The sequence below is a fragment of the Amycolatopsis sp. NBC_00438 genome (assembly GCF_036026695.1).
Lineage (GTDB): Bacteria > Actinomycetota > Actinomycetes > Mycobacteriales > Pseudonocardiaceae > Amycolatopsis.
In genome coordinates, this window is record NZ_CP107923.1 from 8,768,827 (window position 1) to 8,824,414 (window position 55,588).

The 55,588-nt window shown below is 70.5% G+C and carries 56 protein-coding genes (2 of these 56 running past the window's edge); 25 read left to right on the forward strand and 31 right to left on the reverse strand.

The window, feature by feature from the left end; all coding sequences use genetic code 11:
• Positions 1-453: the 3' portion of a 2-amino-4-hydroxy-6-hydroxymethyldihydropteridine diphosphokinase gene (gene folK / locus OG494_RS40275; RefSeq protein WP_328447799.1), read on the forward strand. The gene continues 42 nt to the left of window position 1, outside the view; 453 of the gene's 495 nt are visible here — the last part of the coding sequence; its start codon lies beyond the left edge, outside the window; it ends in the stop codon at positions 451-453.
• A gap of 70 nt (positions 454-523) precedes the next feature.
• Here the strand turns inward: folK and OG494_RS40280 are convergent, their stop codons facing one another.
• The gene (locus OG494_RS40280; RefSeq protein WP_328459173.1) at positions 524-1,459 is read right to left on the reverse strand and encodes a helix-turn-helix domain-containing protein; all 936 of its coding nucleotides are present in this window, start codon (positions 1,457-1,459) and stop codon (positions 524-526) included.
• An 89-nt stretch (positions 1,460-1,548) separates the two neighbouring features.
• Here OG494_RS40280 and OG494_RS40285 point away from each other — a divergent pair, with 89 nt between their 5' ends.
• From OG494_RS40285 to OG494_RS40315, 7 genes are all read left to right on the forward strand, one after another.
• Positions 1,549-2,010: a DUF3180 domain-containing protein gene (locus OG494_RS40285; RefSeq protein ID WP_328447800.1), complete on the forward strand. Its 462-nt coding sequence runs from the start codon at positions 1,549-1,551 to the stop codon at positions 2,008-2,010.
• Between the two features lie 69 nt (positions 2,011-2,079).
• Complete coding sequence (locus tag OG494_RS40290) at positions 2,080-4,494, forward strand: DUF6779 domain-containing protein (protein ID WP_442874342.1); 2,415 nt, start codon at positions 2,080-2,082, stop codon at positions 4,492-4,494.
• A 169-nt stretch (positions 4,495-4,663) separates the two neighbouring features.
• Positions 4,664-5,767: a PrsW family intramembrane metalloprotease gene (locus tag OG494_RS40295; protein ID WP_328459174.1), complete on the forward strand. Its 1,104-nt coding sequence runs from the start codon at positions 4,664-4,666 to the stop codon at positions 5,765-5,767.
• A gap of 89 nt (positions 5,768-5,856) precedes the next feature.
• Positions 5,857-6,816: a Rossmann-like and DUF2520 domain-containing protein gene (locus tag OG494_RS40300; RefSeq protein ID WP_442874525.1), complete on the forward strand. Its 960-nt coding sequence runs from the start codon at positions 5,857-5,859 to the stop codon at positions 6,814-6,816.
• Positions 6,813-7,727 carry a pantoate--beta-alanine ligase gene (gene panC, locus OG494_RS40305; protein WP_328447806.1) on the forward strand — a complete coding sequence of 305 codons (915 nt, stop codon included), beginning with the start codon at positions 6,813-6,815 and terminating at the stop codon, positions 7,725-7,727. The genes OG494_RS40300 and panC overlap by 4 nt, the downstream gene beginning before the upstream one ends.
• 9 nt (positions 7,728-7,736) lie before the next feature.
• On the forward strand, positions 7,737-8,231 hold the full coding sequence (gene panD / locus OG494_RS40310; RefSeq protein WP_328447808.1) for an aspartate 1-decarboxylase: 495 nt from the start codon (positions 7,737-7,739) through the stop codon (positions 8,229-8,231).
• Between the two features lie 5 nt (positions 8,232-8,236).
• Positions 8,237-9,013 (forward strand): type III pantothenate kinase, encoded by a 777-nt coding sequence (locus OG494_RS40315; protein ID WP_328447809.1) that lies wholly within the window; start codon positions 8,237-8,239, stop codon positions 9,011-9,013.
• On the opposite strand, the gene OG494_RS40320 is transcribed toward OG494_RS40315, so the two are convergent.
• Positions 9,010-9,414 carry a DUF6640 family protein gene (locus OG494_RS40320; RefSeq protein WP_328447810.1) on the reverse strand — a complete coding sequence of 135 codons (405 nt, stop codon included), beginning with the start codon at positions 9,412-9,414 and terminating at the stop codon, positions 9,010-9,012. The two genes, OG494_RS40315 and OG494_RS40320, sit on opposite strands and share 4 nt — an antisense overlap.
• 48 nt (positions 9,415-9,462) lie before the next feature.
• Positions 9,463-10,224, reverse strand: a complete 762-nt coding sequence (locus OG494_RS40325) for a class I SAM-dependent methyltransferase (protein WP_328447812.1) — start codon at positions 10,222-10,224, stop codon at positions 9,463-9,465.
• A gap of 76 nt (positions 10,225-10,300) precedes the next feature.
• On the opposite strand from OG494_RS40325, the gene lysS reads away from it, so the two are divergent.
• Both lysS and OG494_RS40335 read left to right on the forward strand, forming a co-directional pair.
• A complete protein-coding gene (gene lysS / locus OG494_RS40330) occupies positions 10,301-11,812 on the forward strand; it encodes a lysine--tRNA ligase (RefSeq protein WP_328447814.1) in 1,512 nt (503 codons plus the stop codon).
• Between the two features lie 143 nt (positions 11,813-11,955).
• Complete coding sequence (locus tag OG494_RS40335; RefSeq protein ID WP_247058791.1) at positions 11,956-12,309, forward strand: histone-like nucleoid-structuring protein Lsr2; 354 nt, start codon at positions 11,956-11,958, stop codon at positions 12,307-12,309.
• Between the two features lie 52 nt (positions 12,310-12,361).
• Here the strand turns inward: OG494_RS40335 and OG494_RS40340 are convergent, their stop codons facing one another.
• A complete protein-coding gene (locus OG494_RS40340) occupies positions 12,362-13,195 on the reverse strand; it encodes an AraC family transcriptional regulator (RefSeq protein ID WP_328459175.1) in 834 nt (277 codons plus the stop codon).
• Between the two features lie 64 nt (positions 13,196-13,259).
• Between OG494_RS40340 and OG494_RS40345 the strand changes: the two genes are divergently transcribed.
• Positions 13,260-13,829, forward strand: a complete 570-nt coding sequence (locus OG494_RS40345) for a TIGR03086 family metal-binding protein (protein ID WP_328447816.1) — start codon at positions 13,260-13,262, stop codon at positions 13,827-13,829.
• A gap of 70 nt (positions 13,830-13,899) precedes the next feature.
• Here the strand turns inward: OG494_RS40345 and OG494_RS40350 are convergent, their stop codons facing one another.
• Entirely contained in the window at positions 13,900-14,724 is an 825-nt protein-coding gene (locus OG494_RS40350; protein ID WP_328447817.1) for a (2Fe-2S)-binding protein, read from the reverse strand.
• A 373-nt stretch (positions 14,725-15,097) separates the two neighbouring features.
• On the opposite strand from OG494_RS40350, the gene OG494_RS40355 reads away from it, so the two are divergent.
• The 4 genes from OG494_RS40355 (at position 15,098) to OG494_RS40370 (ending at position 20,320) form a co-directional block, all read left to right on the forward strand.
• On the forward strand, positions 15,098-17,656 hold the full coding sequence (locus tag OG494_RS40355; RefSeq protein ID WP_247058787.1) for an ATP-dependent Clp protease ATP-binding subunit: 2,559 nt from the start codon (positions 15,098-15,100) through the stop codon (positions 17,654-17,656).
• A 130-nt stretch (positions 17,657-17,786) separates the two neighbouring features.
• A complete protein-coding gene (locus OG494_RS40360) occupies positions 17,787-18,152 on the forward strand; it encodes a type II toxin-antitoxin system RelE/ParE family toxin (RefSeq protein WP_328447818.1) in 366 nt (121 codons plus the stop codon).
• 3 nt (positions 18,153-18,155) lie between these two features.
• Positions 18,156-18,527, forward strand: coding sequence for a helix-turn-helix domain-containing protein (locus tag OG494_RS40365; RefSeq protein WP_328447820.1), 372 nt, complete (start codon positions 18,156-18,158; stop codon positions 18,525-18,527).
• A gap of 56 nt (positions 18,528-18,583) precedes the next feature.
• The gene (locus OG494_RS40370) at positions 18,584-20,320 is read left to right on the forward strand and encodes an Hsp70 family protein (protein ID WP_328447822.1); all 1,737 of its coding nucleotides are present in this window, start codon (positions 18,584-18,586) and stop codon (positions 20,318-20,320) included.
• Between the two features lies 1 nt (position 20,321).
• Here OG494_RS40370 and OG494_RS40375 read toward each other — a convergent pair whose 3' ends face one another.
• From OG494_RS40375 to OG494_RS40385, 3 genes are all read right to left on the reverse strand, one after another.
• The gene (locus OG494_RS40375; RefSeq protein ID WP_328447824.1) at positions 20,322-20,768 is read right to left on the reverse strand and encodes a hypothetical protein; all 447 of its coding nucleotides are present in this window, start codon (positions 20,766-20,768) and stop codon (positions 20,322-20,324) included.
• Complete coding sequence (gene pcp, locus OG494_RS40380; protein ID WP_328447826.1) at positions 20,765-21,403, reverse strand: pyroglutamyl-peptidase I; 639 nt, start codon at positions 21,401-21,403, stop codon at positions 20,765-20,767. Before pcp ends, OG494_RS40375 begins: the two co-directional genes overlap by 4 nt.
• A 77-nt stretch (positions 21,404-21,480) precedes the next feature.
• Positions 21,481-22,911, reverse strand: a complete 1,431-nt coding sequence (locus OG494_RS40385; protein ID WP_328447828.1) for a M1 family metallopeptidase — start codon at positions 22,909-22,911, stop codon at positions 21,481-21,483.
• A 165-nt stretch (positions 22,912-23,076) separates the two neighbouring features.
• On the opposite strand from OG494_RS40385, the gene OG494_RS40390 reads away from it, so the two are divergent.
• Positions 23,077-26,253, forward strand: coding sequence for a BTAD domain-containing putative transcriptional regulator (locus OG494_RS40390; protein WP_328447830.1), 3,177 nt, complete (start codon positions 23,077-23,079; stop codon positions 26,251-26,253).
• A gap of 69 nt (positions 26,254-26,322) precedes the next feature.
• Here the strand turns inward: OG494_RS40390 and OG494_RS40395 are convergent, their stop codons facing one another.
• Entirely contained in the window at positions 26,323-27,129 is an 807-nt protein-coding gene (locus tag OG494_RS40395) for an ABC transporter permease (protein WP_328447832.1), read from the reverse strand.
• The gene (locus tag OG494_RS40400) at positions 27,126-28,106 is read right to left on the reverse strand and encodes an ATP-binding cassette domain-containing protein (RefSeq protein ID WP_328447834.1); all 981 of its coding nucleotides are present in this window, start codon (positions 28,104-28,106) and stop codon (positions 27,126-27,128) included. The genes OG494_RS40395 and OG494_RS40400 overlap by 4 nt, the downstream gene beginning before the upstream one ends.
• Before the next feature lie 171 nt (positions 28,107-28,277).
• Between OG494_RS40400 and OG494_RS40405 the strand changes: the two genes are divergently transcribed.
• A complete protein-coding gene (locus OG494_RS40405) occupies positions 28,278-29,237 on the forward strand; it encodes an endonuclease/exonuclease/phosphatase family protein (RefSeq protein ID WP_328447836.1) in 960 nt (319 codons plus the stop codon).
• Positions 29,238-29,462: 225 nt separating this feature from the next.
• Positions 29,463-29,597, forward strand: coding sequence for a hypothetical protein (locus tag OG494_RS40410; protein ID WP_328447838.1), 135 nt, complete (start codon positions 29,463-29,465; stop codon positions 29,595-29,597).
• A 30-nt stretch (positions 29,598-29,627) separates the two neighbouring features.
• Here OG494_RS40410 and OG494_RS40415 read toward each other — a convergent pair whose 3' ends face one another.
• From OG494_RS40415 to OG494_RS40425, 3 genes are all read right to left on the reverse strand, one after another.
• Positions 29,628-30,425, reverse strand: coding sequence for an SIR2 family NAD-dependent protein deacylase (locus OG494_RS40415; RefSeq protein ID WP_328447840.1), 798 nt, complete (start codon positions 30,423-30,425; stop codon positions 29,628-29,630).
• Positions 30,418-30,729 carry an antibiotic biosynthesis monooxygenase family protein gene (locus OG494_RS40420; protein ID WP_328447842.1) on the reverse strand — a complete coding sequence of 104 codons (312 nt, stop codon included), beginning with the start codon at positions 30,727-30,729 and terminating at the stop codon, positions 30,418-30,420. The genes OG494_RS40415 and OG494_RS40420 overlap by 8 nt, the downstream gene beginning before the upstream one ends.
• Before the next feature lie 204 nt (positions 30,730-30,933).
• A complete protein-coding gene (locus tag OG494_RS40425) occupies positions 30,934-32,364 on the reverse strand; it encodes a M1 family metallopeptidase (protein ID WP_328447844.1) in 1,431 nt (476 codons plus the stop codon).
• 75 nt (positions 32,365-32,439) lie between these two features.
• Here OG494_RS40425 and OG494_RS40430 point away from each other — a divergent pair, with 75 nt between their 5' ends.
• A complete protein-coding gene (locus tag OG494_RS40430) occupies positions 32,440-33,186 on the forward strand; it encodes an alpha/beta fold hydrolase (protein WP_328447846.1) in 747 nt (248 codons plus the stop codon).
• Between the two features lie 61 nt (positions 33,187-33,247).
• On the opposite strand, the gene OG494_RS40435 is transcribed toward OG494_RS40430, so the two are convergent.
• The 5 genes from OG494_RS40435 to OG494_RS40455 form a co-directional block, all read right to left on the reverse strand.
• Positions 33,248-34,210, reverse strand: a complete 963-nt coding sequence (locus tag OG494_RS40435) for a peptidoglycan recognition protein family protein (RefSeq protein WP_328447848.1) — start codon at positions 34,208-34,210, stop codon at positions 33,248-33,250.
• Positions 34,211-34,301: 91 nt separating this feature from the next.
• Positions 34,302-35,177: an A/G-specific adenine glycosylase gene (locus OG494_RS40440; protein ID WP_328447850.1), complete on the reverse strand. Its 876-nt coding sequence runs from the start codon at positions 35,175-35,177 to the stop codon at positions 34,302-34,304.
• A 9-nt stretch (positions 35,178-35,186) separates the two neighbouring features.
• Positions 35,187-36,146 (reverse strand): glycosyltransferase, encoded by a 960-nt coding sequence (locus OG494_RS40445; protein ID WP_328447852.1) that lies wholly within the window; start codon positions 36,144-36,146, stop codon positions 35,187-35,189.
• 42 nt (positions 36,147-36,188) lie between these two features.
• Complete coding sequence (locus OG494_RS40450; protein WP_328447854.1) at positions 36,189-36,680, reverse strand: beta-class carbonic anhydrase; 492 nt, start codon at positions 36,678-36,680, stop codon at positions 36,189-36,191.
• A 111-nt stretch (positions 36,681-36,791) separates the two neighbouring features.
• Complete coding sequence (locus tag OG494_RS40455) at positions 36,792-37,892, reverse strand: LacI family DNA-binding transcriptional regulator (protein WP_328447855.1); 1,101 nt, start codon at positions 37,890-37,892, stop codon at positions 36,792-36,794.
• A 186-nt stretch (positions 37,893-38,078) separates the two neighbouring features.
• Between OG494_RS40455 and OG494_RS40460 the strand changes: the two genes are divergently transcribed.
• The 4 genes from OG494_RS40460 (at position 38,079) to OG494_RS40475 (ending at position 41,288) form a co-directional block, all read left to right on the forward strand.
• A complete protein-coding gene (locus OG494_RS40460) occupies positions 38,079-38,993 on the forward strand; it encodes a metal ABC transporter solute-binding protein, Zn/Mn family (protein ID WP_328447856.1) in 915 nt (304 codons plus the stop codon).
• Positions 38,994-38,995: 2 nt separating this feature from the next.
• The gene (locus OG494_RS40465; RefSeq protein WP_328447858.1) at positions 38,996-39,841 is read left to right on the forward strand and encodes a metal ABC transporter ATP-binding protein; all 846 of its coding nucleotides are present in this window, start codon (positions 38,996-38,998) and stop codon (positions 39,839-39,841) included.
• Between the two features lie 3 nt (positions 39,842-39,844).
• The gene (locus OG494_RS40470; protein WP_328447860.1) at positions 39,845-40,726 is read left to right on the forward strand and encodes a metal ABC transporter permease; all 882 of its coding nucleotides are present in this window, start codon (positions 39,845-39,847) and stop codon (positions 40,724-40,726) included.
• Between the two features lie 124 nt (positions 40,727-40,850).
• Positions 40,851-41,288, forward strand: coding sequence for a hypothetical protein (locus tag OG494_RS40475; protein WP_328447862.1), 438 nt, complete (start codon positions 40,851-40,853; stop codon positions 41,286-41,288).
• A 47-nt stretch (positions 41,289-41,335) separates the two neighbouring features.
• Here OG494_RS40475 and OG494_RS40480 read toward each other — a convergent pair whose 3' ends face one another.
• The 3 genes from OG494_RS40480 to OG494_RS40490 are packed head-to-tail and all read right to left on the reverse strand — an operon-like array spanning position 41,336 to position 45,057.
• Entirely contained in the window at positions 41,336-42,553 is a 1,218-nt protein-coding gene (locus OG494_RS40480; protein ID WP_328447864.1) for a DUF445 domain-containing protein, read from the reverse strand.
• A 39-nt stretch (positions 42,554-42,592) separates the two neighbouring features.
• Positions 42,593-43,768: a DUF445 domain-containing protein gene (locus tag OG494_RS40485; protein ID WP_328459176.1), complete on the reverse strand. Its 1,176-nt coding sequence runs from the start codon at positions 43,766-43,768 to the stop codon at positions 42,593-42,595.
• A 59-nt stretch (positions 43,769-43,827) separates the two neighbouring features.
• Positions 43,828-45,057 (reverse strand): DUF445 family protein, encoded by a 1,230-nt coding sequence (locus tag OG494_RS40490; RefSeq protein WP_328447866.1) that lies wholly within the window; start codon positions 45,055-45,057, stop codon positions 43,828-43,830.
• A gap of 130 nt (positions 45,058-45,187) precedes the next feature.
• Between OG494_RS40490 and OG494_RS40495 the strand changes: the two genes are divergently transcribed.
• Together OG494_RS40495 and OG494_RS40500 are read left to right on the forward strand one after the other, a co-directional pair.
• Entirely contained in the window at positions 45,188-46,237 is a 1,050-nt protein-coding gene (locus OG494_RS40495; protein WP_328447868.1) for a hypothetical protein, read from the forward strand.
• Positions 46,238-46,646: 409 nt separating this feature from the next.
• Positions 46,647-47,297, forward strand: coding sequence for a class II aldolase/adducin family protein (locus tag OG494_RS40500; RefSeq protein WP_328447870.1), 651 nt, complete (start codon positions 46,647-46,649; stop codon positions 47,295-47,297).
• On the opposite strand, the gene OG494_RS40505 is transcribed toward OG494_RS40500, so the two are convergent.
• The 10 genes from OG494_RS40505 to OG494_RS40550 form a co-directional block, all read right to left on the reverse strand.
• On the reverse strand, positions 47,294-47,965 hold the full coding sequence (locus tag OG494_RS40505) for an HD family phosphohydrolase (protein WP_328447872.1): 672 nt from the start codon (positions 47,963-47,965) through the stop codon (positions 47,294-47,296). The two genes, OG494_RS40500 and OG494_RS40505, sit on opposite strands and share 4 nt — an antisense overlap.
• Before the next feature lie 72 nt (positions 47,966-48,037).
• The gene (locus OG494_RS40510) at positions 48,038-48,676 is read right to left on the reverse strand and encodes a hypothetical protein (protein WP_328447874.1); all 639 of its coding nucleotides are present in this window, start codon (positions 48,674-48,676) and stop codon (positions 48,038-48,040) included.
• A 2-nt stretch (positions 48,677-48,678) separates the two neighbouring features.
• Positions 48,679-49,692: a hypothetical protein gene (locus OG494_RS40515; RefSeq protein WP_328447876.1), complete on the reverse strand. Its 1,014-nt coding sequence runs from the start codon at positions 49,690-49,692 to the stop codon at positions 48,679-48,681.
• Between the two features lie 183 nt (positions 49,693-49,875).
• A complete protein-coding gene (locus tag OG494_RS40520; protein WP_328447877.1) occupies positions 49,876-50,448 on the reverse strand; it encodes a transglutaminase-like domain-containing protein in 573 nt (190 codons plus the stop codon).
• A 73-nt stretch (positions 50,449-50,521) separates the two neighbouring features.
• Positions 50,522-51,130, reverse strand: a complete 609-nt coding sequence (locus OG494_RS40525; RefSeq protein ID WP_328447879.1) for a histidine phosphatase family protein — start codon at positions 51,128-51,130, stop codon at positions 50,522-50,524.
• Between the two features lie 3 nt (positions 51,131-51,133).
• Positions 51,134-51,496, reverse strand: a complete 363-nt coding sequence (locus OG494_RS40530) for a hypothetical protein (protein ID WP_328447881.1) — start codon at positions 51,494-51,496, stop codon at positions 51,134-51,136.
• A gap of 141 nt (positions 51,497-51,637) precedes the next feature.
• A complete protein-coding gene (locus tag OG494_RS40535) occupies positions 51,638-53,071 on the reverse strand; it encodes an MBOAT family O-acyltransferase (RefSeq protein ID WP_328447883.1) in 1,434 nt (477 codons plus the stop codon).
• Between the two features lie 76 nt (positions 53,072-53,147).
• On the reverse strand, positions 53,148-54,104 hold the full coding sequence (gene rlmB / locus OG494_RS40540; RefSeq protein ID WP_247058755.1) for a 23S rRNA (guanosine(2251)-2'-O)-methyltransferase RlmB: 957 nt from the start codon (positions 54,102-54,104) through the stop codon (positions 53,148-53,150).
• Between the two features lie 32 nt (positions 54,105-54,136).
• Positions 54,137-55,525: a cysteine--tRNA ligase gene (cysS, locus tag OG494_RS40545; RefSeq protein WP_328447885.1), complete on the reverse strand. Its 1,389-nt coding sequence runs from the start codon at positions 55,523-55,525 to the stop codon at positions 54,137-54,139.
• Between the two features lie 42 nt (positions 55,526-55,567).
• Positions 55,568-55,588 carry the 3' portion of an HAD family hydrolase gene (locus tag OG494_RS40550; RefSeq protein WP_328447887.1) on the reverse strand. It continues 678 nt past the right edge of the window, so 21 of the gene's 699 nt are visible here — the last part of the coding sequence; the start codon falls outside the window, past its right edge; it ends in the stop codon at positions 55,568-55,570.

A 55,588-nucleotide genomic window follows, 5' to 3' on the forward strand; every position in this document is an offset into this window, starting at 1 on the left:
CGGCTCGGCTTCCTGCGGCTCGCGCTGGACGCCGTCCGGCCCGCGCTGGTCGCGGTGTCGAGTGTGTACGAGACCAAGGCCTGGGGCGTCGAGGACCAGCCGGACTTCCTCAACGCCGTCTGCGTCGTCGACGACCCGGGCCGTGACCACTGGGCGTGGCTGCGCACCGGCCAAGCCGCCGAGCAGGCGGCCGGGCGGGTGCGCGAGCTGCGGTGGGGGCCGCGGACGCTGGACGTCGACGTCGTCACGGTGGACGGCGTCACCTCCGCGGACCCGGAGCTGCTGCTGCCGCACCCGGGTACGCCGGAGCGGGCGAGCGTGCTGGTCCCGTGGCTGGAGATCGAGCCGGACGCGGTCCTGCCCGGCCACGGCCCGCTGGCCACGCTGCTGGCCGCGCGCCCGGCGTCGGACGTCGAGTCGGTCCGCCGGACCGATCTCGACCTGAAGGCATAAAGATCGGTGAGCCGGGGGCGTCCGTTACCCGACGCCCCCGGTTCGTCGCCGAACTGCCGTTCCGGTGCGGTCAGCCGCGCAGAGCGGCGATCATGAACCGCACCGCGGGCTGGGCCGTCGGGACCGGCGGCCAGCCGTTGATGGTCGCCAGCAGCTGCCAGTAGCGCTCGGCCCGCGGGTCGCCGCTCGCGGCGAAGCGGTCCGCCATCTCGGCGCGGAACCCCGGGGACGCCGGGTCCTGGCCGGCGCGGGCGGTGGCCGTCGCGATGTCGGCCGCAAGCGTTTGCCCCGTCTCCGACGTCGGTGCTTCCCCGGCCGCCAGCGCCGTTTCGGCGCGCGAGACCCAGCTCGGCCAGTGCTGCTGCCAGGCGTCGGCGGGCGGGTGGAACTCGCCGTCCGCGATCTGCCGGGCCTGCGTTTCGCTCATCGCGCGGATCAAGGTCCGGAACGCCGGGTCCTGGACGAGCTCGGCGAACTCGATCCAGGCCTCCAGCTGCTCGGGCGACGGGTCGTCCGGCAGGTCGGGCTTCCCGGCGCGCATCCGCTCGTAGAACTGCGGATCGATCTCCAGCCCCGAGACCATCTCGTCCCAGAACTCGTCGACCAGCCGCTTGCGCTCCTCGTCGGACATCGACGCGAGACGGTTCATCAGGTTCACTTCCTCCAGCTCGGAATCACGCTTGGCCACCGCGCGCAGCACCGCCCGGCGCAGCCGCAGCCGCCGGATCTGCTCGTCGAGCGCCTCGACGTGCCGGTTCGCCAGCTCGCCGACCGTCGTGGAACGCGACAGGGCGGCTTCGACGTCGGCGAGCCCGAGGCCGAGCTCGCGCAGGGTGCGGACCAGCTCCAGCCGGGCCATGGCCGTGGCGTCGTAGAGCCGGTAGCCGGCGTCCGTCCGGTCGGTCGGGGGCAGCAGGCCCTCGTCCGAGTAGAACCGGATGGTCTTGACCGGCAGGCCCGTGCGCCTGGCCAGCTCGCCGATGGTGAAGATCGCGGTGGTACCCACAAGACGCATGGTGATGTCTCCAGTCGGTGGAGAGTCAAGGCTATGCGCGGGTCCGGGTGCGCGGAGGCGAGCCCCGGTACGGTTGGGACATGCACTTCACCCGGCCCCGGGACCTGGTGGTGGCCGGGGTACTCGGCCTGGTCCTCGGCTATCTGCTCTTCCAGGCGGCCTACGGCTCGCTGCCCCAGCTGCCGACGCTCGCCGGCGTCACGTTCGCGGTGCTCGCCGTGATCGAGGCCGTGCTCGCGTTCGTCGTTCGGTCCCGGATCAAGGGCGGCCGGGTCGTTGCCGCGATCGGGATCGCCCGATCGGTGGCCTTGGCGAAGGCTTCGTCACTCGCCGGCGCGTTCATGACGGGCGCTTGGCTGGCGGCGTTCGCCTACCTTTTTCCCCGACGTGACGAACTCGTCGCCGCGGTTCTCGACACCCGGGCCGCGGTGGTCGGTGTGGTTTCCGCGGCACTGCTGGTAGCAGCGGGTTTGTGGCTCGAACACTGCTGCCGGACCCCCCGCGACCAAGAGCGGGAGCGGACCCGCGGGACGACCGGTTAGCGCGCGAATCCCACCGCTCGCTGGACCGAGTAGGTCTCGTTCGGATTACGAGCAGGTACGGTGTCAGTCATGACCGGCGTGGGTGACGACTCGCGCGGCCGCCTTCTGGGTAGGCCGTGGCTTGTTGTCGGATTCGTCCTCGCCATCGGAGCCACCCTCGCACTGGTGCTCAGCAACGATCTCAAGTACCTCAGACTCGGGATCGTCGCCGCCCTCTGGGCTGCCCTGATCGGCGCGTTCCTCGCCGTGAAGTACCGCAAGCACGCGGCACAGAGCGAGGACGCGGTCTCCGAGGCGCAGGCTGTGTACGAGTTGGAGCTGGAACGCGAGATCGCGGCCCGGCGGGAGTACGAACTGGAGGTGGAGGCGGAGAACCGCACGGCGTCCGACTCCCGCGGCCGCGAGGAGCTGGAGGCGCTGCGCGTCGAAGTCTCCGCGCTGCGCGACAGCCTCCAGTCGCTGTTCGGCGGTGAGGTGCTGCTCGAACGCGTCGCGCTGACCGCGCAGGCGACTCGCATGCGCAAGCTGTCCGACGACAACCGGATGATCCCCGACGGCGCGCCGAAGAAGCGGCCGGCCCAGCTGATGGCCGCGAAGAAGCCGATGCCCGAAGGCGGCGAACGGCCGACCGAGCTGATCGACCGCGTGCTCGACGAGCGCCGCCGCAAGGCGTCGAACGGCAAGCCCGCGAACGGCAAGGGCCCCGGCGGCAAGGGCAAGGGTTTCGGCGGCGGCAAGCCCGCCAACGTCAACGCGCAGAGCACCCAGCAGATCGCCCGGCCGAAGCCGCTGAGCGAACGCCGTCCGCCCGTGCCCGAGGTCGACCCGGCCCTGAACGCCGCGCAGCGCGAGCTGAAGGCCGCCGAGCTGCGTGCCGAAGCGGCCCGCCGCCAGGCCGAATCGCAGCCGATGCGCCTCCCGGACCCGGCCGAGGTCGCGAAGCAGCCCGAGCGCCGTCCCGAAGCCCCCGCCGAGCCGACGCGCCGCGATGTGGCGCGGCCCGCCGACCCCAAGACCGAGATCCGCCGCCCGGATCCGAAGACGGAGATCCGCCGTCCCGAGCCGCCGCCCGCGCGCCGCGCGGAGATCTCGCGCTCGGAGATGCGTCCCGTCGAGATGTCGCGCCCCGACATCCCCCGGGTGGAGATGTCGCGTCCGGACATCCCGCGTGTCGAGATGTCGCGCCCCGACATCCCCCGGGTGGAGATGTCGCGTCCGGACATCCCGCGTGTCGAGATGTCGCGTCCCGACCTGCCCCGCGTCGAGCGCCAACGGCCCGTCGAGCGGCCCGCTGAGCGGTCGCGCCAGGAGATGCGGCCCGCCGAGATGTCGCGCCCCGACATCCCGCGTGTCGAGATGTCCCGCTCGGACCTGCCCCGCGTCCCCCCGCCGAACGGTGCCCGCCCCGACCCGAGGAAGGCTCCCGAGCCGCCCGCGCGCCCGCCGCAGGGCCGTCCGGCGGCCAGCGTGCCGCCGCCGAAGCCGTCCGAGATGTCGCGGTCGGACATCCGGCCGGTCGAGCGCCCGGTGGCCGACCTGAGCGCGGCGTTCCAGAACCGCGACGACTTCGCCGAGCGGCAGCGGCCCAACCGGCCGAAGCCGCCGGAGCCGAAGCCCGCCGACCGCAAGCCGCCGATGCCGCGGGACGCCGCGGGATCGCGGACCGACCTGCCGCCCGTGTCGCGGCGGGATCCGTCCGGCTCGCGGACCGACCTGCCGGCCGTGCCGCGCCGCGACCCCGCCGGGTCGCGGACCGACCTGCCGGCCGTGTCCCGGCGCGACCCCGCCGGGTCGCGGACCGATCTCCCGGTCGTCCCGATGACGATGCCGGTGCCGAGCGCCGGCCCGCCGTCGCGGACCAACCTGCCGCCGGTCGTGCCGCCGACCACGCCGGTGCCGGCCGCCGACGGCCGCCGTCCGTCGCGCCTCGAGCAGTTCTCGCGGGCCGACATGTCGCCGATCCTCGACGAGCCGCCGTCCCGGCACGGTTCGCACCGCGCCCCCGCGGACGCCGCGCAGGCCGACGCGCCGGTGAACCCGACGCTGCCGGAGTCGGTGCGCAACTTCCAGGGCCGCCCCGCCGGCGGCCGGCGCCGGAAGCCGGACGACTCGCAGGAGATGCCCGCCGTGGCCCCGCCACCGCCCGAGCCCTCGGGTGGCCGTCGCCGTCGTCCGGACGGCGAACCGCCGGCCTGGGAAGGCATGGTCGCCGAGCGGGCGTCCATGTCGCGCCGCAACATGACGCCGGTCGACCCGGCCGAACTCGAGCGCAACGGCAACGGGCACCACGGCAACGGCCAGAACGGGCACAGCAACGGCAACGGCCAGGCCAACGGCAACGGTCAGGCCAACGGCAACGGCCGTCGCTCCGGTGAGACGCCGGGCAGCGGGTCCCACAACACCGGCCGGTCGGTCAGCGAGCTGCTGGCGGCGAACGGCGGCACCGGCTCGACGCCGCGCCGCAGGCGGCGCGCCGAGGACTGAGGTCTTGCCCGGAGCGCGCGGCCGGGCGAGGGCCGACCTGGCCGCGCCCGGCGTCACCCGGGGTTCGCATTCCGGTCCGTGTCCGGTCTGCGTAGGGTGACCGGCTGTGAGCGGAACCCTCTCGCCCGCGACGGGACTCGATCGCGGACGGCGGCCTCGACGGATCACCGTGCTGCTGCCGGTGCTCGGGCTGATCGTCGTCGCCCTGTGCGGCCTGTTCCTGTTCGGCCTGGCGACGGCCCGGGTCGGCCCGCTGGCCGTCACCATCGGTGTCCTGGCCGCCCTGGTGCCGGTCGCCGGGGTGGTGGCGGGCTTCCTGTGGGTCGACCGCTGGGAGCCCGAGCCGGCGAAGTTCCTGCTGCTCGCGTTCGCCTGGGGCGCCTGCATCGCGACGATCACCGCGCTGCTCATCAACACCACCGCGGAAGCGGTCGGTGACGAGCTGCTCGGCAAGGGCAGCGGCAACACCGTCGCCGCGCTGGTGTCCGCGCCCGTGGTCGAGGAAGCCGCGAAGGCGCTCTTCGTGGTCCTCATCCTGTGGCGCCGCCGCAGCGAGTTCGACGGCGTCGTGGACGGCGTCGTCTACGCCGGGTTCAGCGCGGCCGGGTTCGCGTTCACCGAGAACATCTACTACTTCGGTCGTGCCTTTTACGACTACGGCTTCGGCGACGGGCACAGCCAGGGCGTCATCACGGCGTTCTTCCTGCGCGGTGTCCTCGCGCCGTTCACGCACCCGCTGTTCGCGGTGCTCACCGGCATCGGGATCGGCATCGCCGCCCGGACGACGACCAAGGCGCTGCGGATCATCGCGCCGGTCGCCGGTTACCTGGCCGCGGTCTGCCTGCACGCGCTGTGGAACAGCGCCGCGCTGCTCGGCGGGTCGAAGTTCCTGACCGTGTACTTCCTGATCATGCTGCCGTTGTTCCTGGGCGTGGTCTACCTGGTCGTCCTGCAGCGACGCCGGGAGCAGCGGATCATCGAAGCCGCTCTGCCGCACATGGCCGCGGCGCGGTGGATCGCGCCGTCGGAGGTCGAGCTGCTGGCCAGCCTGCCCGGCCGCCGCGCCTGGCGCCGCCAGGCGAAACGCCAGTCGGGCAAGCAGGCCGCCAAAGCCGTCGCCGTGTACCAGGCGAGTGTCACCGAGCTCGCGTTCCTGGACCGGCAGGAGATCCACACCGGCACCGACCGGCAGCGTCAGCAGGAGCTGCTGCGCACGCTGAAGGCGGCCCGGGCGGAAGCCACCCGGCTCGCCCGGGAAGCGCCGCACGGGTGAACCGGTCCGGGTGAAGCTTGTCACCCGGGCTCAACGGTCCGCGCTCAGCCGAGTTAGTCTCGCGCCGTCGTCCGGTACCCGGAGCGGGACTGGAACGAGAGCAGAGGGAGTCTGCGAACCATGAGCGTCCACAGGCGCACGCCATGATGCGACCCGCTCGCCTCGCGGTCGGGGTCGTTTCCGCCGGCCGGGTGGGCAGTGTGCTCGGTGCCGCCCTGGCCCGGGCGGGACACACGGTGGTCGCCGCGTCCGGTCTGTCCGCCGCGTCGCTGGCCCGCGCCGAACGCCTCCTCCCCGACGTGCCCCTCCTGCCGCCCGACGAAACCGTCCGCCGGGCGGACCTGGTGCTGCTCGCCCTCCCCGACGACGCTCTGGCCGGCATGGTCCGCGGCCTGGTCGCCACGGAGTCGCTGCGGCCGGGTCAGATCGTCGTGCACACGTCCGGCGCGCAGGGCATCGACGTCCTGGCGCCCGCGGCCGAGGCCGGGGCGCTCCCGCTGGCCCTGCACCCGGTGATGACGTTCACCGGCCGCGAGGAGGACCTCGAACGGCTGGCGGCGTGCAGCATCGGCGTCACAGCGGCGGCCGACGACGAAGCGGCGTGGAACGTCGGCGAGGCGCTGGCCGTCGAGATGGGCGCCGAGCCGGTGCGCATCCCCGACTCCGCGCGAGCGCTCTACCACGCTGCGTTGACCCACGGCGCGAACCACCTGATGACGCTGGTCGCGGACTGCGCGGAAGTCTTGCGCGAAGCGGGAATCGGGCATTCCGAGCGCCTGGTCGCACCACTGCTTTCGGCCGCGTTGGATAATGTTCTCCGACACGGCGACCGCGCGCTCACCGGCCCGGTCGCCCGTGGCGACATCGGCACCGTCCGCAAGCACCTCGAGGTGCTGGGGGACCGGGCGCCGGACGTCGCACCGGCCTACCGCGCGCTGGCCAAGCGCACGGCGGAGCGTTCCGTGGCCGCCGGGCTGCTCGACACCGCGGCCGCCAAGGAACTCACCGACCTCCTCGACGATCCCGCCGAAGGGCATCCAGACCAGTGACCACACCGAAATTCAGTCGCGGCACCCTGAACACCTTCGCCTCGCCCGAGCAGATGAGCCAGGTCAGCCGGGCCCTGCACGGCGTCGGGCGCAAGCTGGCGCTCGTGCCGACCATGGGCGCGCTGCACGCCGGGCACCGCGAGCTGATCCGCCGCGCGAAGCGGCTGCCGAACAACGTCGTGGCCACCTCGATCTTCGTGAACCCGCTGCAGTTCGGCGAGGGCGAGGACTTCGAGGCCTACCCGCGTCCGCTGGAGGCCGACCTGGCCGTGCTGGGCGAGGACGGCGTCGAAATCGCCTTCACCCCGGCCGCCGACGCGCTGTACGCCGAGGGCGCCGCGGTCACCGTGCACCCCGGTCCGCTCGGCGACGAGCTCGAAGGCCTCGTCCGGCCCGGCCACTTCGCCGGCGTGCTGACCGTCGTGGCGAAGCTGTTCAACCTGCTCCGTCCGGACTACGCGCTCTTCGGCGAAAAGGACTACCAGCAACTGGTCCTGATCAAGCGGATGGTGCGCGACCTGAACATCGGCACGCACGTGATCGGCGTGCCGACCGTGCGCGAACGCGACGGTCTCGCCCTGTCGTCGCGCAACGTCTACCTCACGCCTGAGCAGCGTGAAGACGCCATCGTCCTGTCGGCCGCCCTCACCGCGGGGGCGTTCGTCGGCCGGGACGGGGCGGACGCGGTCCTCGAGACCGCGTGGAAGACCCTCGCCGCGCGGCCCGCGGTCGAGGTGGATTACCTGGAGTTGAGGGGAACCGACCTCGGGCCCGCGCCCGTCGATGGTGAAGCACGACTGTTGATCGCGGCCCGGGTGGGGAGTACCCGGCTGATCGACAACGTCCCGGTGTTGCTCGGCGCTGCGGTGGAACACCCGGCGCACCCGGAGCGGCTGGACGCAGGGGAATAGGAGTCCACGATGTACCGCACCATGCTCAAGTCGAAGATCCACCGGGTCACCGTCACCCAGGCCGACCTGCACTACGTCGGCTCGGTCACCGTCGACGAGGACCTGATGGAGGCCGCGGACCTGCTGCCGGGGGAACAGGTGTCCATTGTGGACGTCACCAACGGGGCGCGGCTGGAGACCTACGTCATCAAGGGGGAACGCGGCAGCGGGGTGCTCGGCATCAACGGCGCCGCGGCCCACCTGGTGCACCCGGGTGACCTGGTCATCCTGATCTCGTACGGCCAGATGGAAGACGCCGAGGCCGCGAGGTACGAACCGCGCGTGGTGTTCGTCGACGCGGACAACCGGATCGTCCACCGGCACGCCGATCCCGGCCACGCGCCGGAGGGCTCCGGGCTGCTCAGCGGCACGGTGACCCTGCCGGAGGAGGAGACGGCGATCTTCCCGGTGGCCGAGACGGCGGACGCCCGCCGGCTCGACGCGTTGCTGCACGCGGAAAGCTGACCCGCTTGCTGCTCACCGTGGACGTCGGCAACACGAACATCGTGCTGGGGCTGTATTCCGGCACCGAGCTCGTGGGCGACTGGCGCATGCGCACCGACGCGCGGATGACCGCCGACGAGCTCGCGCTGACCGTGCGCGGGCTCCTCGGCCCGCACGCCGGCGACGTCACGGGGATCAGCGCGTTGTCGACGGTGCCGGCGGTGCTGCGGGAACTGCGGGTGATGCTTTCCCGCTACTACGCGAAAGTGCCGAAGATCGTCGTCGAGCCGGGGGTGCGCACGGGCGTCGCCCTGCTGGTCGACAACCCGAAGGAGGTGGGCGCGGACCGGCTGGTGAACACGCTGGCCGCGCACCACCTCCACGACACGGCGTGCGTCGTGGTCGACTTCGGCACGTCGACCAACGTGGACGCGATCTCGGCGCGCGGCGAGTTCCTGGGCGGCGCGTTCGCCCCCGGCATCGAGATCTCGGTCGACGCGCTGGCCGCGCGGGCGGCGGCCCTGCGGAAGGTCGAGCTGGTGCCGCCGCGGTCGGTGATCGGCAAGAACACGGTGGAGTGCCTGCAGTCGGGCATCCTCTACGGCTTCGCCGGCCAGGTGGACGGCCTGGTCCGCCGGATCGTCCGCGAGCTGTCCCCGGGCGGCCGGGAACCGGTGGCGGTGCTCGCCACCGGTGGCCTGGCGCCCTTGGTGATCAGCGAGTCGGAGACGATCACCGACCACGTCCCGGACCTGACCCTGCTCGGCCTGCGGCTGGTCTACGAGCGCAACATCCGCCCTTAGCCGCGCGCCAGGCGGCGGCGTTCCAGGACGTAACCCAGCGCCGTCACGGCCAGCGCCGGCAACGCCACCACCGCCTGCGGGAACTTCGCCGTCCCCGGCGGGTCGACGGCCTTCGAGCCCGGGTAGGCGAGCGCGGAGATCTGCGTCAGCCAGTACAGCGACGCCAGGGTCGCGCCGGCGTCGAGCCCCTCCCGGGACGAAGGCGCCCGCCAGAGCTGCCACAGGCTCGTGGCGCCGAGCGCGAGCCCGAGGCTCATCGTCTGGCCGTTGTGGAACTTCGCGTGCGGCGGCCAGGCGGGGTTCTTCACGTGGGTCTCGTTCCAGTCGGCCCGGTAGGGACCGACCGCGGTCACGAGCGACGTCAGGGAAATCAGTGCCCGGCCCCAGGATGTGGTGCGCATGTGTCCAGTCTGGAACCTCCAGTTTGGTGGAGGTCAAGGCATCGTGTCTCAGCGGCGCCGGCTGCGGAACGTCCAGGTGATCAGCGGCAGGTCGAACTCGCCGGATGCCGTCGCCGGGTTCGTCTCCAGGAAGCCGCGGACGCGGGCGACCAGCGGCGCGGACTCCGCCGGGTCCGAGATGATCACGCGTGAATAGGTCTGCAGCGTTTCGAGCAGGCTCTCCGCCGTCCGCCGGTGGGCGTGCCGGAAGCGGCCGCTTTCGAACGGGGTGAACGCCGGGTGCGTGGCCGGCTGCCGGTCGCCGTCGGTGGCCGGGCGGCGCCACCCCATGCTCGCGGTGCCGGTGAACTCCGCCACCCACGGCACCGATTCGTCTTCGTAGTTCCACATCGGCACGAACACCCCGCCCGGGCGCAGCACGCGCGCCATTTCGGTCATCGCGGGCCCGACGTCGAACCAGTGGAACGCCTGGCCGACGAAAATCGCGTCGACGGCGGAGTCGGGCAACGGGATCCGTTCCGCGCGGCCCTCCAGTGCCGTCACCGAGGGCAGCAGGCGGGAGAGTTCGGCCAGCATTTCCGGGTCGGGTTCGACCGCGGTGACGTCGAGGCCGAGTCCGGCCAGGGTCTCGGTGACCTTGCCGGTGCCCGCGGCGAGATCGAGCACGCGCCGGGGTGTGCCGTCCGCGCCGGCGAGCCCCCATTCGATCGCTTCCCGCGAGTAGTCGGGCCGGTGCTCGGCGTACGCCCCGGCACGTGAACCGAAGGAAGCGGCTTGCCGGGCGCGGATGCCGGGTGTGGGATCACTCACCGGCCCAGGCTAATGGAGGGAAAAGAAAGGTAATCCGGTTGGCGTAGCGTCGCGCGAGGTTCGTACCCTATGGGCCATGACCGAAAACCCCGCTTCCACCAGCGACCCCGCCGAAGACGAACTGCCCGAGCAGATGCGGGTGCGCCGGGAGAAGCGCGACCGGATCATCGCCGGGGGGATCGATCCTTACCCGGTGGAGGTGCCCCGCACGCACTCGCTCGCCGAGGTGCGCGAGTCGCATTCCGGGCTGCCCGCCGACACCGCGACCGGTGATCTGGTCGGTGTCACCGGCCGGGTGATGTTCCTGCGCAATACGGGCAAATTGTGCTTCGCCAGCCTTCGTGAGGGTGACGGCACCGAACTGCAGGCCATGATCAGCCTGGCCAAGGTCGGCGAAGACGCGCTGGCGGCGTGGAAGTCCGACGTCGATCTGGGCGACCACGTCTTCGTGCACGGTGAGGTCATCACCTCCAAGCGCGGCGAGCTTTCGGTGATGGCCGACAGCTGGCGGATCACGTCGAAGTCGCTGCGCCCGCTCCCGGTGGCCCACAAGGAGCTCGCCGAGGAGACCCGGATCCGGCAGCGCTACGTCGACCTCATCCTGCGCCCGCGCGCGCGCGACGTCGTGCGCACGCGCGCCGGCGTCGTCCGGTCGCTGCGGGAGTCGTTCCACCGGCGCGGGTTCACCGAGGTCGAGACGCCGATGCTGCAGACGCTGCACGGCGGCGCCGCGGCTCGCCCGTTCGTGACGCACTCGAACGCCTTCGACCTGGAGCTCTTCCTGCGGATCGCGCCGGAGCTCTACCTCAAGCGCTGTGTCGTCGGCGGCATCGAGAAGGTGTTCGAGATCAATCGCAACTTCCGGAACGAGGGCAGCGACTCGTCGCACTCGCCGGAGTTCGCGATGCTCGAGTACTACGAGGCGTACGCGACGTACGACACCAATGCCGTGATGACCCGGGAGCTGATCCAGTCGGCCGCGCGGGACGTCTTGGACACCGAAGTCGTCACGCTGCCCGACGGTTCGGAGTACGACCTCTCCGGCGAATGGACCACACTCGGAATGTACGAGTCGTTGTCCGATTCCCTCGGCGAAGAGGTGACGCCGGAGACCCCGGCCGCCAAACTGCACGGATTCGCGCAGGCCAGGGGCCTGGAAGTGGACCCGAAGCTCACGCACGGCAAGCTGGTCGAAGAACTGTGGGAACACCTCGTCGGAGATCACCTGCACGCCCCGACGTTTGTGCGTGATTTTCCGCTGGAGACGTCGCCATTGACCAGGCAGCACCGCTCCCGGGCCGGCGTGGCCGAGAAGTGGGACCTCTACGTGCGCGGATTCGAACTCGCCACCGGATACTCCGAGCTGGTCGATCCGGTCGTCGAACGGGAACGGCTCACCGAACAGTCCAGGCTGGCGGCGCAGGGCGATAGCGAAGCCATGCGGCTGGATGAAGATTTCCTCCGGGCACTTGAGTACGGAATGCCACCGAGCGGCGGGGTCGGAATGGGTATCGACCGGCTGCTGATGGCGCTGACCGGTCTCGGTATCCGGGAGACGATCCTCTTCCCGCTCACCAGGCCCGAATAACCCGGCCGTGTGAGTCGGCACTGGTTATCTCAATGAGATTTGCGCTGTCACCCGGAAGCGGGTACTAATGTACAGACAAAGTCTTCTGTGCGGGGCTCGCCCCGTAACCAGATCATTGAGTAAGCCCCCGCAGGAGGAAACAGATGGCACAGAAGGTGCTCGTCTCGCTGGTCGATGACCTCGACGGCAGTGAGGCGGAAGAGACCGTCGAGTTCGGTTTGGACGGCATCAGCTACCAGATCGACCTCTCCTCGGAAAACGCCGAGGAGCTCCGGGACGCGCTCGCTCAGTATGTCGAGCACGCGCGCCGCGCCGGTGGTCGCAAGCGCGCTTCCGTGCGTCCGGTCGCGGGTGGCAAGGGCTCCGCTCGCCCGGCCGCCGTCGACCGTGAGCAGAACCAGGCCATTCGGTCCTGGGCACGCAAGAACGGGTACGCGGTTTCGGACCGGGGCCGGATCCCCTCCGAGGTCGTCGAGGCCTACCACAAGAAGAACTGACGCGGGGTTTGCGGGACTACGGCCGCCGGGCGAATTCGCCCGGCGGCTTTCTTCATGCCCGATGACTGTCCGGTACCGGCCCGGGGCCGGTGCGGGCCGTTCGGGCGTACTCGCCGGGCGACTGGCCCGTCACCGCCGCGAAATCGCGGATGAAGTGCGACTGGTCGCTATAGCCCAGCCGAACCGCCAGTCCGGCGTAATCCACTGGTCCTTCGGTGGCGATCCGGTGCGCGGCGTCGTTGAGCCGGTAAATCCGGATCGCCCACTTGGGCGGGCAACCGACGTGTTCGGCGAACAACCGCTGGACTGAGCGGGTGGTCAGTCCAGTATCCGCGCACAGCTGCGCCACCCGGGTAATTCCCGGATCCCGCGCGATTGATTCGACGGCCGCCACGGCCTCTCGTGCGGCCGGTCGGAGTACTGCCGCATTTGCGATCAGCAAGTTGTCGATCGCACCGACCATTTGCGCGTCACCGGACGCGGTCCGCACCGATTCCGCGGCTTCGAGGGCCTGCGCGCCGAAAACATCCGTGAGCGGGACGGTGCGGTCGGCGATGTCACTCACCGGACCGCCGAGGAACGCGCGGAAGGAGCCCGGCCGGAATCGCACGCCGAGGCCTTGCACGCGCCCTTCGAGCCGATGTGAAAAGACTTCACGACCCGGTCCGTACACCCCGGAAGCGGTGGGGAAGAACGTCGCGTGCACCGCGAGGTTCGGCAGCACGCGCTGCTCGTGCGGCGGTTTGCCGCGCCGGTCCCAGTGCAGCACCCAGTGGTAGTCGACGAATGCCGCCAGTTCGGGCGCCGGCGGGTGCCGGGTGAGGGTGAACACCGCGCGGGCGGCGGCCTCGGCCACGATGCCCTGCGGGATCCGGTGTTCCACCACCGTCACACGGTAACTGTCGCGTTCTTTCAAGACGACGTCGTGGCGGGGCCGATTTGCTCTCGGGATGACTGCCGAGTTGATGCGCCCCGCCGCGGCCGAGTTCCTGCGCGTCGCGCTCGCCGTGGACGACCTGGGCGCCCCGACGCCGTGCGAGGGCTACGACGTCCGCGGGCTGCTGAACCACCTTCTCTACTGGGGCCCGTGGCTGGTCGCCGCGGGACGCCACGAGGACCCGCCGTCGCCCGGCGCCGGCGAGGCCGGCGCGGACCTGGTGACGGCCGGCTGGGCGGCGGCGCTGGAGAAGCAGACGGAGACGCTGGTGGAGGTGTTCGAGACGCCGGCGGCGTGGACGGGCACGACCAAGCTGGGCACGGCCGAGCTGCCGGCCGCGGTGATCGGCGGAATGGTCCTGGGCGAGTTCGTCCTGCACGGCTGGGACCTGGCCCGCGCGAGCGGCCGATCGCTGCACTGCGCGCCCGCCGCGGCGGGCGCGGTCCTGGAGTCGGCGCGGGCGATGGGCGAGCAGGCGCGCGCGATGGGCGTCTACGGCCCTGAGGTACCGGTTCCGGCGGACGCCGCCGTGGTGGACCGCGCACTCGGGGCGGCGGGCCGCGATCCGTCGTGGAGCCGCTGAAGTGCTGTTAAGGCCACCTTGCGGGCGTCAGACGCCCGCAAGGTGGCCTTGACGGCACTCGGAACCGGGGTCAGCGGGAGCAGGTGCGGGGGCAGCCGTCGCACTCGGACTCGGCCGGGAGCAGGTACGAGAAGCAGCAGCTCTCGCGGCGCCGGGTCCACTCGCGGTGTCCGTCCGCTCCCTCTTCCAGGCGCAGCGTCGACGCCGACGTCAACGGCGGGTAGACGGTGTCGAGGACCAGGGCCGCGTCGGCGACGCCCGCGCCTTCGGCCTCCGGGGTGCCGCCCTGGCGGCCCGCCCACCAGAGCGAGTTCTCCAGCGCGTCCGTCGCCGCGGCCCAGAGCATGCGGCGGCCCAGCCTGCTGACCGGGGCGTACGCCTGGACGAACTTGGCCGCGTGGGCCAGGTAGTGGGCCCGCAGGACCGCCGCGAGGGCCCGCTCGTCGCGGACGACCGTCGCCTCCGGGCGGGCCGAGCCCGGGTCCGTCGGGAGGCAGTAGAAGTCGTCGCCGAGGACGGCCATGCCGTCGGGGTGGGGGCGGTCGTCGGCCAGCCGGAACGCCAGCTCGCCGGGCTTCAGCGAGGGCACCCGGCGCTCGTGGTGCAGCAGCAGCGCGCCGACGTACGCCGGGACGTGCAGGTACCAGGTCATCACGTAGCTGGCCGTGGTCCGCGCCGGCGCCGCGTCGTGCTCGCGCAGCAGCCAGTCGCCCAGCAGGCCGCGCCACTCGTCGAAGTACGCCGGCGTCTCCAGCAGCTCCGAACAGCGGATCCAGCCGGCCGGGACGTCACGGCGCAGTTCGTTGCGTTCCTGCAGGCCGGAGACCCGCAGGAGCGACGACGCGAGGCCGTCGCCGACCTCGCGTGCGTCACGGAAAGACCGCTGCTGGTTCAACCGCGGCCCTCCTGACGCCGTGGGGATTAGGCCTGCCTAACCTTACAGGCTTTCCGGGGCTGCGCCAATCGGGTGGCGGCGATCACGGCTCTCCCACCTTGCGGACCTGTTCGCGGTGAGCGGACACCGCGCGGATGGCGGAATCCGGGTGGCCGTCCGCACGTTGGGCTTGACGTAAAGGTGCAGGGCAACCCGAAGATGGGATGCGCCCGGAGAGCTCCACGTCCGGGTGCGAAAAAGACCGCGAACAGCCGTAGTGGTACGCCAGCGCGACCAGTTGGCTACTAGAGTGGTCTCACGGTGCTGAATCCATCGCGGTGAAAGCACGCACGATGGATAACGGGCCGCCGGCGCAGCAGTCGAGGGAGTGCACATGTTTGAGAGGTTCACCGACCGCGCGAGGCGGGTGGTCGTTCTGGCTCAAGAAGAAGCCAGGATGCTCAACCACAACTACATCGGCACCGAGCACATCCTCCTGGGTCTGATCCACGAGGGTGAGGGTGTCGCCGCCAAGGCGCTGGAGTCGCTGGGCATCGCCCTGGAGGGCGTGCGCCAGCAGGTCGAAGAGATCATCGGCCAGGGCCAGCAGGCGCCGAGCGGGCACATCCCGTTCACGCCGCGGGCGAAGAAGGTGCTGGAGCTGTCGCTGCGCGAAGCGCTGCAGCTCGGCCACAACTACATCGGTACCGAGCACATCCTGCTGGGCCTGATCCGCGAGGGCGAAGGCGTCGCCGCGCAAGTGCTGGTCAAGCTGGGTGCGGACCTGAACCGCGTCCGCCAGCAGGTCCTGCAGCTGCTCTCGGGCTACCAGGGCAAGGAGTCCACCGAAACGGGTTCCGGCGGTCGTGGTGAAGGCACCCCGTCGTCGTCGCTGGTGCTGGACCAGTTCGGCCGCAACATGACGGTGCTCGCCCGCGAGGGCAAGCTCGACCCGGTCATCGGGCGCGGCAAGGAGATCGAGCGGGTCATGCAGGTCCTGTCCCGCCGGACCAAGAACAACCCGGTGCTCATCGGCGAGCCCGGCGTCGGCAAGACCGCCGTCGTCGAGGGCCTGGCCCAGAGCATCGTCAAGGGCGAGGTCCCCGAGACGCTCAAGGACAAGCAGCTCTACACGCTGGACCTGGGCTCCCTGGTCGCCGGCTCCCGCTACCGCGGTGACTTCGAAGAGCGCCTGAAGAAGGTGCTCAAGGAGATCAAGACCCGCGGCGACATCATCCTGTTCATCGACGAGCTGCACACGCTCGTCGGGGCCGGTGCCGCCGAGGGCGCGATCGACGCGGCTTCGATCCTGAAGCCGATGCTCGCCCGCGGTGAGCTGCAGACGATCGGCGCGACCACGCTCGAGGAGTACCGCAAGTACATCGAGAAGGACGCCGCTCTCGAGCGCCGGTTCCAGCCGATCCAGGTCGGCGAGCCGTCGCTGGAGCACACGATCGAGATCCTCAAGGGCCTGCGTGACCGGTACGAGGCGCACCACCGCGTCTCGATCACCGACTCGGCGCTGGTCGCCGCCGCGACCCTGGCGGACCGGTACATCAACGACCGGTTCCTCCCGGACAAGGCGATCGACCTGATCGACGAGGCCGGCGCCCGGATGCGCATCCGCCGGATGACCGCGCCGCCGGACCTGCGCGAGTTCGACGAGAAGATCGCGAACGTCCGCCGCGACAAGGAGTCCGCGATCGACGCGCAGGACTTCGAGCGGGCCGCCCGCCTGCGTGACGAGGAGAAGACGCTCCTCGGCCAGAAGGGCGAGCGGGAGAAGCAGTGGAAGGACGGCGACCTCGACGTCGTCGCCGAGGTCGACGACGAGCAGATCGCGGAGGTGCTGGCCAACTGGACCGGCATCCCGGTGTTCAAGCTGACCGAGGAGGAGACCACCCGGCTGCTGCGCATGGAGGAGGAACTCCACAAGCGCATCATCGGCCAGGAGGACGCGGTCAAGGCCGTCTCGCAGGCGATCCGCCGTACGCGTGCCGGTCTGAAGGACCCGAAGCGCCCGTCGGGCTCGTTCATCTTCGCCGGCCCGTCCGGTGTCGGTAAGACCGAGCTGTCGAAGGCGCTGGCGGCGTTCCTGTTCGGCGAGGACGACGCGCTCATCCAGATCGACATGGGCGAGTTCCACGACCGCTACACCGCTTCGCGGCTCTTCGGTGCCCCTCCGGGCTACGTCGGCTACGAAGAGGGCGGACAGCTGACGGAGAAGGTGCGTCGCAAGCCGTTCTCGGTGGTCCTGTTCGACGAGATCGAGAAGGCGCACCAGGAGATCTACAACACGCTCCTGCAGGTGCTGGAAGACGGCCGCCTGACCGACGGTCAGGGTCGCACGGTCGACTTCAAGAACACGGTCCTCATCTTCACGTCCAACCTGGGCACGTCGGACATCTCGAAGTCCGTCTCGCTCGGGTTCGCCGGCGGCAACGACGTCAGCACGAAGTACGAGAAGATGAAGCAAAAGGTCAACGAGGAAATGAAGAAGCATTTCCGCCCGGAGTTCCTGAACCGGATCGATGACATCATCGTGTTCCACCAGCTGACCAAGGAACAGATCATCATGATGGTCGATCTGATGATCGGCCGCGTGGAGAAGCAGCTCAAGGCCAAGGACATGGAGCTGGAGCTGACCGAGAAGGCGAAGTCCTTGCTCGCGAAGCGCGGCTTCGACCCGGTGCTGGGTGCCCGGCCGCTGCGCCGCACCATCCAGCGCGAGATCGAGGACCAGCTGTCGGAGAAGATCCTCTTCGGCGAGGTCGAGGCCGGCCAGATCATCCTGGTCGACGTCGAAGGCTGGAGCGGCAACCCCGAGGACAAGGACGACCAGGCCAAGTTCACCTTCCGCGGTGAGCGCCGGCCGTCCTCGATCCCGGACGCCCCGCCGGTCAGCATCGGCGCCGGTCACGAAGAGAACGGCGGCGAAGCCGAAGGCGAGTGATCGCCTGAACGCTTGAAGGTCGTGTAGTACGCCGGAAGGGCGGCTCCCCACTGGGGAGCCGCCCTTCTCGCATGTCCGGGCTCTGGTCCCCGGCGCGCTTGTGTTATAAGATGTGCATTATAGTCATGAGATGGAGTGGGAGATTGAACTCCACGACGAGGTGGATCGCTGGTTCGTGGAGTTGTGTCGGGAAGACCCGGTCACGGCGGATCGGGTCGAAGAAGCGATCGACATGCTCGCTCGTGAAGGTCCGAGGCTCGGCAGGCCACTGGTCGACCGGATCAAGGGCGCGGATCTGCACAACTTGAAAGAGCTGAGGCCGGCGTCGGCGGGAAGCAGTGAGATCCGGATCCTGTTCGCATTCGACCCCGTACGTCGTGCGGTGCTCTTGGTGGCGGGGGACAAAGCGGGAAACTGGAAGCGCTGGTACGACCTCACCATTCCGATAGCGGAGAAGCGGTTCCGGGAGCACTTGCGAAGCGGAGAGGAGGACTGAGCGATGAGCCGATCTTGGCGGGAAGTCAAGGCTGACAAGTTCGCGATCGACCGCGAAGCGGGCCGTGACGTCGATGCCGCCCACGTCGCGGCGCGTGAGGCCACCCAGGCGTACGTACTCGGGTTTCGCTTGGCGCAACTGCGTGATGACGCGGGTGTCAGCCAGACCGAACTCGCCCGGCGCATGGGGGTGAGCCAGCCGCGGATCAGTCAGCTCGAGCGGGGTGATCCCGGCCAGATGGAGCTGGACACCCTCGCGCGCTACATCGCTGCCCTGGGCGGGCGGATGCGAGTGGTCGCCGACTTCGACGACCATGACGTCACCGTTTCCGCGAGCCAGCGGGACCAGCGGGACCAGCGCGACGCCTGTGCCTGATCGAGGCACCGCAGGCGCATGAGACGATGCCCGCGGACCTTGGGAGGGGAATCCGCGTGGACGTGCTGTCGATCGACTTCGGGACTTCCAGCACGGTCGGGGTGCTCTCCGCGTTCGGCCGGGGGTCGCGGGCCATCGAGGTCGACGGGTCGGTCACCATGTCCTCCGCTGTCTTCCTCAACGATGACGGCCTGCTCATCGTCGGGCAGGACGCCGAACGTGGCGCGCGGCTCGATCCCGGGCGGTTCGAGGCGAATCCCAAGCGGCGGATCGACGAAGGTGTCCTGCGGCTCGGTGGCACCACCGTCCGGATCACCGATGCCTTCGCGGCCGTTCTGCGGCGGATGGGCGAGGAAGCTGGGCGGCAGCTGGGACGGCTGCCCGGGCAGACGCGGATCTCGCATCCCGCGGGCTGGGGGGCGACGCGGCAGGAAACCCTGCGGACCGCCGCCACCGAAGCCGGGCTCGCCGATGTGCGGCTGATCCCCGAACCGGTGGCCGCCGCCGCGCACTACGGGAGTCTCGGCAACCGCGGTGCCGGGCCGATCGGCGTCTACGACCTCGGGGCCGGCACCTTCGACTGCGCCGTCGTCGGCATGTCCGCGCAGGGCTTCGCGGTGCTCGCCGAGGACGGCCTGCCCGACCTCGGCAGCCTCGACATCGACCAGGCGCTGCTCGGGCACATCGGCCGCTCGGTGTCGCACACCGATCCGGCGCAGTGGCAACGCCTGTTGCGCCCGCAGACGACCGCCGACCGCCGCCTGCGCCGCGCGCTGCTCCAGGATGTCCGGGACGCCAAGGAAAGCCTGTCCCGGCACCCGCAGACCGAGGTGCCGATGCCCGAGCCGTTCGGTGACGTCCTCGTCAGCCGGGACGAGCTCGAGGCGCTCGTGCGGCCCAGCCTGCTGCGCAGCGTCGAGCTGCTCGCCGCGACCATCCACAGAGCGGGCCTGAACCCCGCGCGGCTCGCCGGCGTCTACCTGGTCGGCGGGCCCAGCCGGATGCCGTTGCTGGCCGGGCTTCTGGGCCGTCAGCTCGGCATCGTGCCGACCACGCAGGACCAGCCGGAGACAGCCGTCGCGTTCGGGCTGCACCACGTGCCGCTCGGGACGAGCGATCCGAACCTCACCGTGCCCGCGTTCGCGCCGGTCCGCCCGCCCGTGACGCCACCGCGCCCGCAACCCTGGCCGCCGCGGCAGACCTTCCGGCCGCCGCAGCCGCCGAAACCTCAGCCCAGCAAGAAGAAACCACTGCTCATCGCGGCTGCCGTGCTCGTCGTCATCGCGATCGTGGTGACCGTGGTCCTGCTCACGACCCGCGGTGACGCCGCGGCTCAGTCCACAGTGGACTGCACGAGCACGGCGCAGCGCGACCAAGGCGGGTTCACCGCCTGCCTGCGATCGCTCGCCGGGACGGTGCCAGAGCGTGCCGCGTGCCGGCAATCCGACAGCGTCGCCGGGATCGTGCACGCGCAGACCGCCGTCACGTGTGGTTTCCCGGGCGGGTTCGGCAAGAGCAGCGCCGTCACCTACTACCAGGGCCTGACCGTCGACGCCGTCGAGGCGGGCGCGAAGCTACAGATGGGCGAGGGCACCGTCCAACGCGGGACCTGGGACGGCGGCGGGCTGCACGGCCGGTACGTCGCCGGGGTCGGCACGCTCGCCGGGGTCGTGCTGTTCGGCGCGGACGGCCGTGAAGCGGCCGGGCTCTACGTCTCGATCGACTTCAAGGACCGCGACCGCCGCACCGAAGACCTCGTCGCGTACTTCACGAGCGACCTCAAACCGGCCTGACTCACCGGCCGGGTGGGCCCGGCGTCACGGAGCGGCGGCCGGGCAGGAACCGGATCCCCGCCAGCCACGGCCAGAGAGCCTGCAGCAGGCCGGAAACCACGGCCAGCAGGAGGATCCGGTAGTCGCCGAGGGCGCCCGTCACGTTGTAGACGACCAGCAGCGGCACCTGCGTGATGAGCGCGGACACCACGGCCTGCCACTGCGGCCAGATCCGGGCCACCATCAGCGCGATCAGGGTGAGCAGAGCCGAACCGCCGAACGCGGCCCAGAGGGCGAACACACCGAGTGCGCTCTGGTTGACCATCGCGCAGAAGCCTTCGACGGCGTCGGCGCACATGGTGTCGTAACGGTGGCCGGCCCACACCCAGAGCGCGCCGGTGCCCGCGCCGCCGGCCAGGGCCGCGAGGACGACCACGAGCACCGCCCGCGGGTCCGCCCGGGGTCTCAATGCTCCACGCCCGCACTGACGGCGATGTCCTCGGTGAGCTTCGACGCCGTGTCCACCAGGACGTCCAGCGCTTCGGCGATCCGGTCGACGCTCAGCGACGGCGCGACCTTCCCGGACGCCGCGACCTGCTCGGGGCTGAACGGCACGTGCACAAAACCGCCGCGCACGCCCGGAAACGTCGTCAGCAGGTGCATCAAGCCGTAGAAGACCTGGTTGCAGACGTACGTCCCGGCCGTGTGGGACACCGACGCCGGCACGCCCGCCGCGCGGATCGCCGCGACGCAGGCCTTCACCGGGAGCGTCGTGAAGTACGCCGCCGGGCCGTCTTCGACGACCGGGACGTCCACCGGCCGCGCGCCCGCGTTGTCCGGGATGCGGGCGTCGACCAGGTTGATCGCGACACGCTCCGGCGTCACCTCGGTGCGGCCGCCCGCCTGCCCGACACAGACCACCAGCTCCGGCCGGTGTTCCTCGATGGCCCGCCTTAGCGCGGGCAGCGACGCCGCGAACTCGCACGGCAGCTCGACCGCGGCGACGTCGTCCCGCCGCGCCCCGAGCAGCGACACCGCCTGCCACGAGGGATTCACCGATTCGCCGCCGAACGGCGCGAACCCCGTCATCAGCACCCTGGCCATGCATCCTCCCCAAAGTCCGTGAAGGCCTCCTTGAGGGACTCTAGTTCCCTCAAGGAGGCCTTCACGGACTTTCGGCCTCAGGCGGCGGGCTTCAGGCCGCCCGGGTAGAGGTATTGGTCGGCGGGCTTGCCGCTGCCGTACACCCACGCGTCGAAGAAGCCCTTGAGGTTCTTGTGCGCGACGCTTTCGGTGTACCGCTGGAAGTCCTGCATGCTCGCGTTGCCGCCCCGGTGCAGCGCCGGCCAGGTCTTGAGGACCCGGTCGAACGCGCTCTGCCCGATGTAGTTCCGCAGCGCGTGCAGCATGACCGGGCCCTTCGAGTACACGTACGTGAACTCGTTGCCGGGGCCCATGTCGTACAGCTTGCCGTTCCAGAACCCGGCCGACGCCGTCTTGACGTCGTTCGCGTACTGCTTGTCCAGGTCGACGCCTTCCTTGGCCTCGTCCCAGAGCCAGGTGGCGTAGGACGCGAAGCACTCGTTCATGCAGACGTCACGCCAGTGGTCGACGGCCACCGAGTCGCCGTACCACTGGTGGGCGTTCTCGTGGACGATCGTCGGGACCGTGCCGGCCCAGCCCGCGCTGTAGATCGGCCGGCTCATCGTCTCGAGCGAGAAACCGATCTGCTCGTTGAGGAAGATGCCGCCCGCGGCGTCGATCGGGTACTTGCCGAACTTCGACTCGAGGAAGTCGAGGATCTCCGGCAGCCGCGCCTCGGCCTGCTTCGTCGAATCCGGCACGCCCGGGGCGAACGCGCTGACGATCGGCGTCCCGTCCTTGCGCTTCTGCCGGTCGAAGGTCCACTTGTCGATCGCGACCGTCGTCATGTAGGGCACGATCGGCGTTTCCTCGGCCCAGACGTGCGTCGTGCCGCCGGGCGCCTTGAACGTCCCGCGCTCGCGGCCGTTGGCGATCACGCCCCACTCGTCGGGCACGGTGATCGCGAGGTGGAACGTGGCCTTGTCGAGCGGGGTGTCGTTGACCGGGTACCAGGTGGTCGCCGACTTCGGCTCGCCGGCGGCGAACGCGCCGCCCGCCTGGGCGTACTGCCAGCCGTTGTTGCCCAGCGACGGGTCGTCGATGGGCGCGGGCACGCCGTGGTAACCGATCTTGACCTTGAAGTTCTGGCCGCGCCGCAGCGACCGCGACGGCGTGATGACCAGCTCGTGGTCGCCGGTCCGGCTGAACGTCGCGCCGCGGCCGTCGACCTGGATCGTGTCGACGGTCAGCCCGCGCAGGTCGAGGTTGAACGAGCTGAGGGCCTGCGTCGCCCGCGCCGCGATGTCCTGCACCCCGGTGAGCTGGTGCGACGCGGGGTCGTAGGTGACCTTCAGGTTGTAGTCGGCGACGTCGTATCCGCCGTTGCCGTCCTGGGGGTAGTAACTGTCCCCGGCGCCGTCGCTACCCGGCTTCGCGTCGCCCCAGCCGGTCCCGGCGGCGACACCCGAGCTCAGGCAGAGGCCGGTGAGCAGGGCGGCCGCGAGCACGACCGGTTTCTTGCCCCTCATGAACACTCCTGTCCGTTCTGGGGTGGAGGTGAACCCGCAACGTAGCGCCACGAACACGTACCGAGCCGGGTCGAAGTCTTATTTGTCCGGAAAATCAACACTTCCGTCGGTGCCGGTTCGGGCGTCCGCCCCCGGCCCGCAGGGAAGGTCTGGAAAGCTGGGTCCATGCGCGTTGCGCTGCTGGGCCCGCTGCGGGCGGCGGAAGACGACGGCACCCCGATCGACATCGGCGGAGCCCGCCTCCGCATGCTCTTGGCCAGGCTGGCGCTGGACGTCGGCCGGGCCGTCCCGGCCGACGCGCTGATCGACGGCCTCTGGGGCGCGGAGCCGCCCGCCGACGCGCCGAACGCCCTCCAGTCCCTGGTCTCGCGGCTGCGGAAAGCGCTGCCGGTGGCGATCGAGTCCGGTCCCGGCGGCTACCGGCTCGCCGTCGCCCGGGAGGACGTCGACGCCGAGCGGTTCGAACGGCTCGCCGCCGACGGCCGCCGTGAACTCGCCGCGGGCCGTGACGCCTACGCCGCCGAGCTGCTCGCCGAGGCGCTCGCGCTGTGGCAGGGCGGCGCGCTCGCCGACGTCCTGGACGCGCCGTTCGCGCAGGCGCCCGCCCGGCGGCTCACCGACCTGCGCGCCGAGGCGGCCGAGGACCGGTTCGACGCGCTCATCCGCCTGGGTGAGCACGCCGCCGTCCTGCCCGACCTGGCCGCCGCGGCCAACGCCGACCCGCTGCGCGAACGGCTCGCCGGCCTGCGGATCCGCGCGCTCTGCGCGGCCGGGCGGCAGTCCGAGGCGCTGACCGTCTACTCCGACCTGCGCCGCACGCTGGCCGACCAGCTCGGCGTCGACCCGTCGGCCGAGCTGCAGGAGATCCAGCTGGCCGCGTTGCGGGGCGAGTTCGCGCCGCCGTCGCCGGTGGCCGACCGGCTGCCGACGCGGCTGACGACGTTCGTCGGGCGGGACGACGAGCTCAAGCTGCTGGCCGAGCTGCTCGCCGGCGCCCGGCTGGTCACGCTGACCGGGCCGGGTGGCGCGGGCAAGACCCGGCTGGCCACCGAGGCGGCGTCCCGGCACCCGGCGCACCAGCACGGGCGTGTCTGGTTCGCCGCGCTGGCCGGCGTGCGCGACGCCGACGACGTCCCGGGTGCGCTGCTGGTCGCGCTGGGCGTGCGGGACATGCGCAGCACCGAGACCGAGGTGCGCCGCCGCGCCGCGGATCCGCTGGAGCAGGCCGTCGAGGTGCTCGGCGGCGGGGACACGCTGCTGGTGCTGGACAACTGCGAGCACGTCGTCGACGCCGCCGCGCGGCTGGCGGACGACCTGCTGCACCGGGTGCCGAGGCTGCGGATCCTGGCCACCAGCCGGGAGCCGCTGGCGATCACCGGCGAGGCGCTCTGCCCACTGGGGCCGTTGCCGGTGCCCGCGGAACGCGCCGCGCCCGCCGAGGCCGCCGAGCTGGACTCGACCCGGCTGTTCCTCGACCGGGCGGCCGCGGTCCGGCCCGACTTCGTGCTCGACGAGTCCACTGTGGACAACGTCGGGGAGATCTGCCGTCGGCTCGACGGGATGCCGCTGGCCCTGGAGCTGGCCGCGGCGCGGCTGCGGTCGATGACGGTCGCCCAGATCGCCGGCCGCCTCGGTGACCGGTTCCGGCTGCTCACCTCGGGCAGCCGCACGGCATTGCCGCGCCAGCGGACGCTGCGCGCGGTCGTCGAGTGGAGCTGGGACCTGCTGACCGACGCCGAGCTGGTGCTGGCCCGGCGGCTCTCGGTGTTCGCCGGCGGGGCCGAGCTGGAGACGGTCGAGGCCGTCTGCGCGGACGCGTCGCTGCCCGCGGCCGACGTACCGTACGTGCTCGGCAGCCTGGTCGAGAAGTCCATTGTGGACGTCGTGGCCGGCGGGACCGGCGAGCCGCGGTACCGGATGCTGGAGACGCTGCGGGCGTACGCCACCGAGCGGCTGGTGGAGTCCGGCGAGCTCGACGCGACGCGCCGCGCGATGGCGGCCTGCTACGCGGAGCTGTCGGCCCGGCTGGAGCCGGTGCTGCGCACCCGTGACCAGCTGCCCGTGATCGAGCGCTTCGAGGTCGAGAACGCCAACATGATCACGGCCCTGCGCGGCGCGATCGAGATGTCCGATGTGGACAACGCGGTCGGCCTGCTGGACGGGTTGTTCTGGTACCTGACCATCCTGGGCCAGGGCAGCCGGGTCGGCGGGCTGGTCCGCGAGACGCTCACCTTCGGTGACCGGCTGCCCCCGGCCGCCTCGGCGGCCTACCGGGCGATCCTGTACCTGATGGACGCCGTGCCGATGCGCAGCGAGAACGCCGACATCGTGCCGCTGGTCGACGAGTGCGTCGACACCGGCGCGATGGACCGCTACGCCGGGCTCGCGGTGGCCCTGCCGATGCTGGCCTTCCTGGGCGGCGACCGCGACATCGCGCTCCGCGAGGTGCGGCGCGCGGCGGGGAGCGCGGACCCGTGGACCCGCGCCGGCGGACACTGGGTGGAGAGCTTCGTGCTCGACGACGAGGGGGACGTCGAGGGCGCGGACCGGGCGCGGGAGCTGGCGCACGCCGGGTTCGTCGAGGTCGGCGACCGCTGGGGCACCGCGATGACGTTGAGCTTCCAGGCGTACGCGCTTTCGCAGGCGGGCGAAAGCGACCGGGCGATCGAGTGCTACCAACAGGGGCTGGCGCTGTCGATGGAGCTGCGCTCGCACGACGACGCCGTCCAGCACTGGTGGCGGCTGGCCGTGGAGCGGGCGCGCGCCGGCGACTTCGAAGGGGCGTGGCGCGATCAGGAGGCCGCCGAGCGCTACGGCGCCGGCATCACCAACCCGCAGCAGAAGATCGTCCTGATGTTCGGCCGGCTGGAACTGCTGGTGCGCACGGGCCGGCTCGCCGAGGCCCGCACGCAGCTCGACCGCGTCGGGGCACTGGCGCGGGAGGCGGAGTTCCCCGGCGGGATGGGCGAGGAGTGGGTCAACGCGGCCGAAGCGCGCCTTAGCCTGGCCGCCGGGCGCCCCGAAGAGGCGGAAGCCTTTGCGACCAAGGCGATCCGGTCCACCTACCTGCGGGGCGACATGCCGGACCTGGCCGGGACGGTGGAGCTGCTGGCGCTGATCCGGGCGCAGCAGGGCCGGTTCGAGGCGGCGGCCCGGGCACTCGCCGCGTCCGCCGTCATCCGCGGCCGGCTCGACCTCGGCAGCCCCGAGCTCCGGGAGCTGCGTGCTTCGCTGAGCGAAGCGCTGCCGGAATACGAAGAGCGGTACGAACAGGCCCGGACGACGTCCAAAGAGGACACGATCGCCTGGCTGCTGGCGGAACTCGACGCCGTCAAAAGCTGAAGGGGACGCTCGCCCCCGCGAACGTCCCCTTCAGCTACCGACGTGGGTCACCCCCGTGCACCCGCGCCCTCAGACCCGCCGGCGGTAGGCCCAGGTGGCCAGCGGGAAGAACACGATGACCGCGCCGGCCATCCAGGCCAGGGCCCCGGCCAGCGGCCCGGCGACCGCGCCGCCGTTCATCAGGCCGCGCAGCGCGTTGGCCATCAGGCTCACCGGGCTGATGTCCGCCCACGCCTTCAGCCAGCCCGGCATCGTGGCGGTGCTGACGAACACGTTGCTGCCGAACGTCAGCGGCATGATGAAGACGAACATCAGCGCCGTCGCCGCGCCCGGCGACTTCATGATCATGCCGACGAACACCGAGCCCCAGCAGAAGCACAGCCCGAACGCCAGCGCGAGCAGGATCGCCACGATGAATTCGCCGGGGCTGGTCGCGATCCGGTAGCCCATGATCGTCGCGACGACCATCAGCACGGTCAGGCAGACCACGTACCGCACGATGTCCGCGAGCACCGCGCCGATCAGGGGGGCCGACCGGGCGATCGGCATGCTGCGGAACCGGTCGAACACGCCCTTGGTGATGTCGGTGTTGAGGTTCGTGCCGACCGTGAGGCAGGCCTGCAGGATGTTCATCACCATGATCCCCGGCACGACCATCTGCAGGTACGCGTCGGTCGACCCGGACAGCGCGCCACCGAACAGGTAGACGAACATGACCAGGAAGATGATCGGCATCAGCGTGACGTCGGCCAGCTGCTCCGGGTTCTTGCGGATCTTCAGGACGCCGCGCCAGGCCAGCGAAAGCGCGTGCTGGAAGCCCTTGGCGGGGCTGATGTGCCGCGGCGGGGCCGGGCGGTCGAGTGCCAGGGTCGTCATGCCAGGCTCCCTTCGAGATCGCGGGTGTCGTCGGTGGACTGTTCGGCGGCGTGCCCGGTCAGGGCGAGGAACACCTCGTCGAGGCTGGGCAGCCGCAGCGCCAGCTCGTCCGCGGTGATGCCGGCCTCGTCGAGCTTGCGGACCAGGGTGGACAGCAGCACCGGGTCCTTGACCGGCGCGGTGAGCAGCCCGGACGCGTCGTCCCGGGTGGGCCGGACGCCGCTGAGGTCGCCGAGGATCCGGTTGACGGCGTCCATGTCGGACAGCTGGGTCGGCCGCACCTGCAGCGTCTGGCCGCCGACCCGGCGCTTGAGCTCGTCGGCCCGGCCGTCGGCGACGACCCGGCCGTGGTCGAACACGGTGATCTTGTCGGCGAGCTGGTCGGCCTCCTCCAGGTACTGCGTGGTCAGCAGCACCGTCGCGCCGTCGGCGACGAGGTTGCGGACGACGTCCCAGACCTCGTTGCGGGCGTGCGGGTCGAGGCCGGTGGTCGGTTCGTCGAGGTAGAGCACCTCGGGGCCGCCGACCAGGCTGGCGGCCAGGTCGATCCGGCGTCGCATGCCGCCGGAGAACGTCCGGATCGGCCGCTTGGCCGCGCCGGTCAGCTCGAACCGCTCGATCAGTTCGGTGGCGCGCTTGCGGGCCTGGGCCCGGGGCAGGCCGTAGAGCCGGCCGATGAGCATCAGGTTCTCGATGCCGTTGAGGTCCTCGTCGACCGACGCGTACTGCCCGGTCAGCCCGATCAGGCTGCGCACCCGGACCGGGTCGGTGACCACGTCGTAGCCCCCGACCGTGGCTCTCCCGGCGTCCGGTTTCATCAACGTCGCCAGAATGCGGATCGCGGTCGTCTTGCCCGCGCCGTTCGGCCCGAGCACCCCCACCACCTGGCCGTAGGGGACCTCGAGGTCCACCCCGTCCAGCGCCTTGGTTTCCCCGAAATGCTTGACCAGACCTTCGGCCTGGATCGCGTGCGACATGGGCGTCCTCCTTCGCTGGTCGCTGTGAGGACCACAGTGGACGTCGCTGCTGGCAGGCCGCGCACAGCGCGCTGGCAGCGGCTGTCCGGCGCTGGCAGGCCCGGTGGAGATGTTGTGGAGGTGTGGTCGCCGCCCGGGCCGTCCGGCGGCGGCCTCGGCATACTCGGCACCATGGTGACAACGGAAGAGACGCGGGTGCGGCGGAAGAACCCGCTGGTCACGGCCCTGCTGGTGGTGCCCGTGGTGCCGCTGGCGGTGCTGGCCGCGCTGCGCCTGGCCGGCTTCGACGGCGACTGGTACCTCCTGGTCGCGCTGTCGTTGACGCCGTACGCGGTCATTTACGGCGCGCTGTCCGGCGGCTTGGCGCTGGCGTGCCGGCGCTGGTGGGTCGGCGGGGTCGCGCTGGTGCTGGCGATCGCGCTGGCCGTGCTGGTGGTGCCGCGGGTTTCGGCGAGCGATCAGCGCGACGTGCACGGCAAGACCCTGCGTGTGCTCTCCTCGAACCTGCTCTACGGCCAGGCGGACCCGAAAGCCGTCGTCGACCTGGTCCGCTCGCAGCGGATCGACGTGCTCAACCTGGTCGAGATGACGCCCCGGGTGGTCGACGGCCTGACCGCGGCCGGGCTGTTCCAGACGTTGCCGTACCGCGTCCTGCACCCCGCGCCCGGCGCGTTCGGCTCGGGGATCGTGTCGCGCTTCCCCCTGACGGAGGTCAACCTGACGGGTGATTCCGCGGCCAAGCAGCCGGGCGCCCAGGCCGACCTCGGCGACGGCGTGGTGGTGGAGATCGTCGCCGTGCACCCGATCTCCCCGGACGTCGACACCCCGCAGTGGGAGCGCGAGACGAAGGACCTCTCCCGCGCGGCGGGCGAGCACGGCCTCCGGATCCTCGCGGGCGACTTCAACGCGACCCTGGACCACGCGGCGTTCCGCACGGTCCTGTCCCGCGGTTACAACGACGCGGCCGAGCAGCGCGGCTCAGGGCTGACGCCGACGTGGCCGTCGTCCATGCCCGTGGTGACCATCGACCACGTCGTGGTGGACAACCGCGCCGCGGTGCGGGACTACGGCGTGTTCGACGTCCCGGGCAGTGATCACCGCGCGGTTTTCGCCGAAGTGCAACTGCCGTGAGCGCGCCGCCGGACGGCGATTGGGTGGCGTCCGACGTCGGCTTGAACGGCTACCACGAGGTCACCGCCAACTGGACCGGTGACGCGGGGTGCGCGTCGCTGAAGATCGACCCGGGGCCGGGCAGCGGGGCGCCCGGTCCGGAAGGGAGTTCGGCCGCCGCGAGGCCGACGGCACGCTCACGAAACTGGCCGGCCTGGGCGGCAACCCGACTGGTACTGCTCGTCGGTGCTGATCTCCGCGGGAACGTCCTGGCAGCGCGGTGACCTGGGCTGTTCCGGCTCCCCGGTGACGGCGGCGGCGACCCTGGCCGACGGCCGCGTGCTGCTCGCCGGCAACCGCGACCTCTGGGTGCGCCCGTAGTCGTGAGTGTTCAGGGCGGTTAGAACCGGCCTAAACACTCACGAGCTGTTCGAGCGTCTCCAGCGCGCCGGCCGCGATCGAGACGCCGCGGTTGTGGCGGATCTGCGGCTCTCGCGGGTTGATCCGGATCAACGCGCCCGTCGCGGCGCTGGCGAGTTCGCTGTAGCGGCGGACCGTCGGGACCGCCTGGCCCGCGCCCAGCTCCACCACCACGAGGTCTCGCGCGGTGCGGCGCCACGCCGTCAGCTCATCCAGCTGCTCCTGGCTGCGGTCCGGGACCCACTCGTAGTCGCCGAACATCAGGATGTTGGGGCGCGCCAAGCCGCCGCAGCGCGGGCACGACGGCAGCGGCGATCCTGCGCGCATCGTTTCGGTGTCGATCGCGACTTCGACGTCGGCCGGCCAGATGTCCGTGCTGCAGCCGGCCAGGCACTGCAGGTGGTGGATCGAGCCGTGCGCCTCGGCGACGTGCTCGAAGCCCGCCTTCTGGAACTGTCCGTCCACATTGGACGTGAAGACGCGGACACCGCCGGCCGGCCGGAGTTCGCGCAGCAGGGCGAACCCGCGGTGGGGCACCGTCTTGCGGTACAGGTCCAGCCGGTGACCGTAGAAACCCCAGGCCAGCTCGGGATCGTCGGCGAAGTGGCGCGGGTCGGCGATCTCCTCGAACTGCAGCCCGAGGCGCGCATACGGCGGGTACGCGCGCCAGAACCCTTCGCCGCCCCGGAAGTCCGGCAGCCCGGAGTCGACACCCATCCCGGCGCCGGCGCAGATCAGCAGTGCGCCGGCGCCGCCCAGCAGTTCCGCGGCGCGGGCGAGGTCACTCACCCGGCTGCGAGCCGAGGACGACCTCGAACTCCAGCAGGCTGGCCCCGGACGAGACGGGCTTCGCGCGCTCCCCGGCGTGCGCGGCCGCGGCGGCGCCACCGGTCGCCCAGGCCTGGTAGGCCTCCTCCGTCTCCCACTTCGTGTAGACGAAGTACCGCGTCTCACCGGAAACCGGCCGCAGCAGCTCGAAGCCGAGAAAGCCGGGCTGCTGGTCGACGGCGTGCAGCCGCGCACCGAACCGCTTCTCCAGCTCGGGGCCGGCCCCTTCGGGAACCTCGATCGCGTTGATCTTCACGACACTCATGGCTCCACCCTACTGACGCCGGCACCACCGGCCCGATGATCCGCGCCACGGCGAACACCTACGTACCCAGAGGGTCGGCTCGCGTACCCAGAGAGTCGGCTCGCGTACCCAGAGGGTCGGTTCGTGAGCCGACTGTCCGGGTACGTGAGCCGACTGTTCGGGTACGTGAGCCGACTGTTCGGGTACGTGAGCCGACCGTCCAGGTCAGCTGCGCAGGGAGCCGGGGAAGAGGTCGGCGTCCGCGGGGAGTGACGTCCCGTGGAACCAGTCCGTGAAGAAGGTGTGGAGGTCCTGGCCGGAGACGCTGCCCGTCATGTTCTCGAACGCCGTCCAGGTCGCGTTGCCGTGGCGGTACTTCGCCGGCCAGTCGTGCAGGAGACGGTCGAACGCCGGGTCGCCGATCTTCCGGCGCAGCGCGTGCAGGGCGAGGATGCCCTTGTCGTAGACGCCTTCGAACTCGTGCCCGGCACCCATGCCGACCAGCTTGCGGCTCCAGAAGTCGGCGCTGCCGCGGGTCAGCTCGATCGCCGCGCGGTAGCGGTCGTCGAGGTTCTGCCCTTCGCGCTCGCCCCACAGCCACTGCGCGTACGACGCGAAGCACTCGTTCAGGCAGACGTCGGACCAGTCGGCGACCGAGACCGAGTCGCCGAACCACTGGTGGGCGTTCTCGTGCACCAGCGTCAGCAGCTCGGCCCACTTCGCGTACGTCGGGCGGGTCTGCGTCTCCAGCGAGAAGTGGATGTCCTCGTTCAGGTAGATCCCGCCGGCCGCGGACTGCGGGTACGGCCCGAACTTGCCGCTCAGGAAGGTGAGGACCTCGGGCAGCCGGTCACCGGTCGCGCGGTGCGCCTCGGCGCCCGGCGCGTACGCGGAGACGACCGGGGTGCCGTCCGGCAGCGTCGAGCGGTCGACGCCGAACTTGTCGATCGCGACGGTCGTCAGGTAGCTCGCCACCGGGTTCGACTCGGTCCACGTCGTGGTGGTCCGGCCGCCGGCGTGGACCGGCGGCAGCTCCCGGCCGTTCGAAATCACCGTCCAGCCGTCCGGGACGTGCGCGGTGAGCGTGAAGGTGGCCTTGTCGCGCGGGGTCTCGTTCACCGGGTACCAGAACGCGGCCGAGTGCGGCTCGCCGACCATGAACGCGCCGCCGTCGGCCGAGTGCTGCCAGCCGTTCTCGCTGCCGCCGCCGTGCGGGGTCTTCGCCGGGTCGCCGCCGTAGCGGACGCGGGTGTGGAACGTCGTCCCGGCGCGGATCGGCGCCGCCGGGGTGACGACCAGTTCGTAGGCCTTTTCCCGGCTGAACTTCGCCGGCTGGCCGTCCACTTCGACACTCGCGACGTCGAGTCCGCGCAGGTCGAGGTCGAACCGGCTGAGGTCCTGGGTCGCCTTGGCCGTGACGGTCGTGTCGCCGTCGAGCCGGCCGCTCGGCGGGTCGTAGCTCGCGTCGACGTCATAGTGCAGGGCGTCGTACCCGCCGTTGCCGTCGTCCGGGTAGTACGGATCACCGGCGCCGGCGGCCCCGGGCGCCGGGTGCATGGGCAGCGGTGGCGGCGGCGCCGGGACGGGGTCACCGCTGCAGGCCGCGGCGGCGATCACCACACTGCAGAGGGCGAGGGCGGTGAGTCGGCGGCGCATGCGACTCAGCCTAGGTCATCGTGCGCGACCACTCGGTCACGTTCCGCACCTGCGGATCTGTGGTTAGGTGGCCGCGTGCTCTGTTTCGGCGGCAGCGGCGTGCCGATCGTTCTGCTCCACGGTCTGATGGGCCGGGCGCGGACGTGGCGGCGGGTCGCGGAGTGGCTCCGGCCCTACGGCGCGGTCTACGGTCTCGACGCGCGCGGTCACGGCAGCGCGCCGCGGGTCGGGCCGTGGACGACCGAGCGGTTCGCCGACGACGTCGCCGAGGCGCTGCGCACCCTCGACGCCGGCCCGGCGGTGCTGATCGGTCACTCGATGGGCGGCCTGCACGCGTGGGCGACGGCCGCGCGGTACCCCGAGCTGGTGCGGGCGGTGGTGTCCGAGGACTTCGCGCCGGACCAGCGCGGCCGGACCGTCGAAACCTGGCGCGGCCACTTCGAGAGCTGGCCGGTGCCGTTCGAGTCGCTGGACCACGTCCGCGAGTTCTTCGGCGACGCGGGGGAGTACTTCGCGGACTGCGTCGAGGAGCGTGAAGACGGGTTCCACCTGGTCGCCGACCTGGAGGATCTGTACGTCATCGCCGCGGAGTGGGGCCGCGTCGACTACTGGTCCACTGTGGACGGAATCCGCTGCCCGCTGCTGCTGGTCGAGGGCGAGCACACGGCCATGCCGCCGGGCCAACAGGCGGCCGTCGCCGCGCGGGTGCCGGGCGCGAAGCACCTGGTCGTCCCCGGTTCGGCCCACCTGCCCCACGACGAAGCCCCGGAGACCTACCGAGGCGCCGTCGAGGCCTTCCTGTCCGACGTCTTGAATCGCTAACGCGCCACTTTCCTAGGGAAAGATGCGTTTTTGTCACCCGGAAGGTGGAAGGGAGCGGGGGTTAGTTGTGGGACAGGTCGGATCTCCAGGCTGCGGTGGAGCGGTCCGCCGGGACGATCAGCGGCCAGACGTCCGCGCCGAGGAAGCCCGTCTCGTCGGCCGCCGTCGACGCCGTGCACGTGTCGCGCGGCAGTGAGGCCCGGGCCGCCAGCGCCGCCACGGCGTCCTTTGTGGACTTTCCGAAGATGCCGTCCGTCGGCACGTCGGCGCCCGAATCGCGCAGGAACTGCTGCGCGAGCTGGACCCGCCGGCCCGTGTCACCCGGCTTCAGCAGCGGCCACTCGGCGACGTCCGATCGCGCCACCGAGACGCCGAGGACGCGGCCCACCGCCGTCCGCAGCTCCGGCAGCCGGTCGTAGAGCACCTGGCCGCAGCACTCCGTCGAGTTGAAGTCGCGGTGGCCCTTGATGAACTCGGGCGTGATGCCGTACTGGTGCGCGATGTAGGCGACCAGGCCCACCAGCGAGTTCCACAGCGCCGTCGGGACGTCGACCGTGCTGTAGAGGCCTTCGTTCTCGATGCCGATGCACTCGCTGTTGTGGTTGCCGACGTTCGCGCCCTGCACGTGCTGGGTGCCGCCGCGCAGGATCTCGAGGCTGCGGTGCCGCCCCTCGGTGACGAACCCGCCGCGGCTGTTCGTGAACTGCTGGCCGGTGTCGATCCAGCCGCGCGTGTCCATGTGGAAGTTCTGGATGTCCCGCGAGATCTGGAGCGCGTGGGCCAGCGAATAGTCGGTGACGTTCCCCGGATCCACGGTGTGGTGCACGACGATGTACGTCGGCTTGTGGTTCTCGACCACGATGGCGCCGGACGCGGCGCGCGCTTTCCACTCGGCCGTGCCGTGGATGGTCGGCGTGGGCACGGCCGCCGCTGCCGCCGTTCGAACCCCAGCCAGCCCCAGTGTTCCGACCGCGGTCGCCGTGAATCCCGCTTTCAGCAGGGCACGGCGGTCAAAGTCCGCCATTTGCGTGACACCTTCCGCCGGAATGCAACCAGCAGAAGGTAACCCCGCATCGCGCCGTTGACAACTATTGACCAACTTTTGTTGTAGCGCGTTAGTGTTCGCCCGGAAGTGCGAAGAGGCCGTCGCGGGTCTGCTCCAGCAGGCCGTCGACCAGCAGGGAGTCCAGGCAACGATCACGCTGGCCGCCGTCGTGCCAGACCAGGTCCAGCTTCGCCTTTTCGACCGGGCCCTCGGTGCCGCGCAGGACGTCGAGCAGCAGCCCGCGCACCTGCCGGTCGGTGCCCGCGAACTTCTGCACTGGCTTGGCCGGGCCCGCGTACTCCGGCCGGCCGGCGTGCTGCCACGCGCACTCGTCGTACACCGGGCAGTCCGCGCAACGCGGGGCGCGCGCGGTGCAGATCAGCGCGCCCAGTTCCATGATCGCGGCCGAAAAGCGAGCGGCCGGCGCGTCGTCGGCCGGCAGCAGCGCCTCGACGTCGGCCATGTCACGGGTGTTCGACGCGGGCCCGGCGTCACCCGCGCCGTGCACCGCCCGCGCGACGACCCGCCGCACGTTGGTGTCGACGACCGGCGCGCGCTGCCCGTAGGCGAACGCGGCGACGGCCCGCGCGGTGTAGGCGCCGATCCCCGGCAGCGCGAGCAGGGTGTCCACATCGGACGGGACGACGTCGCCGTGCTCGGCCGCGATCACCCCCGCCGCCTGGTGCAGCCGCAGCGCGCGGCGCGGGTAACCGAGCTTGCCCCAGGCCCGCACGACCTCGCCCTGCGACGACACGGCCAGCGCCGAGGGCACCGGCCAGCGCGCCATCCACTCGTGCCAGATCGGCTCGACGCGGGCGACCGGCGTCTGCTGCAGCATGATTTCGCTGACCAGGACACCCCAGGCCGAGCACTCGGGCTCGCGCCAGGGCAGGTCCCGGCCGTGCGCGGAGAACCAGTCGAGCAAAACGTCAGCGTCCACAGCCACGCCGGGAGGCTACTTCGCGTACTTCGGCAGCTCGCGGGCGACCTCGTCCGGCGACGGCATGGCGGCGATCTCCGCGGCGATCGCGCGCGCCGCGTCGCGGTGGGCCGGCAGCTTCCGCACCTGTTCGGTGACGGCGTCCGCGCTCAGCTCGCCGGGCAGCAGGCGCAGCGCGGCACCGGCGGCGCAGAGCGCCTCGGCGTTGGCGAACTGGTCGGCGCCCTGGGGCAGGAGCAGCTGCGGCACGCCCTCGGCGAGCGCGCCGAGCGTCGTGCCGCTGCCGCCGTGGTGCACGACCGCGTCGGCGTGCGCCACCACGTCGGCCTGCGGCACCCAGGCCCGGATCGTGACGTTGGCCGGCACGGCGCCGAGCTCCTCGGGGCGCACCCGGCCGGTGGCCACCACGATGTGCGCGTCGAGGGCGCTCAGGCCGCGGATCGCGGTGGTGAGCACCTCGGGCGTGCCGAACGCGGTGCCGAGCGTGAGGTAGACGAGCGGCCGCGACGGCTGCTCGAAGCCGCCCGGTTCGGCGTACGGCACGGGCCGCAGCGCGATCCGCCCGGCCGTCGCGAGGAAGTCCTCGTCCTGCAACGACGGCGGGCAGATGTCCAGGTGCACCCCGCCACTGGGCCGCTCGAAGCCGATTCCGCCGGGGAGCATCCGGCCGAACCCGTGCCAGAGGGCGGGGATCCCGGCGCGCCGCGCGGCGACGGCCGCCTCGGGCACGCCCCAGCCGTGCACGACGAGGTCCGGCCGCACCCGCGCCAGCTCCGGTTCGAGGTCCTCGGCGTAGATCTCGTAGAACGAGTCCGCGGGCCGGAAGGGCCGGAGCCCGTTCCGGAGCAGGGCCGCGTGGACGTGCTCACCGGCGGCGAAGCGCACCTCGTGCCCGGCGTCCCGGACCGCGGTCGCGAGCGGGATCAGCGGGTAGGTGTGGCCGGCCGACGCGAGGCCGGCGAAGAGCACGCGCACGCTGTTCCCCGTTCAGATGGTGACGGCATCTGAACGCGTACGCTACTCGACCTCGGAAAGCCGCCCGGTCTTGACGTCGTAGACGAAGCCGCGGACGTTGTCGGTGTGCAGCAGGAAGTCGCTGCGGCGCACGCGCTCCACCGACGTCCGGACGCTGTTCTCGACGTTGCGGAACGCCTCGACCGCCCAGGTCGGGCGCAGGCCGGTGTCGCTCTCGAGCTCGTCCTTGAAGTCGTCTTCGGTCACCATCGAGAGGCCGCATTCGGTGTGCTGGACGATGAGGACCTCGCGGGTGCCGAGCTTGCGCTGCGACAGGGCCAGCGAGCGGATCATGTCGTCGGTCACCACACCGCCGGCGTTGCGCAGGACGTGCGACTCGCCCTGGAGCAGGCCGAACAGCTCGAACACCCGGATCCGGGCGTCCATGCAGGTCAGGATGGCCACCTGGAGCGACGGCTTCGGCGACGAGCGGTCGCCGGGCGTGACTTCGCCGAGTTCCTGGTTGCGCTTGAGCAGTACGTCGATCGAGGTCATCGGTCACCTTCCGGCCAGTGGCCCCGCGGCGCGGGCGTTCCCCACTATTGGACCGGCCGGTGCTCGATCGGGCAACGGGATACGAGCAAAGTCACGGACTATCCGTGGTGCTCAGCCCCCGAACCAGGGCTCCTCGACGGTCCGCGGCGGCGCCGACGTCCGGCCGATCCGCAGCTCGGTCGGCAGCGTGATCACCTTCGGCGCGCTCCGCTCACCCGAGCTGAGCAGCAGCCGGCCGGCCGCCTTGCCCTTCTCGAGCACCGGCTGGTGCACGGTGGTGAGCCCGATCCGCTCGGCTTCGGCGATGCCGTCGAAGCCGGTGACGGTGAGGTCCTGCGGCACGCGCAGCCCGCGGCGTTCGGCCTCGGCCATGGCGCCGAGCGCGAGGATGTCGGAGGTGCAGATCACGGCCGTGATCTGCGGGTACGCGTCGAGCAGCTGCCGGGCGGCCGACGCGCCGTCGTCCACCGTGTGGTCGAACCGCTCGACCACCGGGACGCCCGCCCAGTCGACGCCGGCACCGGAGAACGCCACGGCGAGCGCTTCGAGCCGGGTGCGCTGGACGTGGAAGTGCGCGCCGCTCTGGCGCACCGGGGAGACGAAGTCGTCGTTGCGCTCGCGGGCCAGCCGCATGCAGATGACGCCGACCTGCCGGTGGCCGAGGCCGACGAGGTGCTCGGCGATCTTGCCGACGGCCGCCGCGTCGTCCGGGCCGACGCGGTCGATCCCCTCGATGCTCGGCTGGTCGATGATCACCGTCGGCACCGGCCGCTCCAGCACGGCGGCCAGGTGCGGGTCGTCGTCCGGCACGGAGTAGACGACGAAGCCGTCGACACCCGCGCGGTGCACCGCGGCGACGTCCTCCCGGCCCGGGCTGGCCGGCACCAGGTGGAGGCCGACACTGGCGTCTTCGCAGGCCAGGGCCAGTCCTTCGAGGACACCGACGGCGGCGGGGTCGCGGAAGGCGTAGGAGAGGTTTTCGGTCAGCAGCAGCCCGACGGCGCCGGCCTTGCGGGTGCGCAGCGAGCGGGCGACGGGGTCAGGTCCGGGGTAGCCGAGGCGCCGCGCGGTCTCGAGGACCCGGCGGCGCAGTTCCGGGGACAACTGGTCCGGCCGGTTGTAGGCGTTGGACACCGTGGTCCTGGACACACCGAGCTCCGCCGCGAGCGACGCCAGTGTCGCCTGCCTCCGGGTGCGAATAGGACGTCCCATCAGCAAACCGTAACGGTTCAGATCGTTTTCCTGAAGAGACACCCCGCGTGGTCGATGTCTCGATCCGCATGCACGTCGGCGCATACACCAGCCCCGATCGGATTGCCAGGGTGTCATCCGGATGGGGTAAAGTGAATCTGACAACGGTTTCCATTAGCAGTCGTGCATCTCTCGCAGGAGTCCCCGATGAGTTCCCGCCGCACCAGGAGCGCGCTCGCCGCCGCTTCGGCCCTGTCCCTCTTCGCGCTCGCCGCGTGCTCCGGCGGCGGGTCGTCCGGCGCCGACGGCGGTGGTCAATCCGGCGGTGACGGCAAGATCAAGGTGGTCGCCTCGACCGACGTCTGGGGCAGCGTGGCCAGCGCGGTCGGCGGCGACAAGGTCGAGGTCAAGTCGGTCATCCACGACCCGTCGGCCGACCCGCACTCCTACGAGACGACGGCCGACGACGCGCTGGCGGCGAAGGACGCGCAGCTGCTGCTGTCCAACGGCGGCGGTTACGACGAGTTCTTCGGCAAGCTCACCGACCAGGCGGGCGACGCGAAGAAGGTCGTCGCCTACGACGTCGCCGCGACCGGCGACGAGAACGAGCACGTCTGGTACGACCTGCCCGGCGTCGACAAGGTGGCCGACCAGGTCGCCGCACAGCTCGGCGAGCTGCAGCCGGCGTCGAAGCAGCTCTTCACCGACAACGCGACCGCGTTCAAGGCGAAGGTCGACGCGCTGGAGAAGCGCCTCGGCGAGCTGGGCGCGGCGCACCCGGGGACGAAGGTCGTCGTCACCGAGCCGGTCGCGCACTACCTGCTCCGGAGCGCGAAGCTGACGGACGCGACACCCAAGGCGTTTTCCGACGCGGTGGAGAACGACACCGACGTCCCGGCGGGCGCGGTGAACGAGTACAAGCAGCTCATCGCCACCAAGCAGGTCAAGGCGCTGATCAACAACGCGCAGACGGTGACGCCGCTGACCCAGGACGTCGTCGGCCAGGCGAAGGCCGCCGGGATCGGCGTCGTCGACGTGACCGAGACGCTGCCCCAGGGTGTGACGGACTACATTGGCTGGATGACCGGGGAAGTCGATGCACTCGCGAAAGCGTTGAGCTGAGCATGCCTCCCGTCTCCGACGATGTACGCCCCGCGGTCCGGGTCCGCGGCGCGGGTCTCGCGTTCGGTCCCCGGACGCTCTGGTCGGGTCTCGACCTCGTCGTCGAGCCCGGGGAGTTCCTCGCGGTGCTCGGCCCGAACGGCTCCGGCAAGAGCAGCCTGCTCAAGGCGTTGCTCGGCATGCAGGGCCTGTCCGCGGGCACGGTCGAGATCGCCGGCGGCCGCCCGGGCGGCGCGAACCGCAAGGTCGGCTACATCCCGCAGCAGCGCGCGATCGACGAATCGCTCACGCTGCGCGGCGTCGACCTGGTCGGGCTGGGCCTCGACGGGCACCGCTGGGGTACCGGCCTGTTCGGCATGGCCGCGCGACGGCGCCGCGTTTCCGAAGCCATCGAAGCGGTGGGCGCGACGCGGTACGCGAAGCAGCCCGTCGGCCGGCTGTCCGGCGGTGAGCAGCAGCGGCTGCGGGTGGCGCAGGCCCTGGTCGGCGACCCCGAAGTGCTGCTGTGCGACGAGCCGCTGCTGTCCCTGGACCTGGCGCACCAGCGCGCGATCAGCGAGCTGATCGACGAGCGGCGGCGCACGTCGGGCACCGCGGTGCTGTTCGTGACGCACGAGATCAACCCGGTGCTGCCGTTTGTCGACCGGGTGTTGTACCTGGTCAACGGGTCCTTCCGGATCGGCAAGCCGGACGAGGTGATGACCACCGAGACGCTGTCGCAGCTGTACGGCACGCGGGTCGAGGTGCTCAAGGTCGGCGGCCAGATCCACATCGCGGGCGCGCAGAGCTCCCTGTGCGAGCAGGAGCCGCACCACCACGAACACGACGTCGAAGAACAAGTGGGCTGAGTCTTGGATCTGTTCGACTTCGGCAAGACCTGGGAACTGATCACCGAGCTCGACGGCGTCCAGACGGCGTTGCTGGCGGCGGCGATCCTCGGCCTGGTGGCCGGCGTGCTCGGGCCGCTGATCGTGATGCGCCGCATGTCGTTCGCCGTGCACGGCACGTCCGAGCTGGCCTTCACCGGCGGCGCGGCGGCCCTGCTGCTCGGTATCGGCGTCGAGTACGGCGCGCTGATCGGCGCGGTCGTCGCGGCCCTGCTGCTGGGCATCCTGGGAGCGCGGGATGCCGACCGCGACTCGGTGATCGGCGTGATCCTCTCGTTCGGCCTCGGCATGGGCGTGCTGTTCCTGTCCTTCTACAAAGGACGCTCCGGCAACAAGTTCGGCATCCTGACCGGCCAGATCATCACCATCGACTCGACGAACCTGACGTTGTTCGTGGTGTCGTCGGTGGTGGTCTTGGCGGTGCTGGCGCTGGTGTACCGGCCACTGCTGTTCGCGTCGGTGGACCGCAACGTGGCCATCGCGCGCGGCGTCCCGGTGAAGACGTTGACGGTGGTGTTCGCGCTGCTGGTCGGCATCTCGACGGCGCTGAGCGTGAAGGTGGTCGGCTCACTGCTGGTGGTGGCGCTGATGGTGACGCCCGCGGCCGCCGCGGCGCGCGTGACGGCGTCCCCCTGGAAGGCGACGGTGCTGTCGATCGTCTTCGCCGAGGTGGCGGCCCTGGGCGGCATCGTGCTGTCGCTGGCACCGGGCCTGCCGGTGAGCGCGTTCGTCACGGCGATTTCGTTCTTGATCTACGTGGTGTGCCGCCTGATCGCCTGGCAGCGCGACCGCCGGACGCGGGTACGAGCGGTGACCTCGGCCGCCGAGCTGACCCCGGTGGCCTAACCGTCCGCGACCGAAGATGGCGACCCCATCGGGACGGGGCGTCGGGAATGGCCGCTACGTACAATCGCCGTGAGGGCGAAGCGCCAGGCCGGGATTCCGGCACCGGTGCGAGGGAGGGGCCAGGATGTTCGGTTCGAAGAAGAAGCTCGACGATCTGATGGCGCAGCTCAGGCCCGACCTGAGCCGGGAATCGCTCGGCGTCGGGCCCGGCTTCCCGGGCGTCGCCCCGAACCCGTTCCTGAGCCGTGATGCATCGAAGCGCAAAGCGGAATTGCGCACGGGGACGCTTGCGCTCGGCGTTCTCGTCGACTGGCGGGAGGTCAACAGCAATCCACGCGTGGTCCTGATGCTCGACGTGGAGACCGCCGGCGGCATCTCGTTCCGCGGTATCGCGGACGAAGACCTCACGATCACCGAGCTCACCCGACTCGCCCCGGGACAGACGTTGCCCGTGCGCTACCGGCCGGCCGTCATGGACCACTACGTCGCCCTTGCCCGGGACGCGGACCCCGCCCAGGTGCAGCGGCTCTCCGACGAGATCGCGAGCCGCAAGCGGACCTGACCCGAAGCCGTCGGCCGGGTTCCCAGGGTGTGTCTACGCCGGGCTCGTCAGCCCAGCATCAGCAGGACCTGCAGCTCCCCGACCAGGAAGCCGATCACCCCGCCGACCGCGATCAGCTTCCACTCGTCCTGCCGGAACGCGGGCCGCAGCAGGCCCTCGAACTCCAGCGGTGTCAACGCCAGCATCCGCTGCTCGATCATCTTCGCGACGTCCATCGCCTCGGTCAGGTAGCCCTCGGCGTAGCGCGCTGTGTCCGGCAGGTGCTGCAACGCCTTGACCGCCGCCGCGTGCTTCATCTCACGCAGCCGGGGGCCACCCACCGTCAGCGTCAGCACCGAGGCCGACATCTGGGTGTCGACCGCCGACGAGACCATCTGCTCCACCAGCGCCGCCAGGCGATCCGCGCGCGGGCCGCGCAGGACGGCGTCCAGCAGGTTCTGGACGGTGAGGACCTCGTTCGCGATCAGCTCGCCGTACTGCCGCGCGACCTCCGCGCGTCGCCGCTGGAACTTGCCCTGGAAGATCACCCGCCCGAGGCGGACCGGTTCGCGCGGGACGAAGATCAGCTTGATCGCCAGCCAGTCCGTGCACAGCCCGATCACGCCGCCGAAGACCGGCAGCACCCACGGCTCGCGCGTGAACGCCCAGACGATCGTCTGCACCAGGCCCAGCCCGAAGCCGAAGTAGATGCCCATCCGCGCGATGAACGCCATCTCCGGCCGGGACGTCTCGCGGATCAGCCGCACCAGCAGCGCCTTGTCGCGGGTGAGCCGCTGGACCGTCATGTGCTGGACGTCGAGCACTTCGTCGAGGTTCTCGCGGACGTCGTCGAGGAACTCCCGCACCAGCCGCGGCGCCGACGACTGGACCTGCTTGATCAGCATCTCCTGCGCCAGCGTCGGCATGACCTCCCACAGCCGCGGGTGGTGCTCGGCGAGCACCTCGCGCGCGATGTGGTCGACCGCGCGCAGCAGCGGCTGCTCCAGCTCGTGCGTGATGATCACCGGGTCGATCCGGCCGAAGACCTCGCGCAGGTCGAGGAGGTTCGCCGTCAGCAGCTCGGTGGCGACCGCCGCCATCCGCCCGCCGTGCTTGGGGACGACCCCCTGCCAGCCGAGCAGCGGCGGGATCCCGAGGAACTCCACGGGCCGGAACATCATCTCGATGGCGACGCGCTTGGTGACGTACCCGATCAGCGCCGCGATGAACGGCATCGCCGTGTACAGCGGCCAATGCGCGGCGAAGTCGGCCAGGACAGCGTCCATCCGACCTCCCTCGCAGTGCCGAGAACGAAACCGTACCGGCTAGCCGAGCAGGGCGAGCACCTGCAGTTCTCCGACGAGACCGCCGATCACCGCACCGACCGCGATCAGCTTCCACTCGTCCTGCCGGAACGCCGGCCGCAGCAGCTGCTCGAACTCCAGCGCGCTCAGTTTCCGCATCCGGTCCACGATCGTGTTGCGGACGTCGAGCGCGTTGATCGCGTAGTTCTCGGCGTACCGGATCGTTTCCGGGACGCGCTCCGCGGCCTTCGTCGCGGCCGTCTGCTTCATCTCCTGGAACCGCTTGGTGCCGACGGCGATGGCGACGAACGGCTTGACGACGCTCGCCTGCGCGTCGATCGTCTTCTGCACCTCGCGGGTGATCATCGCGAACAGCCTGTCCGACTTCGGTCCGCGCAGCACCGCTTCGAGCAGGTTGGGGATGGTGATGATCTCGCGCGCGATCATGTCGCCGTAGTCGGCGGCCACGACGTCGCGGCGCTTCTGGAACACACCCTGCCAGGTGTAGAGCCCGAAGAACCGGCGTGGTTCGCGCGGCAGGAAGATCATCTTCAGGGCCAGCCAGTCGGTGAGCCAGCCGATGGCGAGGCCGAACAGCGGCAGCACGATCGGCGACTTCGTCAGCGCCCAGACGACGAGCTGCACGCAGCCGAGGATGAAGCCGAAGACGATGCCGGAGCGGGCGATGAACCGCATCTCCGGGCGTGAGATGTCGCGGATCAGCCGGTTCAGCAACGCCTTGTCGCGCACCAGGTTCGTCACGACCATGTGCTTGAGGTCGAGGACGTCCTCGATGTTGTCGGCGATCTCCCGCATGATCTTGGTGATCGCCTTCGGCGCTTCCGACTGGACGCGCTTGAGGAGCAGCTGCTGCGCGGTGTTCGGCAGCACCTCCCACAGCCGCGGCTGGTAGGTCTCCATGACGTCGCGGGTGACGTCCTCGACCACTCGTAGCAGCGGCTGCTCGATCTCCTTCGCGACCTGCGCCGGGTCGAGCCGGGCGAAGATCTCCTTCGGGTCGACGAGGTTCGTCGTCAGCATCTCGGTGGCCGTCGCCGCCATCCGCTCGGCGTTCGCCGGCAGCACGCCCTGCCAGCCGAGGAACGGCCTGACCCCGGTGAACTCGAGCGGCCGGAACATCATTTCGATGGCGACGCGCTTGGTGACGTACCCGATCAGCGCGGCGATGAACGGCATGGTGACGTACACCTGCCAGTGCGTGCTGAAGTCCACGACCGCACGCTAGCGGCCCTTGATCAGTGCAGCAGGAGCAGCACCTGCAGTTCCCCGACGAGCCCGCCGATCACCGCACCGACCGCGATGAGCTTCCATTCGTCCTGCTTGAAGGCCGGACGCAGGATGCCTTCGAACTCGATCGGCGTCAGCTGCCGCATCTTTTCGACGATCGTGTTGCGGACGTCGAGCGCGCCGGTGGCGTAGCTCTCGACGTGTTTCACCGTTTCGGGGAGGTAGGCGATGGCCTTCTCGGCGGCCGCGCGCTTCATCTCCTGGTACTGCTTGCCGCCCATGGTCAGCGCGACGAGTGGCTTGGCGATGCTCGCCTGCGCGTCGATCGTGCGCTGCACCTCGCGGGTGATGAGCGCGAACAGCCGGTCGGCACGCGGGCCGGTGAGCACGGCCTCCATCACGTTCCGCACGGTCAGCACCTCGTCGGCGATCAGCGCGCCGTAGTCGGCGGCGACCTCCTGACGGCGCTTCTGGAACATGCCCTGCCAGCGGAAGAAGCCGAAGCCGCGCGGCTCGCGCGGGTAGAAGATCATCTTGAGGGCCAGCCAGTCCGTGACGAAGCCTGTGACAAAACCGAAGATCGGCATGATCAGCGGCTCCTTCGTCAGCGCCCAGGCGACGAACTGGACGAGCCCGATCACGAACCCGAAGTAGACGCCGGACCGCGCGATGAACTTGAACTCCGGCGCGGCGACCTCGCGGATCAGCCGGCAGGTCAGCGACTTGTCGCGGACCATGGCGCCGATCAGCATGTCGTTGACGTCGAGGACGTCGTCGATGTTGGTCGAGACCTCGCGCAGGAGCCGCTTGACGACGTCGGGCGCCTGCGCGCGGACCTGGTCGACGAGCAATCGCTGCGCCCGCGACGGCAGCATCTCCCACAGCCGCGGCTGGTAGGTCTCCATGACTTCGCGCGTGACGTCTTCGACGGCCTTGAGCAGCGGAGTTTCGAGCTCTTTGAGCATTTCCTCCGGATCGAGCCGGGCGAAGATCTCCTGCGGGTCGACGAGGTTGCGCGTCAGCAGATCGACGGCGGTCGTGGCCATCCGCCGGGAGTTCGCCGGGATGACGCCCTGCCAGCCGAGGAACGGCTTGATCCCGGTGAACTCGAGGGGCCGGAACATCATCTCGATGGCGACGCGCTTGGTGACGTAACCGATCAGCGCCGCGATGAACGGCATGGTGAGGTACACGTGCCAGTGGGCGCCGATGTCCGCGAGGATCGCCGATGTGTCCAAAGTGGCCTCCCCGCGGCAACCGCTGGTCAACAACGGTCAGAATGCCATGGGTGACCGGGGGTTCCCAAATTCGTGATGCATCCGTTTGGCGGTACAGACGAACGGGCCCCGGATCATTAGGGTGGCCCGCATGGTCGCGCCTGAGAAGTCCCAGTCCACCTCGAAGACATTCGCCGTGGGTGTCCGCGGCTACAACCAGCGTCAGGTCGACGAGCGTCTGGCCGAGCTGACCAAGGAGGTCCGCGAGGCGGCGCGCAGCCGCGACGAGTCCGCCGCGACGGCGTCGGACCTTTCGAAAGCTCTCGCGTACGCGCAGAAGGAACTCGCCGAGACGAAGGCCGCCCTCGCGCGGATGAGCTCCAGCCCGTCCGGCGCCGGCGCGATGGCCGAGCGCGTCCGGATGATGATGCAGCTCGCCGAGGAGGAGATCGCCGACCTGCGCGCGGCCGCGGAAGCCGACGCGGCCTCGACGCGCGACCAGGCCGACAAGTACGCGCACGAGTCGCGCCGCACGGCGGACAAGCTGGCGAAGGACGCGGAAGAAGAGCGCACGCGCCTGCAAAAGGACGCGAAGATCGAGATCGAGAAGCTGAACGCGGCGGCGGGCGCCAAGCGCGTCGAGCTTTCGGCGGCGGCCGACCGCTCCCGCAAGGAAGCCGACGCGAAGGCCGAAGAACTCGCGGCCGCCAAGCGCGCCGAAGCGGACAAGGTGGCTTCGGAGGAGCTGGCGAAGAAGAAGCACATCTTCGAGCAGGAAGTCGCGCGCAAGAAGCAGGAGACGGAGGCGGCGCTGGTCGAGGCCCGCGCCCGCCAGGCGGAAGCCGACCAGAACCGGAAGCTGGCGCTGGACCTGCGGACCAAGGTCGCGGAGCGAATCGCGGCGACGGATGTGGCGGTCCGGGAAGCGATGAAGCTGCTGGCCCCGGCGGAGGAGACTGCTGCTGCTGCTCCGGCGCCGGCTGGTTCGGCTCAGGCTCCGGCTGGCTCGACGCCGGCTGGTTCGGCTGCACCGGCTCCGGCTGGTTTGGCTCCGGCTCCGGCTGGCTCGGCTGGTTCGGCTGGTTCGGCTCCGGCGAACGGGGACCGCAAGCCGGCACCTGCCCCGGCCGCCGCGCCTGCTGCCGCTCCTTCCCCGGCCGCGAAGGCGCAGCCGGCCCCGGCACAGCCCGCCAAGGCGTAGTTATCCACATCGGCCCCGGTTGTCCACAGATTTCCGGAGCTCCTGTTTTTGCAGGTCAGAGCCGATAGACTGGACAGGGGACGCCCCCCGGGACGGGTGGGGGCTGCGCCGAAGCCGGTTCGAGCGTTCGGCACGCGTCGTGCCCGCACGCCGGCCGGGGCGCCACCAGGACCCGAAGCCGTGAAGGCCTCCTTACCGGCCATAAGAGCCGGTAAGGAGGCCTTCACGGCTTTCCCAGGCTTGATCGGGAAGTCAGGGCGTGCCGAATCCGACGCCGGGACCTGCCGGGGCCGCGCCGTGGACGGCGGGGCGGTATCCCCCGGATGGGTAGGTGGCCGATCCTCGTGGGTGGGTGGCTGGCAGTGTGCTCTACAGCCGCTGATCACCACGAGACGGGACGGACCTGCGCATGATCCTCGAGACCGAGCGGGCCGCCGTCTGCGCTTATGCCCGGCGGATGGTCGGTGACGGCCTGGTCGTCGGGACCTCGGGGAACGTCTCCGTGCGCGCCGGGGACCTCGTCGCCGTCACGCCCACCGGGGTCGCCTTCTCCGCGATGACCCCCGCCGACATCCCCGTGGTGGATCTCGGCGGGGAGGTCATCGACGGCGAGCTGCAGCCGACCAGTGAGCTGCCGATGCACCTCTCGATCTACTGGGACGCGCGCGATCCGGACGACGAGCCGGTGACCGCGGTCGTGCACACGCACTCGCCGCACGCCACCGCCGTGTCGACGCTCGTGCGGGAAGTGCCGCCGATCCACTACATCGTCGCCACCATCGGCCCTTCCGTGCGCGTCGCGCGCTACGCCACCTACGGCACGCCCGAGCTCGCCTCCGCCGTTCTGGAAGCACTCGAAGGGCGCCGTGGCTGCCTGATGGCGAACCACGGCACCCTCACCTACGGCGACGGCCTCGAAGCCGCGTACCACCGCGCGCAGCAGCTCGAGTGGGCGTGCCGCGTGTGGCTGCTCGCGCAGAGCGCCGGCCGGCCGAGCCTGCTGCCGCCGCCCGAGGTGGCGAAGGTCGTCGACCGGCTGCGGGGCTACGGGCAGCGTTAAGACGCCACCGCGTCGACCGCGTGCACCGCGTCCAGCAGCTCCACGACCGTCGGGTCGTCGACCGCCTCCTGGATGCACTGCCACAGCTGCAGGTTCGCCATCGCCCAGCGCGAGTAAGTCGCCGCCGCTTCGGGGTTGTAGAAGTAGTACCCCTCGTCGTGGACGTCGCACTGCTCGCCGACGATCTTGTCCGCCAGCTCCCGCAGGCTCAGGCCGTTCTCGCGCAGGTAGCGGTGCGCGAGCACCACCGGCGTCACCGGCAGCGCCTTGAACAGCGTGTCCGCGTCGCTCAACGCCTGCGCTTCCAGCGAAATGTCGCGGCCACGGGTGGCCATTTCGGCTTCGTCGACGATTTCGTCGATCCAGCGCGCGACGCCGTCGGCGACGCCGCACTCGGCGAGGAGCTCCCCGCGGAGGCCGCTGCCGGCGGCGGCCGGCGAATTGCGGAGCACCAGGTAGTTGACGTCGTGCACCAGCGCGGCCACCTCCACGACGGTGCGGTCGGCTCCGTTGTGCTGGGCGAAGCCGCCCGCCTTCGCGCGGACGAAGCTCACGTGGTGCCAGCCGTGGAACTGCAGCCGCTCGGCGTACTCCTGGCAGAGCCGGTGCACCCGGTTCTCGACGGCGCTCACGGTCACGTCGTTGATCGTGTTTTCCTGCGTGCGCATACCCTCTCCCATCCCGGCCGTGGTATTCAGACGGGTGGAGTAATGGTAAGCGTCGCTGACGCCGGTGTGTAGCTAGATTCGCTCCGCCAATTCCCCCAATCGGACCTCGACCGGAACGTGACGATGGCCGATTCCGCTGCGCGGATCGTAGGAAAGGCTGAACGTGCTCACCGGCCGTGATTTCACGAGAAACGTCATCGTGCCGCTGGCCGCCGCCGGAATCCGGTGGTATTCGTCGGCCAGCATGGTGGCGCACGCTCCGGCCTGGCACAACGTCCGGCGCCGCAGCTGTGCGGAGTCGATCAGGCCGGTGCGGGGATCGTGGGTCGTCTCGTACCTTTCGTGGAGGTAGTTGCCCCGGAGAATGGTGGTGCAGAAGTGGTACCTGTGGTTGTGCACGGAATCCGCGTACCCCTCCCGCCAGTCCTCCTGCGCCTTGTATTCGTGCAGCCAGAAGGAAAACGGGTCGGTTGGCGAATCGAGCAGGCACCAGGCGAAATGGGTCGTGGTTTCCCGGGACGAGCGCAGGAGTTTCGCGGCTTGCCTGGCGGACAGCGAGCGCAGCTGCGAACGCAGCTCGTCCCGCAGTTCGGGGTGATCGGCCCACGACCGGAACCAGGTGTCGACCACGCGCCAGTCGGTGGCGAGCGGGAACCCGGCCGTGCGCAGGCGCGTGGCCAGTTCGGTGAGCGGGGACAGGCGGGTGAGCAAGGTCAGCTCCCTAGCTCGGCGACTTCGGAGAACTCCGTGCGGAAGGCGTGGAACTTGCTTTCCAGCTCACGGAACTGCTCCTCGGACAACGGGGATCCGGTGATCTTTTCGAACAGCGCCAGGAAATCCGTCCGCGTCGTCGCGGACGTGATGCGGAAGTGGCGGCCGGTCCGGGACTGCGAGACGCGCACGAACTCGGCGCGCTCCATGTTGTAGAGGAAGGAACCCTCGGTGAACCGCAGGGACCGCGGGTACAGCTTCGTGGCGCCGCGAACGTCGCTGTAGAGCGACATCCACACGCTGTCGTCGAACATCTCGAGCCGGTCCAGCGGCGGGTCGGCGACCACGGTGATGTCGACCTGCGCGCAGCGGCTGCGCGCCAGGAAGAGGCCGACCAGCCCGATCCGGATCTCTTCGTCGAGCCGGGTCTGGATCTGTTCGTAGTCGACGTCGCCCGCTTCGCGGCGGAGCAGGTAGCGGGCCCGCCCGCTGATCGAGCTCGCGTCACGCGGATCGGCGATCACGGCACGCAGTTCGCGTTCCGTGCGGGAAAGCAGCAGGCGGGCGGCGGCGTGCCGCCCGGAGAAACCGCGGAAGAAGTACTGCCGGGTCGCGTCGAGGTCGGCCATCAGCGCGCGGTTGAACGCGGGGTCGGGATCGGTCGTCGCCTCGAACACGTCGGTGGGGAAGAACTCCTTGTTCAGCGCGCGGTATTCGGCGCTGAGGTCCTCCAGCGCGCGCCTGCTTTCTTCGATCACCGGGGTCACCAGCGCCCGCTGCGAAGCGCTGGCGGTGATCAGGCTGGTGCCGAACCCCACGATCGCGGAGATCAGGGTGCCGGTGCCCAGCGACGTCACCAGGTTCTTCCCGGTGCCGGGTTCCATCAAGCCGGCCAGCCACAAGCTGAGACCGGCGACCACGACGAGTACCGTGAGCAGCAGGCTCGTCCTGGTCCAGAAGATCTCTTGCAGTGGGGTACGGCGGAGGCGTCCGCCTTCCGCGGCCACGTGCTTCACCTCCCTCGAATCACCCGAACAGACGAATGCTTAAAGTGTCGGTTCGAGTGCGGGGAGTCACTTTACGCGCGTCGCGGGAAGCGCGAAATAAGAGATTCGGGGGACAGCTGAGGACGTCGGACGTCACTCTCGGCAATAATTCACCGAATGGCCGGGTTTTCGGAAAACAGCGCTGAACCGGGTTCAGAGCGTCGCCGGCAGCCCGTTTTCGTACCAGCCGGCGCCCGGTTCGGCCGTCATCAGGAAGTCCAGCACCGCCGGCGCCGGCGCGGGATGGATCTCCGGGTGATCGCGTTCGCCGCGCGCGGAGTCGACGGGCCAAGCGAGCCGTTCGACGTCGAGGGAGAACTCTCCGCCGGCCCCCGTGCGGTTGCCGCGGGCGTCGAGGCGCGACCACGTGCCGTGCAGGTACACGGCATTCAGCCCGTGCAGCGCGGAGAGCTCCTGGTAGCAGAACCCGGCCGGGATCCCTTGTGCCCTAAGCAAAGCGGCCAGCAGGTGGGACTTGGCGTAGCAGATCCCGACGCGCTCGCGCAGCACATCCGACGCCCGCCAGGTGACCCGCGGATCGGCGGCGTCGATGACGTGGTCGATCTCGTCCCGCACGAACAGGAACGCGGCTTCGGCGTAGTCGCGGCGGCCGTCCGTCAGTTGTTCCGCCTGCGCCCGGATCGCGGGGTGGTCGTGATCGACGACGGCGTCGGCCGCGAGGTAGTCGCTCAGCCGAACGGACGTGGGTGACGGCACAAAACTCATCCGGCCATCCTGACAGGCTCGGCCATTCGGGCGAGACCTGTTTTCGGTGGCGGACACGCTCCGCGTTTCCCGGTCACGGAAGGTAAAACTCGGGTGGGAAGCCCGTCCAGCGCAGCGCGGCGGGGAGATGACCTTGGTCGTTGTAGGTCAGCAGCGCGGCGGGCCGCCCCGGCACGTAGCGGATGACGGTCAGCGCCGTGTTGCCGTGGTTGAGCGCGAGCCACCGCCACGGCGGCGCGTCCTGCGAAGCGCGCACGAGCCAGGAGATGAGGTAGTTGTGCGTGACGACGAGGTCGAACCGCGCCTCGTTCCCGGGAATGGGCCCGGTGAACCGCCGTTCGGCTTCGGCGGCGAGCTCCTCGTCGGCGGGTGGCAGCTGCCGGGTGATGGCGAGCAGCCGGTCGGCGGACGTCTCGGGCAGCTCTTCCCGCTTCGGGAGGTAGGGCACGAAGTCGCCGGCCGCCTCGTCGACGTGGAGCGGCACACCGGGCAGCTGGTCGCCGATGATGGCGGCGGTGAGCGCGGCCCGCCGGAGCGGTCCGTGGTGGATGGCGGCGACGGGCAGTTCGCGCAACCGCCGTCCGAGCAGAACCGCCTGCCGCTGCCCGGCTTCGGTGAGCCCGGTCTCGTCCGGGGTCGCTTCGCCGTGCCGGGTGAGGAGGAGGTAGCGCGCCGCCAGCACGGGTCAGCCGACGGGCACGAGCGCGCCCTGGGGCCCCTGGGTCGGGACGAACTGGGCGAGCAGCCGCAGCGGCGCGGGGTGGGGGGACAGGACGATCGAGGCGAACGGCGTGATCGTGTGTTCGTGGCCGCTGTTGGTGTGCAGGTGGACGCTGACGTGCACGTTGCGGTCGGCGGGGATCTCGAAGGTGACCGAGCCCCAGGAGACCACGTACTGTCGGCCGTCGACGCTCGCTATCGGGGCGTAGGCGCGGACGGTGTGGCCCAGGTGGGGGATTTCGATGGTGAGCAGCCGTCTTGGCCCGGTGTGGTTGTCCACGTAGGGGATCACGCCGGGGATCTTGTCCAGTTCACTCGGGTCGGTCATCCCGCGCCTTTCTGACTGTTCCCCGATCATGCTGCCACGGCTGTTTGGTTCTCTGCCGTAACCCCACCGACCCGAACGCCGGATCGGCCGCTTATCGGTTCGGTGGGGAGGGCTGGTCGTGGTGCTTTTGGGGCGTCCGCGTCAGAACTGGTAGTACAGGAACGGGCTGAACGTGCCCGTGGCGATCAGGATCGCCGCGTAGATCAGGCCCACCGTCATCACACCTATGCGCAGCGCCGTGGCCGGGCGGCTTCGGGACGACTCCAGCAGCGGGCCCGTCACCGGGTGGGCCGGGAGCACGAAGACCGCCAGCGCCGCCAGCAGCAACACCAGGCGCTGGTTGGTGAACGCCTGCTCCACCCCGGCACCCAAGCCGTCGAAGTCCGGGATCAGCATGTGGCCGATCATCGCCAGCGCGTGGCCGATGTCCTGCGAGCGGAAGAAGACCCAGCCGAAGACCACCAGGAGCATCGTCAGCGCCCTGCGCAGGTAGCGCTTGCGGGGGTCGGCCGGGTTCAGGTCCAGGCCGAAGCGGCGCTCGATCACCAGGAGCGCGCCGTGGTAGCAGCCCCACACCAGGAACGTCCATTGCGCGCCGTGCCAGAAGCCCGTCAGGACGAACACCACGCACAGGTTGCGGTACGTCTTGCCCGCTCCATGACGGTTGCCGCCCAGGGGGATGTAGACGTAGTCGCGGAACCAGCGGGACAGGCTCATGTGCCAACGGCGCCAGAACTCCGTGATCGTCACCGACGAGTACGGCCTGGCGAAGTTCTCCGGGAGGCGGAAGCCCAGCATGCGGCCCAGGCCGATCGCCATGTCCGAATAGCCCGAGAAGTCGAAGAACAGCTGGAGTGTGTAACCGATCGCGCCCAGCCACGCCGTCGCGAACGTCATCTGGTCCGGGGGGACCTTGAAGCACGCCTCGACCAGCGGGCTCAGGGAGTCCGCGATGATCGTCTTCTTGCACAGGCCCAGCGCGAACCGGGGGAAGCCCGCCGCGATGTCGTCGAGGCGGTGGGAGCGCAGCTGCGGCAGCTGGTCGGCGATCTCGCGGTAACGCACGATCGGGCCGGCGACCAGCTGCGGGAACATCGCGATGTACGCCGCGAACGACACCGGGTTGCGCAGCGCCGGGCGCTCGCCGCGGTAGATGTCGACCACGTACGAGATGTGGTGGAACGTGTAGAACGAGATGCCGATCGGCACCACCAGGCTCGCGACGGGCAGGCTGCCGCCGAACCAGTGCGAGACGGCGGCGATCTGCTGGGTCGCGAACCCGGCGTACTTCCAGATCAGCAGGACGCCGACGTCGAGCGAGACGACGGCGATGAGGATCCGCCGCCGCCGGACGCCCTGGACGTCCCACGGGCTCGCCTCCAGCAGCGGCCCGGCCATGAAGTTGACGACCATGCAGCCGAGCAGCAGGAACACGAACGGCCCGGCGCCGATCGTGTAGAACAGCAGGCTGCCGACCGCGATGATGCCGTTGCGCCAGGTCCGCGGGCACACCAGCACGGCGATGAGCACCGCCGGCATGAAGTACCACAGGAACAGTGGCGAAACGAATGACATCGGTGGTCTGGTCCCCTCGGTTTATCCGATGGTGACCTTAACCCGAGTGGGTGGTTCCCTGTCGTGAAGGTGGGGCTCAGATCCGCCCGGCGAGACGACGGCGCCGCGCGACCTCGGCCAGCAGCACGCCCGCCGCCACCGACGCGTTCAACGACTCCACGCCCGCCGCCATCGGGATCGACACGGTCGCGTCGCACGTCTCGCGGACGAGACGTGACAAGCCGCGGCCTTCCGAGCCCAGCACGATGACCAGCGGGTCCGCCGCCAGCTCCAGCCCGTCGATCTCGACCGAGCCGTCCGCGTCCAGGCCGACCAGCATCAGGCCCTCGTTCGCCCAGGACTTCAACTGGCGCGTGAGGTTGGTCGCGACCGCGATCGGCAGCTTCGCCGCCGTGCCCGCGCTCGTGCGCCACGCCACCGCGGTCATGCCCGCGCTGCGCCGCTCCGGCAGCAGCACGCCGTGGGCGCCGAAGGCGGCCGCCGAGCGGATCACCGCGCCGAGGTTGCGCGGGTCGGTGACGCCGTCGAGCGCGACGAACAGGGGCACCTCGCCCGAGTTGCGCGCCGCCGCCATCAGGTCGTCCGGGTGGGCGTACTCGAACGGCGGGACCTGCAGGCCCAGGCCCTGGTGCACGGCCCGGTTCGTCTTGCGGTCCAGTTCCTCGCGCGGGATCTCCAGGATCGAGATGCCCTTGTCGCCGGCCAGCCGGACGGCGTCGTTCACGCGGTCGTCGATCTCGATGTTGATCGCGACGTACAGCGCGGTCGCCGGGACGTCCGCGCGCAACGCCTCGACCACCGGGTTGCGCCCGGCGATCAGTTCCGGCTTGTCGGCCTTCTTCTGCCGCGCCTGGTCGCGCTTGGTCTGGGCGTTGTTCTGGCGGTACGCCTTGTGCCCGGGACGGTCCTCCGCCTTCGGGGTCGGGCCCTTGCCTTCGAGGGCCTTGCGGCGCTGACCGCCGGAACCGACGACGGCACCCTTCTTGGTGCCCGTCTTGCGGATGGCGCCCTGGCGCCGGGAGTTGCCTGCCATGCTGAAAAGTCCTTGCGGTTATGGAGAACGGCTCAGTCGGACTTGACTGTCCACTGTGGACCGTTAGGGGTGTCCTCGACCACGATGCCCGCCTGCTGGAGGCGGTCACGGGCGGCGTCCGCGCGGGCGAAGTCCTTCTCGGCCCGGGCCTGCTGACGCGTGGCCAGCAGGTCCTTGACGAGGAAGTCCAGCGCTTCTTTGGTGGGCGTGTCGGAACCGCCCGCCTCGGACCAGCGCGCGGACAGCGGGTCGAGGCCGAGCACGTCGGTCATCGCGCGCACGGCGGCGGCGAGTTCGAGTGCCTTGGAGGTGTCGCCCGCGTCGAGGGCGGCGTTACCGTCCCGCACCGTGGTGTGGACCACGGCGAACGCCTGCGGGGTGGCCAGATCGTCGTTCAGCGCCGCGGCGAACTCCGCCGGGACCGTGCCCAGCGCCACCTCGCCCGACTGCGCGGCCCGGCGGAGGAACTGCTCGATCCGGCGGTAGCCCTGCGCAGCCTCGGAGACCGCGCCGTCGGAGTACTCGATGTTGGACCGGTAGTGCGGCTGCACCAGGTAGTACCGCAGCTCGGCCGCCCGGTAGCGCTCCAGCATCGCGGGGATCGTCACGGTGTTGCCCAGCGACTTCGACATCTTCTCGCCGGACATGGTGACCCACGCGTTGTGCAGCCAGTAACGGGCGAACGGGTCGCCGGCGGCGTTCGACTGCGCGCGCTCGTTTTCGTGGTGCGGGAAGACCAGGTCGATCCCGCCGCCGTGGATGTCGAACTCCGCGCCGAGGTAGGCCGTGGCCATCGCCGAGCACTCGAGGTGCCAGCCCGGCCGGCCGTCGCCCCACGGCGTCGGCCACGACGGCTCGCCGGGCTTGGCGCTCTTCCACAGCGTGAAGTCGCGCGGGTCCTGCTTGCCGCGGGTCGGCGTCTCGCCCTGCTGGACGTCTTCGAGGACCTGGCCGGACAGCTTGCCGTAGTCGTCGAACGACTTCACCGAGAAGTAGACGTCGCCGTCCACGGCGTAGGCGTGCCCCTGGTCGATCAGCCGCTGCATCAGCTCGACCATCTGGGTGACGTGCCCGGTCGCGCGCGGGTTGATCGACGGCGGGAGGCAGCCGAGCTGCTCGTAGGCCTGCTCGAAGGCGCGCTCGTGGGTCGCGGCCCACTCCCACCAGGGGCGATCCGCGGCGGCGGCCTTGGTCAGGATCTTGTCGTCGATGTCCGTGACGTTGCGGACCAGCAGCACGTCCAGTCCATTGTGGACGAGCCAGCGGCGCAGGACGTCGTAGTTCAGGGCGCCGCGGATGTGCCCGATGTGGGGGACGCCCTGCACGGTGGCACCACACACGTAGATCGACGCCGTTCCGCTACGGGCGGGCTGGAACTCCCGCACGCTCCGGGTCGCTGTGTCGAAAAGGTGTAGGGCCACCCTGAAAGGGTACGGGGTGGGCGTGAGCGAGGTCGCAGGCGCCTAGCCGGCGTCCTGCCCGAC

Coding starts and splice junctions, on each gene's coding strand:
- OG494_RS40420 (WP_328447842.1), bottom strand. CDS start 30,729: ATGAGTGTCGTGAAGATCAACGCGATCGAGGTTCCCGAAGGGGCCGGC.
- rlmB (WP_247058755.1), bottom strand. CDS start 54,104: ATGGCAGGCAACTCCCGGCGCCAGGGCGCCATCCGCAAGACGGGCACC.
- OG494_RS40450 (WP_328447854.1), bottom strand. CDS start 36,680: ATGACCTCGATCGACGTACTGCTCAAGCGCAACCAGGAACTCGGCGAA.
- OG494_RS40460 (WP_328447856.1), top strand. CDS start 38,079: ATGAGTTCCCGCCGCACCAGGAGCGCGCTCGCCGCCGCTTCGGCCCTG.
- OG494_RS40290 (WP_442874342.1), top strand. CDS start 2,080: ATGACCGGCGTGGGTGACGACTCGCGCGGCCGCCTTCTGGGTAGGCCG.
- lysS (WP_328447814.1), top strand. CDS start 10,301: ATGACCGAAAACCCCGCTTCCACCAGCGACCCCGCCGAAGACGAACTG.
- OG494_RS40355 (WP_247058787.1), top strand. CDS start 15,098: ATGTTTGAGAGGTTCACCGACCGCGCGAGGCGGGTGGTCGTTCTGGCT.
- OG494_RS40455 (WP_328447855.1), bottom strand. CDS start 37,892: ATGGGACGTCCTATTCGCACCCGGAGGCAGGCGACACTGGCGTCGCTC.
- OG494_RS40485 (WP_328459176.1), bottom strand. CDS start 43,768: ATGCCGTTCATCGCCGCGCTGATCGGGTACGTCACCAAGCGCGTCGCC.
- OG494_RS40400 (WP_328447834.1), bottom strand. CDS start 28,106: ATGTCGCACGCGATCCAGGCCGAAGGTCTGGTCAAGCATTTCGGGGAA.
- OG494_RS40465 (WP_328447858.1), top strand. CDS start 38,996: ATGCCTCCCGTCTCCGACGATGTACGCCCCGCGGTCCGGGTCCGCGGC.
- OG494_RS40530 (WP_328447881.1), bottom strand. CDS start 51,496: ATGACCGACCCGAGTGAACTGGACAAGATCCCCGGCGTGATCCCCTAC.
- OG494_RS40435 (WP_328447848.1), bottom strand. CDS start 34,210: ATGGCGGACTTTGACCGCCGTGCCCTGCTGAAAGCGGGATTCACGGCG.
- OG494_RS40505 (WP_328447872.1), bottom strand. CDS start 47,965: ATGCGCACGCAGGAAAACACGATCAACGACGTGACCGTGAGCGCCGTC.
- OG494_RS40475 (WP_328447862.1), top strand. CDS start 40,851: ATGTTCGGTTCGAAGAAGAAGCTCGACGATCTGATGGCGCAGCTCAGG.
- OG494_RS40345 (WP_328447816.1), top strand. CDS start 13,260: ATGACTGCCGAGTTGATGCGCCCCGCCGCGGCCGAGTTCCTGCGCGTC.
- OG494_RS40395 (WP_328447832.1), bottom strand. CDS start 27,129: ATGACGACCCTGGCACTCGACCGCCCGGCCCCGCCGCGGCACATCAGC.
- OG494_RS40500 (WP_328447870.1), top strand. CDS start 46,647: ATGATCCTCGAGACCGAGCGGGCCGCCGTCTGCGCTTATGCCCGGCGG.
- OG494_RS40425 (WP_328447844.1), bottom strand. CDS start 32,364: ATGCGCCGCCGACTCACCGCCCTCGCCCTCTGCAGTGTGGTGATCGCC.
- OG494_RS40365 (WP_328447820.1), top strand. CDS start 18,156: ATGAGCCGATCTTGGCGGGAAGTCAAGGCTGACAAGTTCGCGATCGAC.
- OG494_RS40405 (WP_328447836.1), top strand. CDS start 28,278: ATGGTGACAACGGAAGAGACGCGGGTGCGGCGGAAGAACCCGCTGGTC.
- panD (WP_328447808.1), top strand. CDS start 7,737: ATGTACCGCACCATGCTCAAGTCGAAGATCCACCGGGTCACCGTCACC.
- OG494_RS40335 (WP_247058791.1), top strand. CDS start 11,956: ATGGCACAGAAGGTGCTCGTCTCGCTGGTCGATGACCTCGACGGCAGT.
- OG494_RS40520 (WP_328447877.1), bottom strand. CDS start 50,448: ATGAGTTTTGTGCCGTCACCCACGTCCGTTCGGCTGAGCGACTACCTC.
- OG494_RS40385 (WP_328447828.1), bottom strand. CDS start 22,911: ATGAGGGGCAAGAAACCGGTCGTGCTCGCGGCCGCCCTGCTCACCGGC.
- OG494_RS40535 (WP_328447883.1), bottom strand. CDS start 53,071: ATGTCATTCGTTTCGCCACTGTTCCTGTGGTACTTCATGCCGGCGGTG.
- OG494_RS40495 (WP_328447868.1), top strand. CDS start 45,188: ATGGTCGCGCCTGAGAAGTCCCAGTCCACCTCGAAGACATTCGCCGTG.
- OG494_RS40320 (WP_328447810.1), bottom strand. CDS start 9,414: ATGCGCACCACATCCTGGGGCCGGGCACTGATTTCCCTGACGTCGCTC.
- OG494_RS40390 (WP_328447830.1), top strand. CDS start 23,077: ATGCGCGTTGCGCTGCTGGGCCCGCTGCGGGCGGCGGAAGACGACGGC.
- OG494_RS40480 (WP_328447864.1), bottom strand. CDS start 42,553: ATGGACGCTGTCCTGGCCGACTTCGCCGCGCATTGGCCGCTGTACACG.
- pcp (WP_328447826.1), bottom strand. CDS start 21,403: ATGGCCAGGGTGCTGATGACGGGGTTCGCGCCGTTCGGCGGCGAATCG.
- OG494_RS40360 (WP_328447818.1), top strand. CDS start 17,787: ATGGAGTGGGAGATTGAACTCCACGACGAGGTGGATCGCTGGTTCGTG.
- OG494_RS40285 (WP_328447800.1), top strand. CDS start 1,549: ATGCACTTCACCCGGCCCCGGGACCTGGTGGTGGCCGGGGTACTCGGC.